The 57671-nt window shown below is 38.7% G+C and carries 51 protein-coding genes, 1 tRNA gene, 2 pseudogenes and 1 riboswitch (1 of these 55 running past the window's edge); of the genes and pseudogenes, 24 read left to right on the top strand and 30 right to left on the bottom strand.

From position 1 onward, the window contains the following. Window positions 1-159: the 3' portion of a rhodanese-like domain-containing protein gene (locus MKL35_RS12040; protein WP_002051246.1), read on the top strand. It extends 156 nt beyond the left edge of the window; the window shows 159 of its 315 coding nt (coding positions 157-315); its start codon lies off the left edge, out of view; the stop codon is at window positions 157-159. Between the two features lie 51 nt (window positions 160-210). Here the strand turns inward: MKL35_RS12040 and mnmC are convergent, their stop codons facing one another. Genes mnmC through MKL35_RS12020 form a run of 4 tightly spaced genes read right to left on the bottom strand, consistent with a single transcriptional unit; the run spans window position 211 to window position 3541 of the window. Continuing rightward, window positions 211-2082, bottom strand: coding sequence for an FAD-dependent 5-carboxymethylaminomethyl-2-thiouridine(34) oxidoreductase MnmC (gene mnmC, locus MKL35_RS12035; protein ID WP_032009991.1), 1872 nt, complete (start codon window positions 2080-2082; stop codon window positions 211-213). 23 nt (window positions 2083-2105) lie between these two features. Continuing rightward, window positions 2106-2585 (bottom strand): hypothetical protein, encoded by a 480-nt coding sequence (locus MKL35_RS12030; RefSeq protein WP_032009993.1) that lies wholly within the window; start codon window positions 2583-2585, stop codon window positions 2106-2108. A gap of 4 nt (window positions 2586-2589) precedes the next feature. Further along, window positions 2590-2892: a YciI family protein gene (locus MKL35_RS12025; protein ID WP_002051453.1), complete on the bottom strand. Its 303-nt coding sequence runs from the start codon at window positions 2890-2892 to the stop codon at window positions 2590-2592. 34 nt (window positions 2893-2926) lie between these two features. Continuing rightward, window positions 2927-3541 (bottom strand): septation protein IspZ, encoded by a 615-nt coding sequence (locus tag MKL35_RS12020; RefSeq protein WP_002051143.1) that lies wholly within the window; start codon window positions 3539-3541, stop codon window positions 2927-2929. Between the two features lie 44 nt (window positions 3542-3585). Here MKL35_RS12020 and MKL35_RS12015 point away from each other — a divergent pair, with 44 nt between their 5' ends. Then, window positions 3586-4437 carry a PHP domain-containing protein gene (locus MKL35_RS12015; protein WP_002051475.1) on the top strand — a complete coding sequence of 284 codons (852 nt, stop codon included), beginning with the start codon at window positions 3586-3588 and terminating at the stop codon, window positions 4435-4437. 7 nt (window positions 4438-4444) lie between these two features. Here the strand turns inward: MKL35_RS12015 and MKL35_RS12010 are convergent, their stop codons facing one another. Both MKL35_RS12010 and radC read right to left on the bottom strand, forming a co-directional pair. Continuing rightward, entirely contained in the window at window positions 4445-5356 is a 912-nt protein-coding gene (locus MKL35_RS12010; protein ID WP_004711921.1) for a bestrophin family protein, read from the bottom strand. A 62-nt stretch (window positions 5357-5418) separates the two neighbouring features. Further along, entirely contained in the window at window positions 5419-6138 is a 720-nt protein-coding gene (radC, locus tag MKL35_RS12005; RefSeq protein WP_080631587.1) for a RadC family protein, read from the bottom strand. 100 nt (window positions 6139-6238) lie between these two features. Here radC and coaBC point away from each other — a divergent pair, with 100 nt between their 5' ends. Further along, entirely contained in the window at window positions 6239-7492 is a 1254-nt protein-coding gene (coaBC, locus tag MKL35_RS12000; RefSeq protein ID WP_004711924.1) for a bifunctional phosphopantothenoylcysteine decarboxylase/phosphopantothenate--cysteine ligase CoaBC, read from the top strand. A gap of 64 nt (window positions 7493-7556) precedes the next feature. On the opposite strand, the gene secF is transcribed toward coaBC, so the two are convergent. The 7 genes from secF to queA all read right to left on the bottom strand — a co-directional run bounded on the left by secF (window position 7557) and on the right by queA (window position 15162). Then, complete coding sequence (secF, locus tag MKL35_RS11995) at window positions 7557-8522, bottom strand: protein translocase subunit SecF (protein ID WP_006580293.1); 966 nt, start codon at window positions 8520-8522, stop codon at window positions 7557-7559. A gap of 8 nt (window positions 8523-8530) precedes the next feature. Further along, window positions 8531-10432, bottom strand: coding sequence for a protein translocase subunit SecD (gene secD / locus MKL35_RS11990; protein ID WP_004711928.1), 1902 nt, complete (start codon window positions 10430-10432; stop codon window positions 8531-8533). Between the two features lie 51 nt (window positions 10433-10483). Further along, complete coding sequence (gene yajC / locus MKL35_RS11985) at window positions 10484-10813, bottom strand: preprotein translocase subunit YajC (protein WP_000051669.1); 330 nt, start codon at window positions 10811-10813, stop codon at window positions 10484-10486. A 98-nt stretch (window positions 10814-10911) separates the two neighbouring features. Next, window positions 10912-12045, bottom strand: a complete 1134-nt coding sequence (gene tgt, locus MKL35_RS11980) for a tRNA guanosine(34) transglycosylase Tgt (RefSeq protein WP_000667232.1) — start codon at window positions 12043-12045, stop codon at window positions 10912-10914. A 243-nt stretch (window positions 12046-12288) separates the two neighbouring features. Further along, complete coding sequence (locus tag MKL35_RS11975) at window positions 12289-12858, bottom strand: LemA family protein (protein WP_004711932.1); 570 nt, start codon at window positions 12856-12858, stop codon at window positions 12289-12291. An 84-nt stretch (window positions 12859-12942) separates the two neighbouring features. After that, the gene (locus MKL35_RS11970; protein ID WP_002051288.1) at window positions 12943-13971 is read right to left on the bottom strand and encodes a hypothetical protein; all 1029 of its coding nucleotides are present in this window, start codon (window positions 13969-13971) and stop codon (window positions 12943-12945) included. Between the two features lie 153 nt (window positions 13972-14124). Next, entirely contained in the window at window positions 14125-15162 is a 1038-nt protein-coding gene (queA, locus tag MKL35_RS11965; protein WP_002051097.1) for a tRNA preQ1(34) S-adenosylmethionine ribosyltransferase-isomerase QueA, read from the bottom strand. Between the two features lie 182 nt (window positions 15163-15344). Between queA and MKL35_RS11960 the strand changes: the two genes are divergently transcribed. The 5 genes from MKL35_RS11960 to MKL35_RS11940 all read left to right on the top strand — a co-directional run bounded on the left by MKL35_RS11960 (window position 15345) and on the right by MKL35_RS11940 (window position 21931). Further along, a tRNA-Leu gene (locus MKL35_RS11960) sits at window positions 15345-15431 on the top strand. Between the two features lie 509 nt (window positions 15432-15940). Then, complete coding sequence (locus MKL35_RS11955; RefSeq protein WP_032009999.1) at window positions 15941-17209, top strand: sensor histidine kinase; 1269 nt, start codon at window positions 15941-15943, stop codon at window positions 17207-17209. 68 nt (window positions 17210-17277) lie between these two features. After that, entirely contained in the window at window positions 17278-20028 is a 2751-nt protein-coding gene (gene glnE, locus MKL35_RS11950) for a bifunctional [glutamate--ammonia ligase]-adenylyl-L-tyrosine phosphorylase/[glutamate--ammonia-ligase] adenylyltransferase (RefSeq protein ID WP_032010001.1), read from the top strand. 24 nt (window positions 20029-20052) lie between these two features. Further along, window positions 20053-20979, top strand: a complete 927-nt coding sequence (locus tag MKL35_RS11945; RefSeq protein WP_002051336.1) for a branched-chain amino acid transaminase — start codon at window positions 20053-20055, stop codon at window positions 20977-20979. 67 nt (window positions 20980-21046) lie between these two features. Then, window positions 21047-21931, top strand: coding sequence for a mitochondrial fission ELM1 family protein (locus tag MKL35_RS11940; RefSeq protein WP_017394161.1), 885 nt, complete (start codon window positions 21047-21049; stop codon window positions 21929-21931). Here MKL35_RS11940 and MKL35_RS11935 read toward each other — a convergent pair. Then, the gene (locus tag MKL35_RS11935) at window positions 21916-23490 is read right to left on the bottom strand and encodes a phosphoethanolamine transferase (RefSeq protein ID WP_228132244.1); all 1575 of its coding nucleotides are present in this window, start codon (window positions 23488-23490) and stop codon (window positions 21916-21918) included. The genes MKL35_RS11940 and MKL35_RS11935 overlap by 16 nt on opposite strands. Window positions 23491-23615: 125 nt before the next feature. Between MKL35_RS11935 and MKL35_RS11930 the strand changes: the two genes are divergently transcribed. The 4 genes from MKL35_RS11930 to MKL35_RS11915 are packed head-to-tail and all read left to right on the top strand — an operon-like array spanning window position 23616 to window position 27182. Further along, a complete protein-coding gene (locus MKL35_RS11930) occupies window positions 23616-24644 on the top strand; it encodes a glycosyltransferase family protein (RefSeq protein WP_004711948.1) in 1029 nt (342 codons plus the stop codon). Then, a complete protein-coding gene (locus MKL35_RS11925) occupies window positions 24641-25396 on the top strand; it encodes a polysaccharide deacetylase family protein (protein ID WP_031953330.1) in 756 nt (251 codons plus the stop codon). The genes MKL35_RS11930 and MKL35_RS11925 overlap by 4 nt, the downstream gene beginning before the upstream one ends. After that, a complete protein-coding gene (locus tag MKL35_RS11920; RefSeq protein WP_004885272.1) occupies window positions 25393-26157 on the top strand; it encodes a glycosyltransferase family 2 protein in 765 nt (254 codons plus the stop codon). Before MKL35_RS11925 ends, MKL35_RS11920 begins: the two co-directional genes overlap by 4 nt. Window positions 26158-26168: 11 nt before the next feature. Beyond that, entirely contained in the window at window positions 26169-27182 is a 1014-nt protein-coding gene (locus MKL35_RS11915; RefSeq protein WP_032010006.1) for a glycosyltransferase, read from the top strand. Here MKL35_RS11915 and MKL35_RS11910 read toward each other — a convergent pair. Beyond that, entirely contained in the window at window positions 27179-28066 is an 888-nt protein-coding gene (locus MKL35_RS11910; RefSeq protein ID WP_023188191.1) for a glucosamine inositolphosphorylceramide transferase family protein, read from the bottom strand. The genes MKL35_RS11915 and MKL35_RS11910 overlap by 4 nt on opposite strands. 84 nt (window positions 28067-28150) lie before the next feature. Here MKL35_RS11910 and MKL35_RS11905 point away from each other — a divergent pair, with 84 nt between their 5' ends. Both MKL35_RS11905 and MKL35_RS11900 read left to right on the top strand, forming a co-directional pair. Next, window positions 28151-28915, top strand: coding sequence for a glycosyltransferase family 25 protein (locus MKL35_RS11905; protein ID WP_022575665.1), 765 nt, complete (start codon window positions 28151-28153; stop codon window positions 28913-28915). Window positions 28916-28997: 82 nt separating this feature from the next. Further along, the gene (locus tag MKL35_RS11900) at window positions 28998-29840 is read left to right on the top strand and encodes a glycosyltransferase family 2 protein (RefSeq protein ID WP_032010010.1); all 843 of its coding nucleotides are present in this window, start codon (window positions 28998-29000) and stop codon (window positions 29838-29840) included. A gap of 52 nt (window positions 29841-29892) precedes the next feature. Here MKL35_RS11900 and MKL35_RS11895 read toward each other — a convergent pair whose 3' ends face one another. After that, the gene (locus MKL35_RS11895; protein WP_227555493.1) at window positions 29893-30639 is read right to left on the bottom strand and encodes a hypothetical protein; all 747 of its coding nucleotides are present in this window, start codon (window positions 30637-30639) and stop codon (window positions 29893-29895) included. Between the two features lie 38 nt (window positions 30640-30677). Continuing rightward, the gene (locus MKL35_RS11890) at window positions 30678-30893 is read right to left on the bottom strand and encodes a hypothetical protein (protein WP_006580305.1); all 216 of its coding nucleotides are present in this window, start codon (window positions 30891-30893) and stop codon (window positions 30678-30680) included. Between the two features lie 203 nt (window positions 30894-31096). On the opposite strand from MKL35_RS11890, the gene MKL35_RS11885 reads away from it, so the two are divergent. After that, a complete protein-coding gene (locus tag MKL35_RS11885; RefSeq protein WP_032010011.1) occupies window positions 31097-32125 on the top strand; it encodes a stealth conserved region 3 domain-containing protein in 1029 nt (342 codons plus the stop codon). A 58-nt stretch (window positions 32126-32183) separates the two neighbouring features. Here MKL35_RS11885 and aspS read toward each other — a convergent pair whose 3' ends face one another. Further along, the gene (gene aspS, locus MKL35_RS11880; protein ID WP_004711960.1) at window positions 32184-33968 is read right to left on the bottom strand and encodes an aspartate--tRNA ligase; all 1785 of its coding nucleotides are present in this window, start codon (window positions 33966-33968) and stop codon (window positions 32184-32186) included. A 169-nt stretch (window positions 33969-34137) separates the two neighbouring features. Continuing rightward, window positions 34138-34902 (bottom strand): DUF4184 family protein, encoded by a 765-nt coding sequence (locus tag MKL35_RS11875; protein ID WP_032010013.1) that lies wholly within the window; start codon window positions 34900-34902, stop codon window positions 34138-34140. A 125-nt stretch (window positions 34903-35027) separates the two neighbouring features. Here MKL35_RS11875 and znuD point away from each other — a divergent pair, with 125 nt between their 5' ends. Together znuD and MKL35_RS11865 are read left to right on the top strand one after the other, a co-directional pair. Beyond that, complete coding sequence (gene znuD, locus MKL35_RS11870) at window positions 35028-37040, top strand: zinc piracy TonB-dependent receptor ZnuD (RefSeq protein ID WP_032010015.1); 2013 nt, start codon at window positions 35028-35030, stop codon at window positions 37038-37040. 74 nt (window positions 37041-37114) lie between these two features. Next, a complete protein-coding gene (locus tag MKL35_RS11865; protein ID WP_032010017.1) occupies window positions 37115-38578 on the top strand; it encodes a phospholipase D family protein in 1464 nt (487 codons plus the stop codon). A gap of 315 nt (window positions 38579-38893) precedes the next feature. Here the strand turns inward: MKL35_RS11865 and MKL35_RS11860 are convergent, their stop codons facing one another. Beyond that, window positions 38894-39340, bottom strand: a complete 447-nt coding sequence (locus MKL35_RS11860) for a hypothetical protein (RefSeq protein ID WP_004711969.1) — start codon at window positions 39338-39340, stop codon at window positions 38894-38896. A 163-nt stretch (window positions 39341-39503) separates the two neighbouring features. On the opposite strand from MKL35_RS11860, the gene MKL35_RS11855 reads away from it, so the two are divergent. Beyond that, the gene (locus MKL35_RS11855; RefSeq protein WP_002051261.1) at window positions 39504-39878 is read left to right on the top strand and encodes an RcnB family protein; all 375 of its coding nucleotides are present in this window, start codon (window positions 39504-39506) and stop codon (window positions 39876-39878) included. A gap of 44 nt (window positions 39879-39922) precedes the next feature. Here MKL35_RS11855 and MKL35_RS11850 read toward each other — a convergent pair whose 3' ends face one another. The 4 genes from MKL35_RS11850 to MKL35_RS11835 form a co-directional block, all read right to left on the bottom strand. Beyond that, window positions 39923-40405: a phosphate-starvation-inducible protein PsiE gene (locus tag MKL35_RS11850; protein WP_004885289.1), complete on the bottom strand. Its 483-nt coding sequence runs from the start codon at window positions 40403-40405 to the stop codon at window positions 39923-39925. Between the two features lie 118 nt (window positions 40406-40523). Then, window positions 40524-42305: an acyl-CoA dehydrogenase C-terminal domain-containing protein gene (locus MKL35_RS11845; protein WP_032010020.1), complete on the bottom strand. Its 1782-nt coding sequence runs from the start codon at window positions 42303-42305 to the stop codon at window positions 40524-40526. Between the two features lie 167 nt (window positions 42306-42472). Then, a complete protein-coding gene (locus MKL35_RS11840; protein WP_004711974.1) occupies window positions 42473-44275 on the bottom strand; it encodes an acyl-CoA dehydrogenase C-terminal domain-containing protein in 1803 nt (600 codons plus the stop codon). Between the two features lie 291 nt (window positions 44276-44566). After that, the gene (locus MKL35_RS11835; protein ID WP_004711976.1) at window positions 44567-44944 is read right to left on the bottom strand and encodes a hypothetical protein; all 378 of its coding nucleotides are present in this window, start codon (window positions 44942-44944) and stop codon (window positions 44567-44569) included. Window positions 44945-45075: 131 nt separating this feature from the next. On the opposite strand from MKL35_RS11835, the gene baeS reads away from it, so the two are divergent. Both baeS and MKL35_RS11825 read left to right on the top strand, forming a co-directional pair. Continuing rightward, complete coding sequence (gene baeS / locus MKL35_RS11830) at window positions 45076-46737, top strand: sensor histidine kinase efflux regulator BaeS (RefSeq protein WP_270913731.1); 1662 nt, start codon at window positions 45076-45078, stop codon at window positions 46735-46737. 19 nt (window positions 46738-46756) lie between these two features. Then, entirely contained in the window at window positions 46757-47443 is a 687-nt protein-coding gene (locus MKL35_RS11825) for a response regulator (protein WP_002051374.1), read from the top strand. A gap of 63 nt (window positions 47444-47506) precedes the next feature. On the opposite strand, the gene MKL35_RS11820 is transcribed toward MKL35_RS11825, so the two are convergent. Then, on the bottom strand, window positions 47507-48949 hold the full coding sequence (locus MKL35_RS11820; protein WP_032010021.1) for a protein adenylyltransferase SelO: 1443 nt from the start codon (window positions 48947-48949) through the stop codon (window positions 47507-47509). A 112-nt stretch (window positions 48950-49061) separates the two neighbouring features. Further along, window positions 49062-50234: an acyl-CoA desaturase gene (locus MKL35_RS11815; protein ID WP_020992283.1), complete on the bottom strand. Its 1173-nt coding sequence runs from the start codon at window positions 50232-50234 to the stop codon at window positions 49062-49064. 208 nt (window positions 50235-50442) lie between these two features. Here MKL35_RS11815 and MKL35_RS11810 point away from each other — a divergent pair, with 208 nt between their 5' ends. Beyond that, complete coding sequence (locus MKL35_RS11810; RefSeq protein ID WP_002051369.1) at window positions 50443-50973, top strand: META domain-containing protein; 531 nt, start codon at window positions 50443-50445, stop codon at window positions 50971-50973. Between the two features lie 27 nt (window positions 50974-51000). Here MKL35_RS11810 and MKL35_RS11805 read toward each other — a convergent pair whose 3' ends face one another. The 3 genes from MKL35_RS11805 to MKL35_RS11795 form a co-directional block, all read right to left on the bottom strand. Further along, window positions 51001-51714 (bottom strand): glycerophosphodiester phosphodiesterase, encoded by a 714-nt coding sequence (locus tag MKL35_RS11805; protein WP_032010024.1) that lies wholly within the window; start codon window positions 51712-51714, stop codon window positions 51001-51003. Between the two features lie 73 nt (window positions 51715-51787). After that, window positions 51788-52366 carry a cob(I)yrinic acid a,c-diamide adenosyltransferase gene (locus MKL35_RS11800; RefSeq protein ID WP_004885306.1) on the bottom strand — a complete coding sequence of 193 codons (579 nt, stop codon included), beginning with the start codon at window positions 52364-52366 and terminating at the stop codon, window positions 51788-51790. Between the two features lie 96 nt (window positions 52367-52462). Beyond that, complete coding sequence (locus tag MKL35_RS11795) at window positions 52463-54313, bottom strand: TonB-dependent receptor plug domain-containing protein (RefSeq protein WP_081404377.1); 1851 nt, start codon at window positions 54311-54313, stop codon at window positions 52463-52465. 24 nt (window positions 54314-54337) lie between these two features. Then, a riboswitch (cobalamin riboswitch) is annotated at window positions 54338-54544 on the bottom strand. A 126-nt stretch (window positions 54545-54670) separates the two neighbouring features. Between MKL35_RS11795 and MKL35_RS11790 the strand changes: the two genes are divergently transcribed. The 3 genes and pseudogenes from MKL35_RS11790 to MKL35_RS11780 all read left to right on the top strand — a co-directional run. Further along, complete coding sequence (locus MKL35_RS11790; RefSeq protein ID WP_004711989.1) at window positions 54671-55330, top strand: phosphoribosylanthranilate isomerase; 660 nt, start codon at window positions 54671-54673, stop codon at window positions 55328-55330. After that, entirely contained in the window at window positions 55314-56543 is a 1230-nt protein-coding gene (gene trpB / locus MKL35_RS11785; protein WP_032010028.1) for a tryptophan synthase subunit beta, read from the top strand. The genes MKL35_RS11790 and trpB overlap by 17 nt, the downstream gene beginning before the upstream one ends. Window positions 56544-56552: 9 nt before the next feature. Then, window positions 56553-56816, top strand: a pseudogene (locus MKL35_RS11780) (DUF1543 domain-containing protein); the annotation flags it as partial. A 9-nt stretch (window positions 56817-56825) separates the two neighbouring features. Here MKL35_RS11780 and MKL35_RS11775 read toward each other — a convergent pair. Next, window positions 56826-57591 (bottom strand): annotated as a pseudogene (locus MKL35_RS11775) (IS5-like element ISAba31 family transposase). Between the last annotated feature and the right edge of the window lie 80 nt (window positions 57592-57671).

Raw genomic sequence — 57671 nt, 5'->3', positions numbered from 1 at the left:
GCGGATCAGCCGATTTATATTTTATGTGGTGGTGGTAGCAAAGCTCCTCGTGCAGCTGAGAAACTAGAAGACTTAGATGCCTCGCGTGAATATGTCGTGCTGATGGGGGGGACGCGTGCAGCTCGTGATGCAGGTTTACCTCTAGAGCAGGGCGCATAAAAAAAGCACCTTCGGGTGCTTTTTTATTGGAACAAAATTTTCTCAAGTGCACTATTGAGATTGGAAATAAGGTTTCTTAGGTTTAACTTTCTTTTGAAAGCGCTCGGCACTTAATTTCTTTAATAGGCTTTGTGGAACAGGACAAGTCTCACCTAAAATTTGGGCTACAAGTATTTCACTGCAAAGCGGTGCAAATAAAAAACCTTTTGAACCTAGACCTGCAAAGGTAGAAATACGGCTTTCACTCTGCATTTTGCCTACAAGTGGGAAATAATCTGGACTTTGAGCACGCACAGCTGCTCGACCTTGCCATTGTTCTACAGGTGGCAATCGTTTTGCATAAGTAGGGAAGACACTGTGGATTAATTCAAAGTTATGCACATGATCGTCAAGCTGTACTTCTTGATCTTCTCGGTTCGGATAGAAAGATGCCCCTAAAATGAGTTGAGAAGAGTTAAGCTGCATGCAGTAGCCACCATAGCTATACGCTTCATGCAAAGGTAGAGGTCCAAAAGAATTATCAACCCAGCTCACTTGTCCACGTATTGGCTTTAAAGGGGGATAGTTCTCAAATAAAGCGGCACTTTCTCGGGCACAGCACACCACAACATGATCTGCTTCTGCAATGATTTCGTCATTCGTTTTTAATTGAACTTTATTTTCAAAAGAAACAAGTGCTGTGATATTGGCAATTTTTAACTCAATACCTGAATGCTGCAAAATTTCATCACGTAACTGGTGTGGAGAAACTGCTCCGGCCTCACTTAATACAATGTGTGGATAGTCCGATTCTAATGAGCTGGCTTGATGCGTAACAATATCCGCAGGATATTGGTCTGCAAGATCGAGAAGATCTTGGGCATTTTTTAATGCCATTTGCTGTATTTGAATTGGGCGAAATGCTTGAAAGTTTTTATAGAAATTCAACGCATGTTGCCAGCTTAAAGTCATTAGATGTTCATGACTTTGTTCAATTGGGCATAATTTAGGATTGAGCAGTGCTAAAGGGTTGCCAGAAGCTCCTGATAAAGGCGTTGTACGCTCAAATAGAGTCACCTGATGCCCACGTTCTGCAAATGCCCAAGCTGTGCTTAAACCAGCAATCCCTGCGCCAATGACGGCGATATGCTGCTGTGTAAAATTGAAAGTATGGTTATCTGGTTCTAGTGCAGTGTCTTCACTTAAAGGTGCTTCCCAAACTGCTTTAAGCATTTCACGTTTATGACCGAAACCGCGAGGACGTGAAATATCAATGCCATGAGCTTTTAGTCCACGTTTGAGAATACCAGCTACACTAAACGAGGCAAAGGTAGTGCCATAGTCAGAAAGACGTACAATATTGTTTAAAACGTTTTGTTCCCACATATCTGGATTACACGAAGGTGCAAATCCATCTAGGAACCAAGCATTCACTGCTTTCGTTTTTACCATACTTGGAAAAATATCTTGTGCATCTCCTAGCCATAGATCGATGCTAAAACGTTCTTCTGGAAAATTTAAACGATGGCAACCTGCAATAGGCAAGGGATATTGTTCAATAAGTTGTTTCGCAAGTGGCTTAAGTTCATCCCATACATCGAGTGCACGGATGAGGTCTGCTTTGCTTAAAGGAAATTTTTCTACGCTAATTGCATGTAAATGGCTGTGGTTATTGGGACGGACCTGCTGCCAAAGCTGCCAGAGTGCAAGAATATTTAAACCGGTACCAAACCCGGTTTCTCCTACACTAAAATATTCAAAATCTTGTAAATTGGCTAATCGTTCTGATAGGTCATTGCCATTTAAAAATACATGTCTTGTTTCGAGCAGACCATTATCTTTGGAAAAATAGACATCACCAAATTGTTTGGAAATGGGAACCTCAATACCATCAATAGATTCCCAATCCAGCTCAGCAGTTTGTATACGGTTTGATTTGTTCATTCGGTTTAATAAGTCGCTCAGAATTACCACTGACGACGACGTTTGGTGTAAACATAACTAGCGATAAAGAAACCAAGTAGTGCGCCACCTGCTAGTGTTACTGCGCCATATAAGAACATTTGTGCGCTACGTTCACTTTGTAAAACTTGTACCTGAACAGACAAGTTATCATTCTTTAGCTGTAACTCTTGGTTTTGTGCAAGTGCTTCAAGGTTTGCATGTTCTAGCTGTTTTAGACGAGATGCCTGATCTTGAACTAAAGCTTTGATTTTTGCATCTTGCTGTTGCTTATTTTTTGCGATTTGTTCTGCAGTAAGCGGCTGTGCTGTAGTTGCCGCCGTTGTAGTGGTCGGTTTGGCTACAGTTGCAGAAGTAGGCGCTGGTTTAGACGTCTGAGTTGAAGGCACAGTAGATGGTGTTGCTGGCGTCGCAGCAGGTTCAACTGCTCCGGCAGTTGAACATATCAAACACAAGCCAAGAAAGCTTTTGGTTGCAAACTGCATGCGTTTACCCTTTTGGAAATGCTTTATTAAACGGTTTGACATCAATATGGCTATAAATGCCTTCTTTCAAAAATGGTTCTTCTTTTAACCATTCATCTAAAGCTTCACGGCTATCAAACTCTACAATCATAGTACTACCGTAAAAACCAGCCTGTGGATCATTCGGATCTTTTGGCATAGCTCCAGCGGCAACAAGACGACCTTCATCATCAAGTTTTTGTAAACGTTCGATATGTTGAGGGCGTACTGCTAAACGTTTCTCTAGAGTTCCTTCGTTATCGGTACAGCTTAGAACAAAAAAAGGCATGTCATCGTATCTCTATAATCAAACCGAAATCACATTAAGCATCTGTTGACTTAAAATGTTTGCGTAAAATAATGAACTGAATAATGATAAATGAAAACATGACGATCATGTCACCAAATGCCGTAAATTCACCCCAATATTTTCCGCCATGAAATAAAAACGCGAAGAAAATATGTAAACCGGACATGACGACAAACATAGCTGCCCAAGCGAAATTTAAATTTTTCCAACCTTTTTCGCTTAGCTCTAAAATTGGATCGAATAAACGTTTAATGAGAGGTTTACGTTCCTTACCAAACCAAGGTGAAACTAAGAAAGCACCAGCAAATACTAAGTTCAAAATTGCAGCTTTTAAACGAATATAAAAATCATCGCTTAACATGAGTGTAATGCCACCAAAAATAACTGTCATAAACAGTACAATCCACTGCTGTTTATCTAGGCGGAATTTTTGAATGATGAACAAAGCACCATACACGATAAGCATTGAAATAATTAAGCCTGTTGTAGCGACCAGAATATTATTGTTATTTACACCGCCAGCGGAACCGATCAATTTTAGCAACGGGTGATGAGCATTGGCAGGATCAACAGTTTTATATAAATAGAAGAAAATAATTAATGGAACAAAGTCCAGAAGTGCTTTCATGTTAGAGTATCTGATCAGGTTTGGTGAATGGCATAGTATAAAAGATGCAAGGCATAGATTTACATACACATAGCAATATTTCTGATGGAACTTTGTCTCCGGAATTGCTGGTGCAAGCTGCTGTGGATGTGAAGTTGCATACCTTGGCGCTTACTGATCACGATACAATGGATGGCTTGCAGCGTGCAAAGAAAGCAGCACAAGCCCATGATTTAAAAATTATTTCTGGTGTCGAGATCTCAAGCCAATGGTCTAGACCAAGCACAAAAAAAAGCTATGGCGTGCATATTGTGGCTTTAAACATGCAAGATGAAGCACCAATTTTGGAAGCATTAGAACAACAAAAAAGAATTAGAGCACAAAGAGCAGAAGTTATTTGTGAACTATTAAAAAAGTGTATTGGCTTTGATATTTATCAGGATGTGCTTGATAAAGTTGAAAATCAACCAGACCGTATTACCAGAACACACATTGCCAAAACCTTAGTTGAAAAGAATGTAGTGAGTCGTCCTCAACAAGCTTTTGACCGTTTTTTAAAAGAAGGTAAGCGTGCTTTTGTAAAGTTTGAAGGCTTGGGCTTAAAAGAAACGATAGAGGTTATTCATAATAGTAAAGGCTTGGCAGTTTTAGCTCATCCAACTCGTTATGATTTATCTGCAACTAATACACGCTATTTGATTGAGTTATTTGCGAGTTGTGGTGGCGACGCCGTAGAGTTGCCGCCACCTGTAGATCCTTTATCTACTCGCCAAATGATTGATCGTATGATTGATCAGCATCATCTGGCGGTTTCAATTGGCAGTGATTTTCATGGTGAAAATATGCCATGGATTAAATTAGGTAATACGCCTAAGCCAAAAAGTGATCAGTTGGGTATTTGGGAACGTTTTCTCTAATAATGTCCTAGAGTAAGTTGTTATCTTGAGCTTGAATTGGAGGCGGTGTTGGTTTACCCAGCGTTCCTAAAAGTTCAATTTCGATACTCCGGACCATTGCATCTAATGGTAAATCATTACTTTGAGTACCAAAAGGTTCTTCAATTTCAGAGCTTAGGGCATCTAGACCTAAGAAGGTATATGCCAAAATTCCAACCAGTAAAGGTGTTGCTAAGCCAAGCAAAGAACCTAAGCTAAATGGCAACATAAAACAGAAAAAGTAAACAGTGCGGTTGAGCAAGACTGAATAAGCAAAAGGAATAGGAGTATTTGCAATACGGTCACAGCCAGTCTGTACAACACTTAAATCTGCAACATTTTTATTCATTTGAGCATAAATAATATCTGAGATTTCACCTTCTTTAAGCGCTTGTAATAACTCCCATTGAATAAGACTGAGCGTATATTGCGGCGCATTATTTTGTTGGTATAGCTGAGTCAATGCTTGTTGACTCATACCACTGGTTTGTATTAATTCGGTTGGGTTGGCCGTTTGGCGGCGTAAACGGTCACGTAACACATTTGCAAACACAATAACGTGATGAATGACTCGTTCACGACGGGCTTGAGTTAAAATACGACAGTCGCGGTCAAAGTGACGTGAAGTCGCAATGAGTACACCCCATAGTTTCCGTGCTTCCCACCAGCGGTCATAACACGCCGTATTTTTAAAGCCTAAAAAAATAGAAAGTACGACGCCAATTAAAGTGAAGCCAACTAAAGGAATTTCTGGAAAACGGTAGAGATTAATATATTCAACCCCACCAATGATTGCCGAAATCAGCATTACCACCCCTAAAGAGGGCAAAATTTTTGGTAATATCGTCCCTCGCCAAGAGAATAAAACTTTAAAAATACTGGGCTGTTCACGAACAATCATTTTATTTTAAACGTCGCTATTTTTGTTTTTGATATTCTAAGCTTAGTGATGCTTTGTCAATATCATTGAACGGCTATTGAAGTAGGGTTGAGCAGTTGTTGTTCAGCAAATGAAAAGCTACCTTCTGGCGAGATAATAAAATGGTCCAGTAGACGAATTTCTAAAAGCTGACAGGCCTGTTCAAGTTGCTCTGTGAGTTTAATATCTTCGAGAGAGGGCTGTGCGGAACCAAATGGGTGGTTATGAGCTATTACCAATTGGCAAGCGTGCTGTTGTAAGGCATATCGTAAGGTTTGATTCACTGAAACGGCGCAGTGTTGAACTGAACCAAAAAATAACTTTTTAAAATGCAATTTTCGTAGTTCGGCATCTAAGCAAAGTACCGCAAAGACTTCCTGTTTTTCACCTTTTAACTCATAACGCAAATAATCTAGAACTAAATGAGATGAATGAAGGCTTAGTTCAGTTTGACTAAAATGATAGTCGAGATAACGCCGTCCGAGCTCTTTTACGGCCAATAATTGGGAATACTTCGTAGCTCCAATACCATTAAATTGAGCTAATTCATTGAAAGAAGCATCGAAAACAGCATTGAGGCTTCCGAATTGTTGAATCAGTAAGCGGGCGAGTTCAACAGCCGAATGTTGACGTGAACCTGAGCGAAGAAAGATCGCGAGTAATTCAGAGTCAGAGAGACTTTGAGGGCCTTGTTGTAATAACCGTTCTCTTGGCCGTTCTTGTTCTGGCCAATTTTTAATAGAAGTATTCATATTCCCCAGCAATATTCTGCTTAAAAATTTATTTTGTTTGCCCAATCAATCTTGGGTCTGCGCGTATTTAATGCTATTGTGAGCGCCACTGCAACAGAAAGGTATCCTGTTCGTGAGCTTTGATTTAAGTGTTATTCCTCATAAAAACATTGTTTTAGCTGTTACAGGTGGGATTGCTGCCTATAAGAGTGCCATTTTGGTCCGTCGTCTTAAAGATTATGGCTTTGACGTTCGGGTTGTGATGACACACGGAGCTCAAGCATTTATTACGCCTCTAACGTTTCAGGCTCTTTCTGGAAATCCTGTACATACCGAGCTTTTAGACCCAGAGGCTGAAGCTGGAATGGGCCATATTGAATTGGCTCGTTGGGCTGATTTGTTACTGGTTGCTCCGGCAAGCTGTGACACCCTAGCTAAGTTTGCTAATGGTTTGGCAGATGACTTACTTAGTACTTTATTTTTAGCAACTAAAGCACCTGTGTGGGTTGCACCAGCAATGAATCAGCAAATGTGGGCTGCAAAAGCAACCCAGCGTAATTTACAAACTCTGGTTGAAGATGGTGTGCATGTGATTATGCCAGATTCAGGTGAGCAGGCTTGTGGTGATGTTGGTTTAGGCCGTATGCCGGAACCGGAAGAAATTGCAAGGCAAGTGGCGGGTTATTTCCATCAAGCCCAACGTGCGATTGCTGAAAAATTTGGTTTGTTGGCAGGTAAGCGAGTTGTGATTACTGCTGGACCAACACGTGAAGCGATTGATCCTGTTCGTTATATCTCAAATCATAGTACCGGTAAAATGGGCTTTGCTTTAGCGGCTGCATGTTATGCGGCGGGCGCAAAAGTGACTTTAATTGCTGGTCCTGTAAGTTTGGATACGCCAAATGGTGTTCAACGTGTAAATGTTGCATCTGCACGACAAATGTTAGATGTCAGCATGAGTTCACTTGAGACTGGATGTGACATTTTCATTGCTACAGCGGCAGTAGCTGATTATCGCGTTGCTGAAGTGGCTGAGCACAAGATTAAGAAAGCAGGGGATGAGCTGAATGTTTCCCTTGTAAAAAATCCGGATATTGTGGCAACCATTGCCGCTCAGGAAAAACGTCCATTTATGGTGGGCTTTGCTGCCGAAACGCAAAATGTTGAAGAATATGCAGCAGGTAAACTGGTTGCTAAAAAACTAGATATGATTGCGTGTAACGATGTTTCTCGTGCCGATATTGGTTTTGCTTCGGATGAAAATGCGATGACTGTCTTCTTTGCCCAAAGCTACCATATGAAAAAGCGTGAGTTAGAAAAAGCATCGAAGCAAGAAATTTCTCAACAATTGGTTGAAGCAATTTCGGATGCATTACGCCGTAAATAAATTTTGAGCTTAATAAAAAAACCGCGAATAAATCGCGGTTTTTTTTATAGTCTTATTTAGACAATCAAGGAATTTCATCTTCAAATTCAGGTTTAACCTGAACGATAAAGTCTTGACGGTTAAGACCACGCCACAACGCAAATGCTGTACCGATATAAATCGAAGAGTAAGTACCGACAAAGACACCTACAAACATTGCTACAGAGAACCAGTGTAAGCCATCACCGCCCAAGAACATCATTGCAAGTACAACAAGCAATAATGTCATTGAGGTATGGATGGTACGACGTAAAGTCTCAGTTAAAGCAATATCCACGATTTCACGTGGAGTTGCGCCGCGAATCTTACGGAAGTTTTCACGTATACGGTCTGATACGACGATGTTATCGTTAAGCGAGAAGCCAATCACCGCGAGTACAGCAGCTAAAACTGTAAGGTCAAATGGCCATTGGAATAATGCAAAAGCACCAATAATGATGATGATGTCATGGAATAAAGACATTACAGCACCCATCGCGAGTTTAAACTCAAAGCGAATGGTCACGTAGATCAACATTAAGATAAGTGCAAGAGCAACCGCTCCAGCTGAACGAACATAAAGCTCATTACCCACTTGACCGCCTACAGAATCCACTTTATGAACTTCGGCAGCGTTATTTGGTAATTGCACAGCTTTGGTGATCGCGTTATTAAGATCTTCAACCTTAACTTCTTGTACCGGCATACGCACGAGTAAGTCTTTATTACTACCTAGCGTTTGTACTACGGCATCTTTAAAACCGGCTTTGTCGAGAGCCTGAATAACTTCAGACTGATTTGCTGGTTGCGCATAGTTAAGCTCGGCAGAAACACCACCTGTAAAGTCCAAACCTAAGTTAAGACCTTTAGTCGCGATAAAGAAAATACTCGCTAAAGTAATAAGGATCGAGAAGATTGCTGCTGGTTTAGCAATCTTCATGAACGGGATGATTTTTGCATCATCCGGACGACCATATTGTTTTGAAGGTTGTTGAGTCACTTTAGTCATCATAGATCTCCTTAAATGCTCAACTTTTTCAAATTACGGCGTTTGCCATAAATGATTTGTACAATTGCGCGTGTTACTGTAATTGCAGTAAACATCGAACATACAATACCAATCATTAATGTTACGGCGAAACCTTTAATCGGACCTGTACCAATTGCAAACAGAATGAATGCAACGAGGAACGTAGTTAAGTTCGAGTCAAAGATCGTGTTATAGGCTCGATCATAACCTGCCACAATGGCCTGTTTGGGTGAGGCACCCCAGAGCATTTCTTCTCGAATACGCTCACATATTAGTACGTTGGCATCGACCGCCATACCAATAGTAATAACGATACCGGCAATACCTGGTAAGGTGAGTGAAGCCCCTATCCAAGACATAACGGTTAAAATCATTGCCAAGTTAAATACAAGTGCAAAGTTCGCAATCAAGCCGAATACGCGGAAGAACACGACCATCCATATTGCAACGAGCAAGAAACCGATTTGAGTTGAGAGTACACCTTTATCGATGTTTTCTTGACCAAGGCTTGGACCAACCACACGTTCTTCAACGAAGTACATTGGCGCAGCTAAAGCACCAGCACGTAGCATCAATGCAAGTTCAGATGCTTCTTGAGGTGAACTTAAACCGGTAATACGGAAAGTTGAACCTAAAACAGCTTGAACTGTTGCGGCATTAATGACGACAGATTCGGTATATGGTGTACGAACTTCTGTTTGAGCACCAGTTTTTGGATCTGTAACATAGCTAATCTTTTGCTTGTTTTCAATGAACAATACCGCCATGCGTTTACCAACAGCATTACGGGTTGCATCTGACATGAGCTTACCACCAGCACTGTCGAGCGTAATATTTACTTCGGCACCGCCAGAGTCTTGGCTAAAGCCAGAACTTGCATTTTGAACACGTTCACCAGTCAAGATACGGTTACGTTGCAACAGAAGCTGACGACCGCTATCTAAAGATTGATAAGCGAAAACTTCTGTACCAGGAGGTAAAGGTTGACCGTTATATTTACCTGTATATGGGTCAATATATTGATCATTTAAGTCAGATACCAAACGGAATTCGAGGTTAGCAGTACGTCCTAAAACGCGTTTAGCTTCTGCTGTATCTTGAACACCCGGTAATTCAACGACAATACGGTTGCTACCCTGACTTTGTACTAATGCTTCTGCAACACCAAGTTCGTTAATACGGTTACGTAGTGTTGTTAAGTTCTGATTGACTGCATATGCCTGAATTTCTTGACGACGTACATCAGTATAAGTGAGTTTTAAGGTAGAACCTGTCGCGCTCGCTAATGCCTGTTGGGTATATTCATTACCATTACGGCGTAAAAAATCCATTGCTGCATCACGATCAGCATTGTCAGCAAATTGAACAGTGATCACATTATTATTTAACGCAAGGTTGTTAAATTTAATTTTGTTTTCACGGAACTGACGACGCAAATCAGTTGCAGAGGTTTCCATACGTTGGGAAATGGCTTTGTCCATATCTACTTCTAGCAAGAAGTGAACACCACCACGTAAGTCCAAACCAAGTTTCATTGGTTTAGCCCCAATTTTTTGCAACCATTCTGGTGTAGTTGGTGCAAGGTTTAGGGCAACAACGTATTGATCACCTAAGTCACGGCGTAATACTTCTTTTGCTTTTAACTGCGCTTCAGAAGAGCTGACACGCAAGAGAGCAGCATTATTTGTAAAAGTATTATCGTGGCTTGCAATATTTGCTGTTTTTAAAATTTGCTCTGCTTTTTGCACCACACTTTGATCAATTTGGGTACCAGCTTTGGCACCGGAAATTTGAACTGCGGGCTCATCCGGATATAGACTAGGCAGTGCGTATAATGTACTGACTACCAGAACAACCAGAATCAGTAAATATTTCCATGCAGGGTAACGCATTCGCTTTCTTCTTAAATGAAAAAGCCGTGCTAAAGCACGACTGTTTTATGATTAAAGGTTATTTAGAGTGCCTTCAGGTAATACAGAAATTACGCTGGCACGCTGAATTTTTACTTCTACACCACGGTTAAGTTCAACAACCGCATAGTCACCTTCAAGTTTGGTTACTTTGCCCATTAAACCGCCAGCAAAAACAACTTCGCTACCTACACCTAAGCTTTCGATTAAAGAACGGTGTTCTTTTGCGCGTTTTGCTTGAGGGCGCCAGATTAAGAAATAGAAGATTGCAACGAATACAACAATCATCAAAATGTTTGGCAAAAGACCAGGGCTTTGGGCTGCTGCTGGAGCTGCATGTGCAGTAGAAATGAACAAGCTCATTTTAATTTCCTAAAGTTAAAAAATATGAGTCAGATACCTGACATAATCCTAATTCGTTTTGCAATTTACCTTGTCTTGAGGTTGAGCGCAAATCTCGCTTATTCATCGACAGGGCAAGGTGGAACTTCTAATCCACGGCGGGCATAAAAGTCCTGAACAAATTCATCAAAAGTGCCATTATCTAATGCGTCACGCATACCTTCAGTTAAACGTTGGTAATAACGTAAGTTATGAATAGTACCGAGCATAGACGCCAACATCTCTCCACATTTTTCAAGGTGGAACAGATAAGCACGGGTAAAGTTCTTACATGTGTAGCAATCGCAGTGTGGGTCAAGTGGTCCTTGGTCATGGCGATATTTACTATTACGAATACGTACCAGACCATCAGTGACAAAATAATGACCATTACGTGCATTACGTGTTGGCATTACGCAGTCAAACATATCGACACCACGGCGCACCGCTTCAACGATATCTTCAGGTTTACCTACGCCCATTAAGTAGCGTGGCTTGTCATGTGGCATTTTGTTTGGAAGATAATCTAAAACTTTGATCATCTCTTCTTTTGGTTCGCCTACAGATAAACCGCCAATTGCATAACCATCGAAACCAACTTCAAGAAGGCCATTTAAAGACTCATCACGTAAGTCTTCATACATACCGCCCTGAATAATGCCGAATAAGGCATTTTTATTTTTAAGCTCATCATGGTGATGCGTTTTACAACGTTTTGCCCAGCGCAAAGAAAGCTGTAATGATTTTTGTGCTTCTTCATGTGTAGCAGGATAAGGCGTACATTCATCAAAAATCATGACGATGTCAGAGTTCAATACATGCTGAATTTCCATTGAAATTTCAGGCGATAAAAACACTTTTGAACCATCAATCGGAGAGCGGAAAGTAACACCTTCTTCCTTAATTTTACGCATAGCGCCAAGACTAAATACTTGGAAGCCGCCAGAGTCAGTTAAAATTGGCTTATTCCATTTAATAAAGTCATGTAATCCGCCGTGTTGCTTGATTACTTCAAGGCCCGGACGCAAATATAAATGGAAAGTATTACCTAAAATAATTTGTGCCTGAATATCTTCGATATCACGCGGCAACATGCCTTTGACTGTACCGTAAGTCCCCACTGGCATAAAAACAGGTGTTTCAACAACACCATGTTCTAAAGTTAAACGACCACGACGGGCACGACCCGACTGACCTAATTTTTCAAACTTCATCTAAAAATCCTGAACAATAGCAAGCAATGCCGCAGGGCAGTGCAAGGGCGAAAAAACAGTTCGCTGCTAAATAGGGGCTGTAATATGAGGAGTTTTTAAACAGGAAGACCAATTTAAAAACACAAATAGCCCTAAAAATAAGAGGGCTATTTTCCTTGATTCTGCGACGTAGTTCTACTACTAAATGTAGCTGGCTATAAAATAGGTCAATTTCCCGATTGAATGGCCACTTTTTTATTAAGACTAAAAGTTAGGTTTGTAGTCAAAATTGTCTGTAGCCAAATTATCGCGAAAAGGACGAATTGCTTTTTTAGATAAAGTCATTGTATTAATCAGATTATTTGGAAATACTTCAATCTGGTTGTTAAATACTTCGACATTGCGGTTAAAAATGCTGATTGCAGCGCCAACATTTTCGTTTTGTTCCTGAATATCATCCATCATTTTACTATAGAGCGTATCTGCTTTTAATTCAGGATAGTTTTCAACTATAACATTTAGGCTGCGGATCAGCTCTTTGCTCATTTTTTCAATCTGCTGTAATTGAGCAATATCAGTATGATCGACATTTAAACTGAGAATTTGCTGACGTAAGGCAGTCACTTTTTCTAGAGTCGACTTCTCGAACTGAGTATATTGATTGAGAGTAGTTTCTAATGCTTCAAGTGTTTTTACTTTTTGGCGTTCGAAATTTGCAACCTCAGCCCAAGCGCGTTTGGTCGCGTTAAAATAACGCACAATGCTGTTACGAATGTGAATGCCCCATGCAATCAGTACAACGAATATCCCCAAGAAAATGAATAAACCTTTCATTTTCACTCCTCTTATTTTTATTCCCTCGTTGAGCCTTTTAACTTCTTATTTTTTATAAGTTGCCAATTCAGCACTACGAGAGATTTATTTAATTAAATTAAGCATTAATTGTTGAAATTTTTCATATTGCGGCATGGTCATGGTACGTAAATGTCCACGTAATGCTGGAATATCATGAATTTCACTACGTTTGCTGGTGGTTTGAAAAAGATCTTGCTCACCGAGATAACATAATATTTGCTCTTCCTGATGATAAATTAAATCACCGGTAAAATGTTGAAAAAAATCATGAAGTTTTAAAGTTAAACTTGGACTAATTTCTTTAGCTAACTGGTGCTGGTCAGTACCGAAGATATTGAGCTTTTGGTTAATCAGAATATCAGTACTTTGCCATTCGCTTAAGTAGGGTGCAAAAAAGCGAGAACGTTGATTACTTACAGCAATACCTAAGGCTGGCATCTGAAAAATAAAAGCACCCCATAAGTCTTTATGAATCTCTTTTACTATTTTTTTATCGCTGTTTTGATCTTGAAGAATAGGTAAATTATTTACATAGTGGTATTTAAATAGCAGGACTTGATGATTTGTAATGCCATCATTCCATGTCACTGAAGCAAACTCTGTAATTTCATTCGCTTCATTGCCTCGATTAAACAATGGAAAATATTGTTTTAGTCTGCTCAAGACTAAAATGGGTTGGGCTTGAATTGGAAGATAAGCGGGTAAGTATTGAAACTGTAAGCCATAACGTAAAGCAGTCATACGCTTTTCTAAATAGTGAATGACTTCGGCTAGAGGTTTTTGCGGTTCATAGAGCAAATAGGCCAGAAAACCCGTTAAAAATGCCCATAACAGACTCCAAATATATTGAATATGAGGATGAAGAAAGTATCCAAATAATAAAGTCGTAATACTGCAAATACCTAACAAATGCGGTAATACATTAACAAAACGCAGGTTATGATCTTCACGCCATGGATGTAATGCGTTTAAGAGTTCTTGATCTGTTTGTGACTTTTGTCCCGCGTCCCAAAGTCGAGCAATATTACGAAAGACCTGTGTATTTTTTTTACGTCTTATATGAAGTGCTTGTTGTACGGTATCAATTGGCATGAAGGTAATGAGATGATTATCATAAAGTGCTAAACCTAGATTATCCTTTAAATTGAAAGAGATAAATAGAAATACCAAGACTATTTTTATTTTAATTATAGATGCTGGGTTAAACCTCAAATTAACTAATAAGATTTAACCCAGCTTTAATTTTTAAACTTCTAATTTATCAATCAGCATTGCATCGCCATAACTAAAGAAGCGATAGCGGTCTTTAACTGCATGTTCGTAAGCAGCCAAAATGTTGTCTCTATTTGACAATGCTGAAACTAACATGAGCAGGGTAGACTCAGGTAAATGGAAGTTGGTAATTAAACGGTCTACGATACAGAACTCATAACCCGGATAAATAAAGATTTGAGTATCACCAGTCCATGCTGCGATTTTTCCGCCATGCGCTTGGGCTGCACTTTCTAAAGCACGCGTTGCGGTTGTACCAACAGCAATTACTTTATTGCCACGTGCTTTAGTCGCTAAAATTAAATCAATGGTTTCTTGAGGAACATCACACCATTCACTGTGCATGACATGGTTGGTAATGTCATCAGTGCGTACAGGCATAAAAGTACCTGCACCGACGTGAAGAGTCACAAACGTTTTCTTAACCCCTTTTTGATCTAACTTTGCTAACAACTCTTCATCAAAGTGCAAGCTTGCCGTTGGTGCAGCCACACTGGCAATTTTTTCTGGGTTATGGAAAACCGTTTGATAGCGTTCAGTGTCAATTTCTTCTGCTTCACGGTTAAAGTAAGGCGGAATAGGTAACTGACCATATTGCTCAAGTACAGGTAAAATTGGCTGTGAAAACTCAACGACAAATAAGTTTTCGTGACGGCCTCGCACAATTACAGGAATATTGTCTGCACCGACAAAAAGCTCAGCTCCTGCTTTAGGCGAGTTACTCGCTTTAATATGGCAATACGCTGTGGTGTGGTTCAGCATACGCTCAACCAGAATCTCAATAGCCCCACCTGTGGCACGTTTTCCTTTAAGACGAGCCTTCATGACCTTAGTATCGTTGAGTACCAACAAATCACCTTCTTCAAACAGATCGATAATATCTGTGAACATGTGATCGTGATATTGACCCTTTGCGTCTAAATGCAATAAACGTGAAGCACTACGTGATTCGAGAGGGTAACGGGCAATAAGTTCATCGGGTAATTCAAAGGAAAAGTCAGACAGTTGCATATTTAGGAAAAAACACCGCAAAAATTGGGCCTAGTATAAACTTTTTCGCTTTTTTATGGCTGTGCTTCTGGCCTAAATTATGAAAAATGTTTAAATGATCTAAAAGTGAACGATAATATTCACTTAGGGTTTGACAAGTTTTACAAACGCGCTAATATACGCAACACAAACATACTTCCTCTCCCGAGGTGGTGAAATTGGTAGACGCGGCGGACTCAAAATCCGCTGTCAGAGATGACGTGTCGGTTCGAGTCCGACCCTCGGGACCAAGATTCAGAATCTTATGATTCTACAAAAACCCCTAAGCTAACGGCTTAGGGGTTTTTTGTTGGATAAAAAAGTTCATAGACTTCAAGAAATTGTGAACTACTTACTTTAGTTCTGACGGTTGGGTTTGAATCTTTTATACATTTAGAACTTAAAGATTTTTTTAATTTAAGAAGACTTTATTTAAATATGAAATGCATTTATTAAAGCTAAAATTTAATTCGAAGCTAAGCGGTAATACTTATAAGAAGATTTAAGGTAATTTTCCTTTTTTTGAATCTCTATTTCTTATTACTTACAACTCCTCACCTTCAAATAATTGTTGTATTTTTCTAAAGCATACCCACTTTATGTATCTGAAAACCTTTAATTGAAACTTCACATTTCTATTTCGAAAAGAAAGTTGCTCTTTTAATGTACTGTGTTAAAGTTTGTATTAGATCATAATGATTATAAGTACATTTCTCAAAGAGCGGTTCCGACTAACAACGACAAAATCTGTGAGGCGGGCATGACACAGCGATTAGAACTACATCAGGTCGAGCAATTAAGTGCTTGTAGAATTTCACTATTACTTGGATTAAATGCCGAGCAGAACTACATTGAGCAATTTTTCCGGTTTAGTCTTCGCCTGTTGAAGTGTCAAAAAGCTTTGCTTACTTTTAATCAGGAACCTTATTTTTGGCATCATTGCCCAGATGGCATGACTGCAATTTCCTTTAAACCTTCAAGACACCTAAAACAATGTTTTGCTAAACAACAAGTGATTCATCACAATCATCCTTCTTATCAAAATTTAATCAACTATTTAAAAGAGCTAAATATTGAATGTGGGCGTGCCTTAGCTGTCCATTTGGTGCAGCCTGACCAGACATCTATGGGATTTGCAGTTTTCTTCGATGATGATGGAACTTGTTTTGAAGATGATCAAATTCAGTTGTTGCTCGATTACTGTTCTAGTTTTATGCAACAAATCGAGTTGAAATTTAATTATGAAGAATTAAATGAACTCTATGAGCAACAAGTCGCCCTTAATTCGAGTAAAACAAAGTTCTTTTCTATTATTTCACATGATTTGCGGGCACCATTTCATGGCTTGTTAGGTTTCTCCGAAGTGTTGGCTAAAGAGCGTGAAACACTGGATGAATCGAGTATTCAAAATATTGCCGACTATTTATATGACACTTCTCAATCGACCTATAACTTACTGGAAAGTTTGCTGACATGGGCAATGGCCGAAGGTGGGCGTTTTGTTTATCACCCTATTAATTTCAAGCTTAGACAAGTGAGCAATATTGTCTGTGATGTGCTGCATACGTTGGCTTTAAAGAAAAATATTGAATTGGTAAATGCGGTTTCCGAAGATCTAAAAATCTATGCCGATATTAATATGATGACTTCGGTGATCCAAAACTTGGTCTCAAATGCATTGAAATTTACCGATGTTGATGGTTCTGGCAAAGTGTTCATTGAGGCGAAGCAAGCAGGCACAAATGTCGAAATCACTGTACGTGATACAGGTCTTGGCATGACCGAACAACAAATGGCAAATTTATTTCACCCACGCATTACAGCCAGCTTTAAAGGAACTGCAGGGGAAAAAGGTGCGGGCTTAGGATTGAGTCTCTGTAAGCGTTTTATTGAGATTAATCAGGGGCAAATTAGTGTGAGTTCCAAAGAAGGTGTAGGAACAACATTTAAAGTTTTATTACCTTCAGCTCAAGAAAGTCATGAGACGCTTATTGAGCATCATGATTCATCTGAAGCAAAATTGGTTTAATCCCTTTTCCTATTACTACGTGAACTGCTATAACTAAAAAGAGAGTCTGAGGAAAAGAGCTTTTTTATATGAATGCGGAGCAGTTACAAAAAACATTGCGTGCTAGTCAGTACGCGGAACAAGTTTTAGGGTTACATCAGGCTGTTTTAGAACAAGATTATCAAATAGATCAATTTGCTGCACCGCTCTCAATAGAACAAATTTACCAGCTTGTAGGCACCACGCTTGAAGGCATTGCCGATGAAACAACTTGGATGCGTGCGCTTCGTATATTACGCAGTCGTTTAATGTTTCGCTGGATTTGGCAAGATGCCAATCAGCTTACCGATGTTGTGACACTCACTCGTGAACTTTCAGACTTTGCCGATGCAAGTATTTGTGCAGCAAAGGCTTTTGCTCGTGTTGCACTTGTGGCTAAACACGGCGAACCATTAAGTTATTCAGGCAAAGTTCAAGATTTGATTGTGGTTGCCATGGGTAAGCTTGGGGCACAGGAATTAAATCTATCAAGTGATATTGACCTGATTTTTGCTTTTGATGAGCAAGGCGAAACCAATGGTCGTAAATGTATTGATGTACAGCAGTTCTGTATTTTGTGGGGACAAAAACTTATTTATTTACTCGAACATATCACCGCAGATGGTTTTGTGTTTCGAGTAGATATGCGCTTACGGCCTTGGGGGGATGGCTCGGCATTAGCGATTAGTCATGCAGCTTTAGAAAAATATTTAAGTCAGCATGGTCGTGAATGGGAACGTTATGCATGGATTAAGGCACGCATTGTCACGGGGGGGAAAGAAGGGCAAGACTTATTAGAAATGACACGTCCTTTTGTATTCCGCCGTTATGTCGATTACACCGCTTTTGCTGCCATGCGTGATATGAAAGCGATGATTGAACGCGAAGTTTTACGTCGCCATATTGAGGATGATATTAAACTCGGAGCAGGCGGTATACGCGAAATTGAGTTTATTGTTCAGGTATTTCAGCTGATTTACGGCGGGTCTAAACGTGAGTTACAAGACCGCCAGTGTTTGGTCAGTCTAGAGCATATTGGTGAGGCAGGCTTGTTGGAAAAACAGGCCGTATTAGAGCTTGAAGATGCTTACCTGTTTTTACGCCGTGTTGAACATGCAATTCAAGCTCTTAACGATCAGCAAACGCAATTATTACCTGAAGAAGTTGACCTAAGACAACGCATTATCGATACCTTGGGTTTTACGAGTTGGAATGAATTTATTGATGTTCTTAACGAGAAACGCCAAAAAGTAAAAGTTCAATTTAAACAGCTGATTGAAGATACCAGCTCTAATGCTGCAACTGAGAACTTTGGACAGTTAGAGCAGCAGCTAGATGAAGTATTAGATGATAATGCGAAAAATCTGATTCATGAGTTTTGGCATGGTCATGCACTTAAAAAACTTCCTTCAAATGCCGTGCAGCGTTTAAAAACCTTCTGGCCTCATTTGATTGAAGCCATCTTGCAGTCAGATCAACCGCAAACTGCACTGTTACGTTTAATGCCACTGATTGAGTCAGTCATGCGCCGAACAGTGTATTTGGTCATGTTGATTGAAAGTAAGGGCGCATTACAGCGCCTAGTGAAAATGGCGACAGTAAGTCCGTGGATTTGTGAAGAGCTAACTCAGTATCCAGTACTATTGGATGAGTTCTTATCGATGGATTTTGAGTTACCAAAACGTAAGGACTTGGAAGATTCTTTACGTCAGCAATTACTTCGTATCGAAATTGATCAAGTCGAAGATCAAATGCGGGTACTTCGCTTGTTTAAAAAGAGCAATGTGCTCACGGTTGCTGCAAGTGATGTGTTAGCTGAAAGCCCTCTTATGAAAGTATCTGATGCATTAACAGATATTGCTGAAGTTAGTGTCAATGCAACTCTTCATTTAGCTTATCAGACCGTAGCAAAACGTCATGGTTACCCAAAGGATGTTGAGGGAAAACGTTGCTCTCTTGACTATAAAGCCTTTGCTGTCATTGGTTATGGCAAAGTAGGAGGCATTGAACTGGGCTATGGTTCTGACTTAGACCTTGTCTTTATCCATTATTTAGATGAACAAGCTGACACCGATGGAACTAAGGCTATTAGTGGGTTTGAGTTTGCCATGCGTGTCGCTCAAAAGTTTATGTCTTTAATGACCACTCAAACGCTTGATGGCCGCGTTTATGAAATTGATACACGCTTGAGACCTTCTGGTGAGGCCGGTTTATTAGTGACCAGTCTAAAAGCCTATGAACACTATCAGTTGAAAAGTGCATGGCTTTGGGAGCATCAGGCATTAGTTCGTGCCCGCTCTATTGCTGGTGATGAAACGCTTTGCCAAAAATTTGAAATATTTCGCCGCGAGATATTGACTCAATCTAGAGATGAGGCTTATGTTCGTGAAGAAGTGTTGAAAATGCGTCAGAAAATGAAAGACCACTTAGGTTCGTCTTCTGAACAAAAAAAACATGGTATTTTTCATTTAAAACAGGACGCAGGTGGTATCGTAGATATCGAATTTATGGCACAGTATGCTGTACTTGCATGGAGCGGGACGAAACCCGATCTCGCCCATTATTCTGATAATGTAAGAATATTAGAAGATGCTGCTAAAGCAGACTGCTTATCCAGTGAAGATGCCACAGCATTAATTCGAGCCTATCTTAGTGAACGTGCCGAAAGCCACCGCTTAGCCCTTGCGAATCAATCCATGCAAGTCAGCGCAGCGGACTGGCGTAGTACCCGTGCGGTCGTTTGCAATTTATGGCAAAGATTAATAGACCCAACCGCCTCGGTTGAGTTGGATAGTGAATGATTTTATAACAATTTGGAGTGTTCCATGAATTTGGCTGATCGTGATGGTTTTATTTGGCAAGATGGACAATTAATTGATTGGCGTGATGCAAAGATTCACGTTTTAACCCATACACTACACTACAGTATGGGCGTATTTGAGGGTGTTCGTGCTTATGAAACTCCTAAGGGTACTGCAATTTTCCGTCTTCAAGACCACACAAAACGTTTGTTAAATTCAGCAAAAATTTATCAAATGAAAGTACCGTTTGACCAAGCAGCGCTTGAGCAAGCACAAATCGATGTTGTTCGTGAAAATAAATTAGCTTCTTGCTATTTACGTCCGCTTATTTGGATCGGTTCAGAAAAACTAGGCATTGCTGCAACAAATAACACTATTCATGCCGCAGTAGCAGCATGGGCGTGGGGCGCATACCTTGGTGATGAAGCGATGGCTAAAGGTATTCGCGTTAAAACTTCATCATTTACTCACCATCATCCAAACGTGACCATGTGTAAAGCAAAAGCATCTGGTAACTACACATTATCAATTCTTGCTCACCAAGAAGTTGCGCACTCTGGTTACGATGAAGCAATGCTTATGGACCCACAAGGTTATGTGTGCCAAGGTTCTGGTGAAAACGTATTCTTGATTAAAGATGGTGTTTTACATACTCCAGATATCGCTGGTGGTGCACTTGACGGTATTACACGTCAAACTGTGATGACGATTGCTAGAGATCTTGGTTACCAAGTTGTTGAGCGCCGTATTACACGTGACGAATTCTATATTGCAGACGAAGCATTTTTCACAGGTACTGCTGCTGAAGTTACGCCAATCCGTGAATACGATGACCGTCAAATCGGTGCGGGTTGCCGTGGTCCAATTACCACTGAAATCCAAAAGACTTTCTTTGATGCAGTTCAAGGTAAAAATCCAAAATATGAACACTGGTTAACTTACGTAAAATAAGTTAATCCGTTAACATGAAAAGGCGAACATTGGTTTCGCCTTTTTATTTTTTAGTTAGGGAGCTTTTATGCATATTGTCTATGTCTCTGATGGTAAAGCAGGGCATCGTTCACAGGCTTTAGGCTTGTTTCAGGCAATGCAAAGACAGCAGGCAAATGCAACTTTTGAAGAAGTTTCTATTAATGACTTGCCTATTATTTCCTTAATTAAAGCGCTTTTCTCTTCAAAAAATTCTCTACTTCAGCAAGCACCCGATTTCATATTTGGTGTCGGGAGCCATACGCACTTTCGTGTCTGGTTGCTGGGTAAAATTTTTAAAAAGGCGAAGACTGTTATTTTAATGAAGCCAAATTTACCTATTGTTTGGTTTGACTATGCTGTGATTCCAGAGCATGACGGTATTCTTTCAAATGAGCGCGTTATTGTTACGCGTGGAGCATTGAATCCAATTCGTAATGAAAACCGACATCAGGCAGGCAGAATTTTAATTGCATTGGGTGGTTCATCTAAACGACATCAGTGGAACCATGAAAAAGTATTATTAAGTGTCCAAAAAATTGTTGAGTGTAATTCAAATTCTGAGATTATCCTGACCACCTCACGTCGTACTCCTGTAGGTTTCATTGATATTTTAAAACAACAAAGCTTTGCTAAGTGTTTACAGATATTTCCAGTGGAGCAAACTCCTCAAGGCTGGATTTTTGAGGAAATGCAAAAGGCAGAAGCTGTGTGGGTAACCGAAGATAGTGTTTCTATGATTTATGAGGCACTTACTGCAGGTTGCCGAGTCGGTGTGATTGCAATGGACAGACTCAAACAAGATCGTATTACCAATTCGGTTGATATACTGCTAGAGAAAAAGTTAATAGCAAATGTGTTTGATATAAATTTGCTTCCTGAAGGGCAGGTTCTGCAGGAAGCGGATCGGGTCGTTTATCAGCTCACTAAATGACATTGGCTGTCATCGTGACCTTTATCATAGTTGATGGTTTCTGATGTTGCTAAAATTTCTCTTGGATATGTTTTGAACTTCGAATTAAATAACGATCTCTCTTGAGAAATGTTTTTACAGTGAATACCTCTCATATCTAAGAGTGTAGGTAATATATTAATTGAGCTGATTGCACTGCTTTGTTCTTTAGAAAGAGTATTCGCCATTTCTGGATGATGTTGCTTCCATAAGTTTGAGCTCCACATAATTAACGGAACATCGAAGTTATTTTTCATGTCTAAATGCAGTGAACTATTTTCTTTACATTCTCCAAGATTAAGACCATGGTCAGATGTGTAAATTAAGTTGGCGTCCACATTGGTTGCTTTTAATTTTTGAATAACTTCACTGAGCAGATAGTCTGTATAAAGTACCGTATTGTCATAGGTATCTTTAAACTTATTAAATTGCGGTGGATAGCGTTTTGTAAAATCAGCATGTGAGCCATAAAGGTGTAACACGATGAATTTATGATGTGTTTTTTCTGCCAATGCTCGATCAAATGATTTGAGTAGCTCCTCATCATAATGAGTTTCTAGTGAGGCTGAATATGAATGTTGCGTCAAAAATTGGGTTTCTTGAGCAGAAGAGGCATACGCTGAAACAAGAGAATCATATTCTCCATATTGGGATTGTGCGCTAAACCAGTAAGTTTTGTAGCCTGCTGCATTGAAAGCATTCACAATAGAAGGGCTTAAATTATCAGTTCCGTTTAACTTTCCTGTTAATAAGGTCGGTACAGACTTACTGGTCATATAAGAGCCTGAAATCGTATTATTAAATAACCATAAATCTTTCTTATATTTTTCTAGATAAGGCGTTGTATTATTTTTGGTATAGCCAAACAAACTTAAACGGTCGCGTCGAGCACTTTCCCCAATAACTAGTACTGTAATGGTAGGGCGAGTTTCCTTAACTTGTGTACATTCAATTTCGTTTTGTGTGGCTATGAAATCTTTTACTCGATTTACTTCAAGACTCGCTGCTGGTAAACCAAGAAGTAAATTTAAAGGGTAAGATTGTTTAAAATGGCGATATACATTTAGAAACCCTTGCTGATGATCAGGTGCTTTAAGGTAGCGTTGAATTGGCGAAAAAATAAGACATAACGCTAAAATACGTAGCCACATTGGAGTGCTTAGTCTTTGATTTGGAATGAAATAATAAAAGAAAATCAAAGGAATGATGTAAGCAATAATCAAACCAATTGCTAAAGGAAGATCTAATGTCGATAAATAAACTTGGCCTTCAGTTGCAGAGCTACCTAAAATTGTGAGCCACACTGAAATTTCAGTTGGGGCGTTATAGGTAATTTCATAGTACAGTGCAAAAGGGCTTAAAAGATAAATAGGTAAACTAAGCCAGAAAAAACGGCGGTAATGATAAATTAAAAAAACGAAAAAAATAAGCGGATATAAAGCTTTGAAAAAACCATCACTGGAAATAATGCATGATGGAACAAGCAGCATAAAGCAATAAATAAAGAACCATAACTTTCCTGTTTTGAATCGAAAAATCACGCCAAGCTGTTCCAAGTGTAAAAGCGCGATATCATCCTATATTTTGATAACACGGTCTACATAAATTAAGGCATGATATAATATTTTAGTTCATCTCCAGAATTGATGGAATTATAGAGTTTAGAATGAAAATATTGCATATCGCAAATTTTGGCTTTAATAAACAAGGCGCGCATTTTTACTGTACAGACCGTAAAATTTCTGCCGGATTAATTGAAAATGGCCATTTCGTTTATGATTTTAGTTTTCGTGATATGGCACGAATGGGGACGATTTTTAAAACAAAAAAATTGGGTGCCAATTGGGCCAACAAAGAAGTATTAAAAGTCGTCAATAACATTGAACCCGATTTGGTGCTCATTGGACATAGTGACTTGATGAGTCCAGATGTTCTAAGACAAATTAAAGAATCTTATCCAAATACTAAAATCGCATTTTGGTATGTTGATCCGCTTTATTTAGAAAGCAAACTTGGCTTTGTAAAAGCATTCTCCCCGTATTTGGATGCTATCTTTTGTACAACGGGTGGTGAGTATTTACAGAAGTTAAAGCAGCCTCATTTAAGCGTAGCCTATCTGCCTAATGTGGGTCATCGTAACGTTGAAACACTACAGCAATTTTCAAACTCTAAGACTGATAAGACATTTATTTTCTGCGGTGTGGTCTATAAAGAACCTGAACGTGAAAAATTCTTAAAAGATTTGGCAGATGCCCTGCAACAAGGTCATGTAAACTATCAATATTATGGTTGTTTTGAGCAACCAGGTGTTTACGGTAAAGCTTATTATAAGGTTCTTTCTGAAACAAAAATGGGACTTAATTACTCACGTCGTAATGATGTAACCTTGTATAGTTCTGACCGTATTGTACAGTTGACTGGTAATGGTTTACTCACCTTTAGTCCAAGAATTCCAGGTTTTGAGAAACTCTACACTGAGCAGGAAGTGGTTTACTTTGATGATCAGTTTGATTTGGCTAAGAAGATCCAATTCTTTGATCAAAATCCAGAGCAGGCTGAAAAAATAGCGAAAGAGGGGTGGGAGAAAACGCGTAAATCTTTCAATGCTAAACGTATCACTCAATTTATGGTTGAGGTGACATTTAAGCAGCCCCTTTCAGAAAATTATGAATGGTCACATGAGGTTTATGCATGATGTGGTTTTTGTACGTTGCGGTAGGCCTATTAATACTTGCTGCACTGTTATATGTGCTGGGTAATTATACATTCTGGCTTCCGTTCCGTTCGAACAAACTACCACGCATAGTGATGTTGCATCAGGTTACCCCTAAGGATGCTGCCTCTGGTATGAACATGCCCCCTGAAAAGTTTGAACAACTCTTACAGTTGTTGACGCGTAAAGGGGCTATCTTCTGCTTTGTTTCTGAGCTTGAACAATATCGGAATCAAAAGAATGTGGTTGCTTTAAGTTTTGACGATGGCTTTATGGATAATTATCTTTATGCCTATCCATTACTTAAAAAATATAATGCAAAGGCAACCATTTATTTGGCAACGCAAATTGAAGGTATTGAAAAGCTCACTCACCATCAAATCCATGAAATGGCGAACTCTGGTTTGATTGAGTTCGGTGCGCATACTCAACATCATGTGAACTTGCTTAAGCTTGATGACCAAACGGCTTACAATGAGATGCTTCAGTCTAAGCGTGATGTTGAAGCATTAGTTGGAAAATGCCCTAGCTTTGCTTATCCATTTGGTCGTTTTAATGAAAAGCACCAGAAAATGGCCCAAGATATTGGCTTTAAAAATGCAGTATCGACTCGTAAAAAAATCGAAGCGTATGAAGCAGATAACCAATTTAATATTCCACGTGTCAGCACGCATGGTGCCATGAATGCTTTACAGATGCGTATCGCCCTTGCTAAAGGACGTTATAAGTTATGAATAAAATTCCATGTAGTGTTTATATTGTCACTTTAAATTGTGGTGCTTGGTTAGAGCGAACTTTGCAAAGTGTCAGTGAGTTTGATGAAGTTATTATTTTAGACTCAGGTAGTACTGATAATACTTATGAAATTGCAAAGCGCTTTGAAAATACCCAAATTTCTCATCAAGACTGGCAGGGTTATGCTGGGCAAAAAAGTTTGGCCTTAGCAAAATGCCGAAATGATTGGGTACTCAATTTAGATGGCGACGAAGTCTTATCTAATGAATTAAAACAAGAGATTGTTGAGACTATTCAGCAGAACAAGCTTGATGCATTAATCACTCCAATTAATGATGTATTTTTAGGTGTTCCGAACAGTAAACATACTAAGAAACATGCGAAAGTGCGTTTTTTCCGTAAGTCTAAAGGGCATTATGATCTTGCCAATAAAGTCCATGAAAATGTAATTGTAGATGGTGAATCTCAGCGCGCTCAACACGATATTTACCATTATGGCGAGTCGAGTATTTTCGTTAAAGTCGAAAAAAATAACCAATATTCCAACTTAAAAGCATTAGAGAAATTCCAAAAAGGAAAGTCTCCAAGCATTGCAAAATTGGTTTTGGTGATGCCAGTGACTTTTATGAAGTCTTATTTTATTCGCCGTAGTTTCTTAAATGGTTGGCGTGGTTTCGTAAATAGTATGATTAACGCGTTTTATGCATTTCTAAAAGAAGCCAAACTGTTTGAACAGACGATGAATAAAGATAAAAAATAAGTAGGCAAGCTATGAAAATTGTTCAGATTATGGCGACAGATGGTGGGAAAATCGGTGGGTTAGAAAAGCATACTTTCCAACTCTGTGCAGAATTATCACAAAAGCAAGAAGTCCATTTATTTTTAGACTTAAACTATCAAAGTACACTACCTAAAATAGAGCATCTTCATTGTCATTATTTTGATTTTTCCAAAGGAAGAATGAATATCGGTCTTCTCTATTCTCTTTTTAAAGAAATTAGAAAAATTGCTCCTGATGTTGTCCATGCTCAAGGTGGAAAAGCTTCAAAAATTTTGAGTTTTCTTCTACCGTTTTTAAAAGTACCAAGTGTGGCAACCATTCATGGTATGAAAAATAATATGCGTAGCTATCGGCATTTTAATGAGGTAATAACTGTAAGTCAGGCGGTTGCCGATAAAGTGAGTGAGTATCGACCGGTTCATGTTGTTTATAATGGTGTGGCTCAGGAAAAAAGATTGACTGCCGATATACCTAGAACAACTCTAAAAAAAGTTATCGCAATTGGCCGATTAGATCCAGTAAAAGGCTTTGATCGACTTATAGAAGCATGGCAAGGTTTGGAGATTCAGCTAGAAATATTAGGAGAGGGGCCAGAGCAGGAACATTTAAGTCAGTTAATTCAAGAGCTGCATTTACAGGATAAAATTAAATTAGTTGGTTATCAGCAAGATATTTATCCCTACTTGGCAGCAAGTGATTTAGTGGTGGTATCTTCCTTGAGAGAAGGAGGGCCTTTAATTGTTGCAGAAGCATTATTGGTACATAAACCTGTAATTGCCACTGATGTTGGTATGGTAAGAGAATTTATTCCAGAAAAATATATAGCAAAAGATAATACCGTATTAGAAATTAATAATTTAATTAAAGTTGCGATTAAAAACTTTGAGCATATTCATCATGACTTTAAGCCTGCATTTGATAAAGCTGAGGCTGAATTGTCTTTAAATGCAATGGTTAATAAAACACTAGATATTTATAAATTAGCGTTGAGACAACAACGCTAATTATCTTTTTCTGTCAAACGGATCGCATCCATAACAATGAAGTTTGAATGTACATCAATAGTGTGACATCCATCATCATCTTTGCTCCATTCAGGATATATTGTTTCGTACAGTTTTTCTTCATATTCCTTTGGACTTAATTTTATGATTTCCTTAAGTTCAATATGTCCACCATAACGTTTTAGAGAGTCTTGACTTGGGCGAACCAGTTTATTCTGATAGAAAAAAGGTTTACCAGCCATCCTAAATTGAATTTTTCCTTTACACACTGGGTTCATTGGGTGTTCTTGCCAGTTAGGATTTAAAATATCCTCGGTAAAGAATAAATCTAAACGATCACCAAATTTCTTACAGTCACGACGTGTAGAAGTAAAAAGATACCATAAACCTTCATGATAAAAGGGTGTGGTGTCAACTGCTTCAATATTCTCTAAAAGATTAGAATGCTTTTCCCATTTTAGTGGAAAATCAGTACATTTCCAAAGTTCGATTGTTTTGTTGCTAAAAGTCTCTGGTACCATGTACCAAGTATTATCTATTTTAAATACACAAGGATAAGATAGGTGATAGTCGAGCTTTAAAATAGCTTCAGGTGATGTGTATGTACCATCTTTAAAGACTTCTAAAACAGAAAGAAAGCCTACAGGATGTTCATCATCAACTTCTTCAAAAAAAATAAAATGACGATCATTTTCATAAGCATAAAAGCTATCTGCAAATGTAAATTTTCTAGGAGAGTGAATTTCAAATAGAGAGTCTAATTGTTCAAGTGATGTAAAAGGTTGTTCTAACCAACCAAAACGCATATACCAATGAGAGTCAAAAGATTTTGCTTTTTTTGCTTGTTGGTATTTGTACCATTTTTTTTGGATTGAACGAATCATGACAATACAAGAAATAAAAAAGATATATTAAGTCTATTTTACATTAGATATCATATTTGCTGTTTAAAAGTGGGGAGTTACTTAATGAAGATTTATGTTATCAGTATCGAAGAGGAAAATTCACCTCGCTTAAGTAAATTCCTCAGTCAAAATTTTTTTGAGCAAGGAAACTTACCTATAACGAGAGTAGGCATTAAAGGAGGAGACCTTTCAGCAAAAGAATATTTTGAAAGAGCTGTAAAGGGCCGTGAAACTCCTTTAACTCCAGGTGAACTAGGCTGTACTTTATCTCATCTAAAAGCACTTCAATTTTTTTTAGATACTGATGATCAGTATGCTTTAATTTTGGAAGATGATGCTATTTTCCCAAGTGATCTTACTTATGAGATATTAGAAAAACAAATAGAAAGTGCTCATTTACCATCTAAAACATTATTAAGTTTAGGTGGGATACAAATGAAAGAATCACGCAAAGTACGAGGAAATTTTAAAGAGGAGACTTTTCTGAATAAAAAGATTCTTGAAGTTATTCCTGACTATTTTCATCGTGTGAACTATGCGATGGCTTATATTGTTGATCGGGATATGGCAAAAGTACTTTTGGCTTATCATCAGCCTTTACGTCGGGCTGATGATTGGAGTTACTTATTTGATTTTGATAGCCAAGTGCATCTTTTAATGACATATATTGTTGATCATCCAGTCATTCAAAAGGGAGAAAAAAATCAAGAGTTAAGTGCCATCGAAGCTGAACGAGTCGATGCAACTAGTTTAAAGAAAAGTAAGTATGGAACAGGCATTCGACGTAATCTAGCTAAACTGTTTAGTCAACTTTATTCAAATAAGTAATAAAATGAATCTGCGAAGATTTTTTTATTGAATTAAAGCTTAATTTTATATTTTTCTACTTAGTAGTTTATTGGGGGGTGTTATGCCAAAAGTTGTAATGGTTGTTGTGTTGTATAATAAAACGTTAAAAGAATCTTCAACTTTACAGAGTTTACTTTCCTTTACTCATCCCTTAGATCATTTAGTTATTATAAATAATGGACCAAAAAACATAATTGTAGATGATTTCTTTGAAAAGTTAAGAGATAAACATTTAAAAGTTACTTTAGAAAATCATTTGCAAAACAAACCTTTAAGTTGGATTTATAATGATCTTATAGAAGGAGATGACGCTGATTATTATGTGCTGTTCGATGATGACACAATAATAAATGCAGAATATGAAAAGCATTTATTTGAAACACTAAATGATATTGATATTGAATTTCCTAAAATATATGCAAGAGTGGAACATATTCAACATTTTCCTATGGTAAATAATAAATTATTGACAAATAGTGATGAGCTTGAAAAAGTGGTATCTATTTTTTCAGTTGGTTCAGGTTTAATTTTATCAAAAAATATAAAAAATATTTTTATTGAAAAATTCGGCTCTGTCTTTGACCCACATTTTGCTTTTTATGGTGTTGATTCAACCTTTTTCATTCGTTTAAATAATTTATTAAAACAAGGTGAAAAGTTTAGCTTTTCATCTAGAACATATTTAAAGCATGGTTTGTCACTAACCGAAGAAGAATTAACTGATTGGAGAAAAAAAGAGTTTATTTATGAAAATACACTTAAAGTAAAATATTATAGTGGAAGTACTTTTATGGCTAAATTGAAATTTTTACGTTTGATGTATCGTAAGTTAAGCCATTTTGAATTTCGTGATTTAAAACTTGTTATTCAAACATTTATAAAAGGAAAACATCCACGATGTTAAATGTATTTAAGAGCTTACAATAATTATGATTGGTAAGCTCTTAAACAAATTTTTATGAAAAGATTTTCGTATACCATTTACGCTTTTTCTTTGGTTCATAAATATAAGATGGCATTTCTAGACTCATACAGTTATTAAAACCTGAAATATCAAGTGTATTATTAATGAGCTCATCACAACGTTTCACGAAAAGTTCTATATTTTCAGCAGTGCGGCTTTGGAATAAATGGTAAACCTGATCTGCAAATACTGTACCTATGCCATAATAACCATAACTTGCTAGGGCCCAACAACCTTCACTTGGTGCTTTTTCATAGCGTGTTGGAAACAAAGTATGATAGGGAATTCTTTTTTCTTCGGCAGCAAATGCAAGAGCTTCTGCAACATCTCCATGTTTATTAGGCATAAAAGAGGGACGCCCAAGTTTTTCATAACATGTTTTAGTAATAAAGAAAAAAGCAGGAGATGCAAAAATATGTGTTGCATTGCCTATATGATTTGAGACTTGAGCACATCCTAAAAACGTATCATTTTTAATAACATATTCAATTGCATTCAAAACAATATCGATGTTCAATGGGATAAGATCGGGCTCAATAATCGCAATAACTTCAGCTTGAGCTGTTGCCATGATTTCATCAAGCCATTGACCATGTGGAATGTTCTTTTGAGTATATCGAACATTTAAACCTAAATGCGACATAACTCTTTGATGAGCTGCTAAAATTTCAGAGCTAAAGTTATCCCAATGAAATGAATGGAACTCAGTTTGTTTAAGTAAATTATGGTTCATGTTCATGATATTAAAATCAGAGATCCATTAAATAAAAGAAATTACTATTTATCCGCATTTCCTTTAAGCACCATATAAATGAGTGCTACAAAAATAAGTAATGCACCTGCGAGGCTGCTTACACAGAAATAAAGAATGCGTTGGTTGGTCGTTAAATTAAATAGTTCATGTGAAAGGATATAGCGCATGAAAAACCATTGCGCAAGAGAGAATACAATCACGACTAAAGCATGTCGACGAACGTCAGGACGCATTGCCATAATCAATTACCATGCGGGAGAAGAGAGCAGCTATTATGCCATTTGCCCACTGTCACCTCAATAGACTATGAATTAACGAAATTGTTTAGAAATAATAAAAATATGAAGGAATTGTGAACTTTAATTAACATTAATAAATAGTAATATCCCTCTTATTTGCTAAAACTTTCATTATCTTGTTGAATTTAGCTTAGGGGAGAATAATGCAGCCTATTGATTTTGTCATGATTTGGGTCGACTCAACTGATACTAAATGGCAGCAAGATTATAAATATTATAAATCTAAAGAAGCAAATACACAGGTGACTGAGGTCATTGATGAGTGCCGTTATCGTGATTGGGATAATCTTCAATATTGGTTTAGATCTGTTGAAAAATTCTGTCCTTGGGTACGAAAAATTCATCTAGTAACTTGTGGTCATTTTCCAGAATTTTTAGTACAAAATCATCCAAAATTAAACTTGGTGACCCATGATCAAATAATAAATCCAGACTATTTACCTACTTTTAACTCTCATGCTATCGAAATTAATATTCATAAAATAGAAGGTCTTGCAGAGCACTTTGTCTATTTTAATGATGATACTTTTATTAATAGCCCCCTAGAACCGGAGTTTTTCTTTAGAAATGGTCTACCTTGCGATGGAGTTAGACTACAGCCTTTAATGGTAGTGGGAGAAGAGAACTTTTTAGGTGCTGTTGCTTTGACCGATGTTGCGATTATTAATAAATATTTTGATAAGAGAAAATTATTTCGAAAAAATCCTTACACACTTTTTAATCATCGTTATTCAATCAGTAATAATTGGGGTAACTTTTTAAGTTTATATAATCGAAAATTCTCAAGTTTTTATAGTAATCATTTACCTCAACCATTTTTGAAATCGATATTTGAAGAGGTTTGGGAAAAAGAAGAAAACTACTTAAAGGAAGTATCAAGTCATCGATTTAGACAGCCTTTAGATGTTAATCAGTACTTGTTCAGATTGTGGCAGTTATGTTCTGCTCGTTTTTGCCCCGTAAATATATTTGAGCGTGGTCAAAATTTTAATTTAAGAATCCAAAATCTTCCTGAAATTAATCATGTTATTAAAAATGAGCACCTTCCACAGATTTGTTTAAATGATGATGAGCAAGTGGTTGATTTTGAAAAACTAAAAAAAGAAATTATTCAGATTTTTGAACAAAAATTTAATACAGTTTCGAGTTTTGAAAAAGAAATATCTCATTAAAAATTATTTATTAAAAAACCCTGCATAAGCAGGGTTTTTTAATTTCACAATCTAATAATTATTTAGATTCTTCAGCTTTTGGCTTTTCACGTAAGCGGATGCCCAAGTCACGAAGCTGGTTTGCTTCAACAGGAGCAGGTGCTTGAGTAAGTGGACATTCAGCAGTTTTCGTTTTAGGGAATGCAATAACGTCACGAATTGAAGTCGCGCCAGTCATAAGCATTACTAAACGGTCAAGACCAAATGCCAAACCACCGTGAGGAGGGGCGCCATAACGAAGTGCGTTAAGCAAGAAGCTGAATTTCTCTTCTGCTTCTTCATCAGAAATACCAAGCGCTTCAAAAATCGCTTTTTGCATTTCTAATGTGTAAATACGAAGAGAACCGCCACCAACTTCAGTACCGTTCAATACCATGTCATAAGCAACAGAAAGTGCTTCGCCTGGATTGCTCTTCACGTCTTCTACGCTAGATTTAGGTAGTGTGAATGGGTGGTGAACAGAAGTCCATTTGCCATCGTCAGTTTCTTCAAACATTGGGAAGTCAACAACCCAAAGTGGAGCCCACTCACAAGTTGCAAGGTTCAAGTCATGACCGATCTTGACACGAAGTGCACCCATAGCATCGTTTACAACTTTGGCTTTATCAGCACCGAAGAATACGATATCGCCATTCTCTGCACCAACACGCTCAAGTAACTTCATTACGATTGGTTCAATGAATTTAACGATAGGAGATTGAAGACCTTCAATTCCTTTTTCGATTTCATTGACTTTGATATACGCCAAACCTTTCGCACCGTAGATGCCAACAAATTTAGTGTATTCATCAATTTGGCTACGAGTTAATGAACCTGCACCTGGTACGCGAAGTGCTGCAATACGGCCTTTAGGGTCTTTTGCAGGACCAGCAAATACTTTGAACTCAACTTCTTGCATTAAATCTGCAACGTCAACGAGTTTCAATGGAATACGCAAATCTGGTTTATCTGATGCATAATCACGCATCGCTTCGCTATATGGCATGCGGCGGAATTTTTCAAACTTTACGCCAAGCAAGTCATTAAATAGTTTAACAGTCATGCCTTCCATCAAATCCATGATTTCATCGTCATTTAAGAACGATGTTTCAATGTCGATTTGAGTGAATTCTGGCTGACGATCAGCACGTAAGTCTTCATCACGGAAACATTTCGCGATTTGGTAGTAACGATCGATACCACCAACCATCAATAATTGTTTAAACAATTGAGGTGATTGTGGAAGTGCGTAGAAGCTACCATTTTGTACGCGACTTGGTACTAAATAGTCACGTGCACCCTCAGGAGTTGCACGAGTTAAAATCGGAGTTTCAACGTCTAAGAAACCGTGATCATCTAAATAGTTACGGATCAAGTTAGTTACTTTAGAACGGAAACGTAAACGCTCTAACATTTCAGGACGGCGAATGTCCAAGAAACGATATTTTAAACGGTGTTCTTCTGACACGTTAATCGTGTCATCATTTAATGGGAATGGAGGAGTTTCAGAAGCAGCAAGAACTTCGATTTCTTTGCCTAAAACTTCGATTTGACCACTCACCATATTTGGGTTTTCAGTACCTTCATAACGGCGACGAACACGACCTGTAATTTTTAATACATATTCAGAACGTGCTTTATCTGCAGTTGCAAATGCTTCTGGAGTATCTGGGTCAATAACCACTTGAACGAGACCATCACGGTCACGCATATCAAGGAAAATAACACCGCCATGGTCACGGCGACGATGTACCCAACCGCATAATGTAACGGTTTGGTCGATTTGGGCTTCAGTTAAAGAGCCACAGTAATGAGTTCGCATCATGATGAAGATTATCCAAACTATATTGGCTGAAAGGACGGATGCGTAAACCGCGCACCGTCAAAAAAGTAAGTTTTCGATTATGCCCTGTTGAATGGCATGCGACAAGAACTAGATTAAAAAACAGCTATAATTTAGCTAAAAATGAGCAATTTGGCAGCAAGTTTATCCATTAGCCCATTCTTTGTTGTCTATCTAAAAACAGGAATAATAAGCACCCCAAACTAAAAGTACTTAACCAGCCTTGCATAAACTCATTAATAGATCGACCTGTAAAGTAATAGGTGTCGGTATGCCAAACCTCGTGAGGAATGTAACGGGCATAATCCCAAAGTGAAAATAAGCCCAAAAGGGTAGATAAAATAAACAGAGACCATGCAAAAATTTTAATTTTATGACTTATTTTCCAGTGCTGTTTATGTTTTTGATAATAATGAATACTCATCCAGCCTAAAAAAGGTAATGCTAGAGCAGAAGAACCGAGTTGAAGTAGTCGATGCAAAGGATAGGGACGACCAAAGAAATGAACCGTTTGGGATAAAAAATCTTGGAAGATAAAAGTTCGAAAGTCAGAATGAGTAAGACCATCCCAAATGAGATGAGTGGCAATACCGATAATGAGTGCAAATATAATTTCAATTAAAAAGTAGATAAAACGTTTAAAAGAGTCTAATTTCAAATCATGCTGAATACCAAAAAAACGGTAAACCACAGGTCGATAAAGTAAATACCAAATGACGCAAAACAATAAACCTAATGCAAGGTTTGGGTAAAGCAAGCCCTTCCATTGATGAGTCAGCATACCTGACTGAACTGTAAATAAGCGGTAAAGGTCAGGTGTCATGCTGCCAATAGCTAGGGCGGCAACAGGCAGAGTGTTTCGACTTAGTTTAGCAATCGGTGGAGCAAGAACAGCATGAGAGATTGTAAAAGGCATTGGAAAACGAAGCTTCTCACATCATCAAAACAACGAGTCTAACGAAACATGCCTTTGGTTAATGTTTTTTATTGCAAAACATTTGGAATGTTATAATATAACGTAAAAAATATGGGGCATTGACTATGCAGCTCAAAACACAGCTTTTTGTTCTCTCATTATTATCACTTTCTATTCAGCAAGTGATGGCAGCGGATGACACAAATACTAAGGAAGAGAAACCTGCCGAATTGGCAACAATTACGGTTAAAGCAGAAACCACAGCACCAGCCAATAATACGTCTTTAGCAGAAGGTGCAACGAGTATTGGTAATGCCTTAAATGGTCAAGCAGGGGTTTATTCAGCTCAATATACAGGAGGGGCGAGCCGCCCTGTCATTCGTGGTCAAGACGGTACACGTGTCAAGATCGTACAAAACGGTGGCGATGTAATGGATGTTTCATCTGTATCGCCAGACCATGCCGTTACGGTTGATCCAAACTCTGCCCAAGATATTCAAATATTAAATGGTGCTGAAGCATTATTATATGGTGCAGGCTCTGTGGGGGGACTGGTAAATGTTGTTGATGAAAAAATTCCAACTAGTATGCCAGACAAGGGCTATCAAGGAAAAGCTGGTGTCCGCTACAACTCAGGTAGTGATGAGCTACTATATTCAGGGCAAGCGACAGTCGGTTTAGGGGACCATGTTGCGCTACGTGTCGGCGGTTTAAAGCGCGATGCGAATGACTATATCTTGCCTAGAGATTTACAAACAGACGAGCGTCGTCAGGATAGCACTTTTGCCGACTCTAAAAATTATAATGCTGGATTATCTTGGATTGGGGATCGTGGTTTTATCGGTGCTTCATTTAGCCAGCGTCATGATCAATATGGTATTCCTGCCGATAATGAGCTTTTTGGTTCATGTGAACGTGATGGCTTGCACCTCGTGTGTGGAACTGATGACCCATCAACCGAACATGAGCATGAGCACGAACATGATGCCTCATGGATTAATCTCAAAGAAAAGCGTTATGATTTAAAAGGTGAGTTAAGAGACCCGTTTGCAGGCTTTGCTAAAGTTGCAGCGCAAGCAAGCTATACCGACTATCAACATGAAGAAATGCATAATACTGATGTCGGAACAACTTTTAAAAGCAAAGGGATTGATAGCCGAGTTACATTAGAAAATAATGCTTGGGCGGGTTGGACAGGACAAATTGGCGCGCAATATACCCAACAAAAACTGAATATTGTTGGTGATGAGTCGATTATGGATCCAAGCAAAACCCAACGTTATAGCGTATTTGGTTTGCAACAAAAACAAATCAATAACGTCAATCTTGCAGTTTCTTCGCGTATTGACCATCAAACTATCGACATTGAGTCAGATCAAAAGAATTACACGGGTACTGGATATTCGGTTGCTGGTACAGCAAGCTGGGAATTTATTCCGCAATACAAATTGTCCCTCACAACATCACACCAAGAACGTTTGCCATTTGCTCAAGAGTTGTATTCGGACGGTGTGCATATGGCGACCAATACTTATGAGTTGGGTAATGATGACCTGAAGAAAGAGCGCTCAAATAATGTTGAGTTAGGTTTGCACTTTAATAATGATCTTTTGAAATACAACGTAAGCGTGTTCCATAACCGTTTTGATAATTTCATTTATGCTAATACATTGGATGATTTCCAAGGCTTCCGTCTTATTCAATATAGTCAAGATGCAGCTAAGTTCTATGGTGTCGATGCTGACCTAAGCTACCAAATTTCACCTGTATATAATTTAGGACTATTTGGTGATTATGTTCGCGGCAAAATTGATAATGAAAATGCACCACGTATTCCGGGTGGACGTTTAGGTACTAAAGTTAAAGCAGATTTTGGTGATGGATGGGATGGTTCTGCCGAGTACTATCATGTGTTTAAACAAAATGATATTGCTAATTATGAAACTAGAGGGCAGAGCTATAACATGCTGAACTTAGGCGTTGGTTATAACGGCAAATATAGCAATATTGGTGATTACCGAGTGTTCTTGAATGCCAACAACTTGCTTGATAGCCGAATTTATCAGCATGAGTCTTTCCTTGCAAATGTTCCACAAGTCGGGCGTAATTTTACTGTCGGTGTAAACTTTAGTTTCTAAGGCCTAACACGAAACTAAACTTGAAAAATCAAGCTAAAAGACCTAATTTGGAATGATCAAGTTAGGTCTTTTTTATGCGTATTTTTCAGCGAATTCATCAAAAAATAAATTGGTCAGGGCGTCGTTATATGGCGGTATTACTTTGCGTTGTTGCTATTGCATATATTGCATCGGCAATTTACCACACAGTAAAACCATTACCACAGGGCATTAACTTTAGTGGCAAGCTTAGACATGCCGATGTCAAATTTTTAGCAGATAAAACTTATCTGGATGCCAATGGTCAACAGAAGCTTGATCAACATATTTTTGATGAAATTTTAAAAATGATTGATGAGGCAAAGACTACTATTGTGGTCGATATGTTTTTATTTAATTCAGAGGTGGGTGACTCAAAAATAAAGCAAAGACCATTGATGCAGGAACTTACTAATGCGTTGATTAGTAAAAAAAGACAAAACCGTCAAATCCAGATTGTATTAATTACTGACCCGATTAACTCAGTTTATGGCGGTTTAAGTCCGGAGCATTATCGGCAATTACGACAAGCCGGTGTTGATGTTATCGAAACGAATCTGGCACCTTTACGTGCTTCAAATCCACTTTGGTCTGGTTTTTGGTATATTTGTTGCCAAAATATCGGAAATAATCCAGACAAAGGCTGGTTACCCAATCCTTTTGGTAATGAAAAAATTACATTACGCAGTTATCTGAACCTATTTAATTTTAAAGCGAATCACCGTAAGACCTTGGTTGTTGATACTGACGCTGGTTGGAAATCATTGGTCACTTCAGCAAATCCACACGATGGTAGTTCGAGACACTCTAATGTGGCGTTGGTTGTAACAGGAGCCACAGCTACTGATATTCTTCAAACAGAAGCTGCTGTTGCGCAGATGTCTGGAAGTAGCTCACCATCACTCATTTTAGGTGACTTTGAAAAAGATATAACCAAGCCTCAGGTTCAAGTGTTAACTGAGGGTGCAATCTATGAATCTGTATTGAAACTAATTAATTCGGCTAAACCCAAAGAACATCTCGATCTAAGTATGTTCTATTTATCTGAACGCAAGATTATTCAAGCTCTAAAAAATGCACAAGCACGAGGTGTGATTGTTCGTGTTTTACTTGACCCAAATAAAGATGCGTTTGGAAGACAAAAGAATGGTATTCCAAACCGTCAGGTTGCTTCAGAGTTACATGCTGCTGGTATACCAATTCGCTGGTGTGACACGCATGGTGAACAGAACCATAGCAAAATGATTGTGAAATATAACGACCAGCAAGCTGAGTTGATTGTAGGTTCTGCCAATTTCACTGCTCGTAATTTAAAAAATTACAACCTTGAAACGGATATGCTGGTTATAGGCAAAGTTCAAGATCAAGTTTTTAAAGATGCTCAGGATTACTTCAATACTTCATGGTCAAACCTACAAGGTAGACAGATGAGCGTCGATTATGCGAAGTATGCAGATGAATCTAAAGTGAAGTATTGGATTTATCGCTTTATGGAATGGTCAGGGTTATCGACTTTTTAATCACTACCTTTGGAGTTTTCCAAAAAAATGGCTTGTGCCTAGAGTCATCCACAACCTGAGCGAGGGAAAGCAAACATCGTTTGCTTCGAGCGCAAGACAAACAAAGTGCGTAGTTCAAACTCAAGCATAGCTTTCGCCTTGCGGTACGGCAAAGATTATTAATCTTTGCTATTCGCACCTCAGGTTTTGTGGATGACAAATGCTTTTGGTTACTTTGGGCGAAACCAAAGTAACGAATTAGCTACTACAAGTAGAACTTAAAGCGGTAAGACCCCGTCTTGCTAATTAAAAATAGAGAATAAAACTTGAAATATTTTAAGGCGTTGGCGGAATCAATTGATCCAAAGCCTTATCATCTAACTTTTCTATTTCACTCAAATCAGTCTTAATCTTCCACTGCGATTCATCATCTACCGGATTAGGTAAACGTGCTTCAAGCCAATCACATACGGCATCAGGGTTAAACTCAGGATGATTACATTGAATAATCCATGACAAAAAGTCTTTTGCTTCGCCATTCATATAAGGCGGTGGTGACACTGGAAAAAATAACGTAGGTAGACGTTCATTCGTCGATAGATAGTTTAAAACATGGCCGAGTTCTTGCACGGTTTGCCATGCAAGTGGGTGTTCTACATCAATACTGAACTTAAACCACCAAGCGTGTTCGCCATCTGCTCCATGCGCCATAATACGGGCTTCTTGTACACTTGGAACTTTGCAGAAAAATTGATGAAGACGTTCAAAACTGATTTCAGACACAGCAATTGACCTAGCTTAGAAAATGCTAATGGTAGCACAGATACAGATTCTTCATATTTTCTTTATAGTCATTACAAACAATATCAATCAAGCCTGTTTTATTCATGGTTTCTCCTTGACTCTCTTTTAATCTAGCTCTATATCAAGATAAAAGGGATGCACCATGAAAAAGCCAATCGTTCTTGTACTTTCAACTTTAATGTTGGGTATGTCTGCTACTGCGATGGCGGATTCAAATAATCGCTGGGATAACTATCACGGTAAAGACTATCGACATTATGAACAGCGCTACGATCATCGTTATGATCGACGCGATGACCATAGACCACCGGTTTGGTCAAATGCAAACCGTGGCCATGAATATGTTGTGTTCAAGCGAGGGGAGCGTATTCCTGTAGAATACCGTGATAACCGTTATTTTGTTTCGGACTGGCGTGCCCATCGTTTATATGAACCACCACGTGGATATCACTGGGTGAAAACACCGAATCAATATTTATTAGTTGATTCACATCACCAAGTTTATCGTGTGCGTTAAAACTAAAATATAAAAATGAAAAGGCCTCAATATTGAGGCCTTTTTTATGCTAATTCGTCATCTTGTGGTTGAGGAGTTTTTAAAGAGTTGGGTGTTTTTGAATGCTTTTCTTTCATTACAGATGGGTAGTGCCAAGAAGCAAAACGAACCACTAAAATTGAAATCGCTAAAATTAGAATTGAACCAGTAATAATCACTTGATCGATATCTGCTTTATGGTCATGTTGAATATCTGAAATCAGTAAACGCGTTAAGGCTGTAATCGCCACATAAATAAGAAAACGTACAGGCATATGATTGGTTTTAAAATAAATACCGACCATTGCGCCGAGTTCCAGATAAATAAATAACAATAAGATGTCATCGATTGAAGCATACTTTTTGACAGTTAAAATTTCATAAACTGTATGTGCTGCTGACCATGCCACCATACAACCGATAATGAATAAAGCCAAATAATGAAAAGCTTCAACGGCATAGTGACCAAACCGGTCGAGCGTTCTTTCAAACTTTTTCGGATCAGGCATAGTAAAATCTTTTTAATATGAGTATGCCTAGAAAATAAACAAATTTTATGCCAATAGAAATAGTAAATACAAAATAAAAAACGCCTGATTACTCAGGCGTTTTTTATAAAAATCTTAATTATGCTTGGTTTGTAAAGTAGTCTTCACTAAAGCCCATAATTAAGTCTGAACCAGCTTTGATTTTAGCAATACGTGCATCAATATCTGGCAAGATACGTTCAACAAAGTATTGAGCTAAAGCAAGTTTGTTTTGGTAGAAATCACCAGATTTATCTTTAGCAGCAGCTGCAATTTTTGCAAACATATAAGAGAAGCTGAGTAAGCCAACTGCATGTAAGTAATCAACAGCAGCAGCATTTGGGAAATCTACATTTTCAGCAGCTTGTTCAATAATAAACTGAGTGATTGCTTCAATTTCAGTTGCAGCATCTAAAGTTGCATCTTTAATGAAGTTCAAATCGGTGTCTAAATCATTTGCAAAGTCACGGATTTCTGTAATGTATTCAGCAATGAATGCACCGCCACATTTAATAGTTTTACGACCAATTAAATCTTGAGATTGAACGCCGTTGGTACCTTCGTAGATTTGCGCAATACGAAGATCACGAATACATTGTTCCATACCCCATTCACGAATATATCCATGACCACCAAATACCATCTGAGCATCTAAAGTTGCTTGGAATGCGGTATCTGTAAGGTAAGCTTTTGCGATTGGTGTTAAAAGCGCAACGCGATCATTCGCTTTTTTCACAGCTTCTGCATCAGTTGAGAACTTAGTGATATCTAGCTGTTGACCTACATAGACTGCAAATGCACGAGAAGCTTCGTTGTTTGCACGTACATTTAACAACATACGACGTACATCACCATGTACTAAAATGCTATCAGCAGGCTTGCTTGGTGATTGGACACCAGCTGCACTACGGCCTTGTAAACGGTCAGTCGCATATTGAGCAGCATTTTGATAAGCAAATTCAGAAGCACCTAAACCTTGAATACCCATTGATAAACGTTCGTAGTTCATCATAACGAACATCGCAGCAAGACCTTCGTTTTCTTTACCAACGAGGTAACCTTTTGCGCCATCAAAGTTCATTACACAAGTAGCAGAGGCTTTGATTCCCATTTTATGTTCAATAGAACCTGGGCCAACATGGTTGCGGTCACCTAAAGAACCATCTTCTTTTACAAGGTATTTCGGTACGATAAATAGCGAGATACCACGTGAACCAGCAGGAGCATCTGGAGTTTTAGCAAGTACCAAGTGAATGATGTTTTCTGCTAAATCGTTGTCACCGCCAGTGATGAAGATTTTAGTACCTGTAATGTTATAAGTACCGTCTTCATTACGTTCTGCTTTAGTTTTAATAATACCTAAGTCAGTACCTGCATGTGGTTCAGTCAAGCACATGGTACCTGACCATTCACCTGAATAAATCTTAGGTAAATACGTTTCTTTTTGTTCTTGAGATGCATAGCTACTTAAAGCCATGCCAGCACCCACTGAAAGAAGCGGGTAGAGCATGAAAGATGGGTTTGTCGCAAATAACATTTCATCGGCAAGAACGGTCAGCATTTTTGGCATGCCTTGCCCCCCCCATTCTTCATCTGCGCCTAAGCCAATCCAGCCACCTTCTGCATATTGACGAAATGCATCTTTAAAGCCAGCAGGAGTAAAGACTTCGCCATTTTCATAGCGAGCGCCTTCTTCATCACCAGTACGGTTTAATGGATGAGTCACGTTCTGAGCAAATTTAGCCATTTCTTCTAAAATTGCTTCAGCTGTTGCAGCATCTACATGAGCGAGTTTCTCATTAGACTGCCAAAATTGTTCTGCTTTAAATACATCATTTAAGATGAATTTCATATCAGCTAAAGGAGCATTGTAAATTGGCATAATCGTTCACCTTTTTTATGCACATCAACTTGTGCTAGATATCCTGTAAAACGAAATGGATATTGAATTTAAAGTCTAAATTTATCACTGATCTTATAAAAAAAGGACCGTCAAAACTGAGCAGTCCTTTTTTAGTTTTTAACATTGCATATCGCAACTAACTATGGTTAGAAAGCGAAATGTTCAGCATCTAATGACATCAATGGGTCTAAACCACCAGCAATAACGTCTACGTGAGAACGTACGCGTGGCAAGATTTTCTTGAAGTAGAAGCGAGCAGTCGTAACTTTCGCGTTATAGAAATCAACGTCAGTTGTACCTTCTGCTAATTTCTCTTGTGCTACAAGCGCCATACGAGCCCATAGATAAGCTAAAGTAACGTAACCAGCGAAGTAGAGGTAATCTACAGCAGCAGCGCCCACTTCATCCGGATTTTGCATTGCACGCATACCGATTTGCATAGTGAGGTCGCCCCATTCTTTGTTAAGCGCAGCAAGTGGCTCAACAAATTCTTTCATGGCAGCATTGTCTTTATTTGCTTCTACAAACTTGTGAACAATCTTAGTAAAATCACGAAGCATTGCACCTTGAGTTTGTAAAACTTTACGGCCTAATAAGTCTAGTGCTTGAATTTCAGTTGTACCTTCATACAAGCAGGCAATACGTGTATCACGTACAATTTGTTCCATGCCATGCTCAGAAATAAAGCCATGACCACCGAAGACTTGAACACCGTGCTTAGCAGACTCAGAACCTGTTTCAGTTAAGAATGCTTTTGCAATTGGAGTCAATAAAGACAAGATGTTGTCAGCAAACTTACGCTCTTCTTCAGTTTCGCCTTTTTCAACGATATCTGCATATTGAGCAAGTAAGTAAACAAGTGCACGACCGCCTTCAGCAAATGCTTTTTGAGTTAAAAGCATGTTGCGAACAGCAGGGTGAACAATAATTGGATCTGCTTCTTTTTCTGGAGCTTTAGGACCAGAAAGTGAACGCATTGCTAAACGCTCTTTCGCGTAAGCTAAAGCACCTTGGAAAGATGACTCAGATGCAGATAAACCTTGAACCGCAGTACCAATACGTGCTGTGTTCATGAAGGTGAACATACAGTTCAAACCACGGTTTTCAGGTCCGATCAAGTAACCTTTAGCTTGGTCAAAGTTAATGACACAAGTTGCGTTACCATGGATACCCATTTTGTGTTCAATAGAACCACAACGTACTGCATTACGCTCGCCAATCGTTCCGTCTGCATTGACATTGAACTTAGGAACGATAAATAACGAAATACCTTTAGTCCCTTTTGGTGCACCTGGAAGGCGAGCAAGAACGATATGGATAATGTTTTCAGCCATATCATGTTCACCAGCAGAGATAAAGATTTTCTCGCCAGAGATTGCATAGCTACCATCTGCATTTGGTTCTGCTTTAGTACGGATAATACCTAAGTCTGAACCTGCATGAGATTCAGTTAAACACATCGTACCTGTCCAAACACCTGAAACAAGGTTTGGTAAGTAAGTATTTTTTTGTTCATCAGAACCATGATGTTCTAATGTACGTACTGCTCCGTGAGACAAGCCAGGGTACATACCCCATGCCCAGTTAGAGCTACCTACCATTTCTGAAATTGCGATACCTAAAGAGTTAGGTAAACCTTGACCGCCGTATTGTTCTTCTGCTGATAAAGACGGGAAGCCAAGTTCGATGTATTTTTGATAAGCTTCTTTAAAGCCTGTTGGTGTAGTAACAACACCATCATTCCAAGTACAACCTTCGCGGTCGCCAACTTGGTTTAAAGGAGAAAGTTCATTTTCACAGAAGTCTGCCGCAGCTTCTAAATATTGATCAACCAATTCACGGCTTACGTTACCTTGAAAGTCAGGTAATTTTGCATAGTGTTCTTCAGCATTTAATAATTCATGCAAAACAAATTGCATATCACGTAAGGGCGCTTTGTATTGTGGCATATCGGGTTCCTCAATACTGGTGAAACCAGAGTTATAATCCTAATCTACGATAATGTGCCATAAGAGGCACCTTGAACCATTACATCGTGCAACAACTTGCATAACTGTACAAGCACCTCAGGGCCTTTACTTTGTGACTGCAAAGTCAAGAAAAAAATACTTGAACTATGTAAGTGCTTTGAGTGTAAACACTTTTGGTGAAGTTTAGATGAGACAAATAGTCAAAATCGTAAGTAGTTATGTACATAAAAAAGGCGCCTATAGGCGCCTTTTATTGCAGTATTTTTAAAATTATTTTGCTTGTGGTGCTACTGGAGCTGGAGCATTCATTGGTGGTTGAGGACGCTTTGGTTCGAAACGAAGATTACAAGTCCCTTCAAGTGTTCTATCTCCAACTTGGACATTTACAGCTTGACCATTTGCCTTGCCTTCACATGCTTTTTGAATCTGTTCAAAACGAGCTTGACGTTCTGCGCGGTGCTGTTCCCACGCTGCTTTTTGCTCAGGTGTAAATTCACGATGTTTCATGCGGTGATGACCATCACGTGGACCATCTTTCATCATATGATGGTCTGAATTAGGCGTTTGAGGGTTTGATTGACAAGCTGCCAAACTGCCCATAGTTACAATTGCTGCACTGAATAATGCGATTTTAGCCGTCATTTTCATGTTTAAAGCCCTTTAATGTTTGTTTTAAGATGACTTAAAGATTAGATAATAAAGATGAAGAAACAATGGAGAGTTTTTCTTTTCGTTGTTGGTTACAATGCAAAATATAGGATAAAAATGAGAGAATGCTTTTGAACGTTCTACGTGTTCCCATTGCATTGCGGCTATTTTTAACGGTCTTGCTTACCACGCTGTTAATTGCAACCGCAAGTTTGAGTGTTCTGCACTGGACCATGCAAAAGAACTTTGCCAAATATGTGGCTGATGTTGAAATGCAAAAGCTAGATCGGCTCATGACCAATCTTGGAAATGTTTATAACGTTTATCATGATTGGGGAAACGCGATTCAAGCCCAAATCTTACAAATTGAAGGAACAGCCGCTCCAGATGATTACGATCGTCTTTCACAGTGGTGGTTAAGACGCCAATATGACATTGCCATTCAGCAGCATTCTTTCGATGAACACACTCTCATTAATGTTTCTCCAGATGGTGCATCTCCAAATAAAAATTCTATTTTTAGCGATGAAGAGTTACGCACACTAGAAAAAAACTTACCTTCTGAATATCAACCATTTGAAGGTTTAAAATTCCCGTTAAGTGCTAACCAGTTTCGTCCACGTGATGACAATAAAAACAAGTCAAAAAGAGGAAGTCTCAAAGATATTGAGACACAAAATGGTAAGAAGCGCTTTATTGCTTTACCAGACCGTTTAGGCTTAAGTTCTCGTTTATCCTTATATGATGCCAAACATCAGTTTGTAGTGGGTGAACCGCCATCTTCAGATCAAATGTCGTACCGTCCTATCATCGTCAACAATGAGGTGGTAGGGTATTTAGGACTAAAACCAGTCCTAGATAAAGAAGATGCTTTAAGTATTAATTTCTTTAGTAATCAAAAGCGTTATTTACTTTTAATTTATGCCTTAACATTGCTGTCGAGTTTAGTTGCAGCACTTTTAATGGCAACTTATTTTAAAAAGCCAATTCAGCGTTTATTAAATGCAACAAATGAATTAACTAAAGGTAATTATCAGCATCAAGTTGTGATTAAACGAAATGATGAACTAGGTGACTTATCAACTCAACTAAATCATTTAGCCGAGATTTTACATCAACATGAAGAATCACGACGTCAATGGGTTGCAGATACATCTCATGAGTTAAAAACACCATTAGCTGTATTGCAAGCGCAAATCGAGGCAATGCAAGATGGTATTCGAAAGGCGACTCCTGAACATCTCGATGCCATGATGAGACAAGTTTCAAGCTTAAAGAAACTCACTCAAGATCTTGCAGACTTGGCACAGGCCGATGCCCAGCAACTTAAATGCTATTTAAGTTCGGTCAACCCTTGGGATGTTGTACTGCAAGTAGTTGAAAATTTCAGACCTAAACTCGAACAGGCAGGGCTGGAAATTGAGGTGGAAGGTGAGGGCGTTCCATTATTATTAGACCGTGATCGCTTTAAACAAATTATTATTAATTTAATTAGTAATAGTATTCGTTATACCGAAACAGGTGGAAAGATTCATATTCATACAAGTCAAACGTCTCAGGAGTGGACTTTATATGTCGATGACAGTCCGTTTGGTTTAAGTGATGAGCAATTATCACGTTTAGGTGAACGTTTTTATCGTGTAGATGATTCGCGCACGCGTAGTACAGGTGGAACAGGACTAGGCTTAGCTTTATCTTGTAAAATTGCGCAAGCGCTTGGTGGTACACTAAGTTTTGAACACTCACCATTAGGTGGTTTACGTTGTGTACTTACCTTTAAAAAGCAGAGTTAAATAAAAGGAAAAATGGCCCATGAAACATGTAATGTTGGTTGAAGATGAAGTCGAGTTAGCGCATCTGGTGCGTGATTATCTTGAGGCTGCTGGTTTCGAAGTAAGCATGTTTCATGATGGTCAAGATGCTTATACGAGCTTTCAACAACGTAAACCTAATTTAATGATTCTGGACTTAATGGTTCCAAGAATGGATGGTTTAACGATTTGCCGTAAGGTACGTGAACAGTCAGACTTACCAATTATTATGGTAACTGCACGTACTGAAGAAATTGACCGTGTTTTAGGGCTAAATATGGGAGCAGATGATTATGTGTGCAAACCTTTTAGTCCAAAAGAGTTAGTTGCCCGTGTACAAGCAGTTTTACGCCGTTTGGAACGTAAGGCTGAGCCAGAACAAAATGATTCGTTCCGCATCGATAAAGCCCAACAAAGAATTTGGTATCAACAAAAATCTTTAAGTTTAACGCCGACAGAATTTCGCCTACTTGAGCTATTTTTAGAACATGTGGGGCAAGTTTATTCACGTGCACAATTATTAGACCATATTAATCCGGATAGCTTTGATGTTGCTGACCGAGTTATTGATAGCCATATTAAAAACTTGCGTCGAAAAATCACGGAAGTGGCGGAAACTGGTAACCGTCATGAGTGGATTCAAGCTGTTTACGGTGTAGGGTATCGCTTCGAATATCCTGAAGAATAATTGCTTAGAAAAGTTATTCTGTGGATAACCACAATGTTATCCACAGAAAATGTGGATAAAAAATTAAGACGAACAGCTCACTGCTACATCAGGTACATCGCTTGGCAATGGCCCTAAGTCTTCAGGTTTTTCCAAATCTGGTTGTCTTGTATAAGGATGATTGAGTAACTTAAACAAACGGTCTACTTCACTAAAATCATCTCGCTCCGCTGCTTCAATCGCTCGCTGTGCCATATGATTACGTAAAATATAAATCGGATTTGCTCCTTGCATGTTCGCATCAAGTTCATCGGTATCTTGATGTTCACGAATATTTTCATATTGCGTAAGGAAAGCATCAAATTGTCGAATATCAAGGCAATCATCACGTAAAACCTTATACTCTTTATTTTGAAGGCGAATAAAGCTTTGAGTGTAATCAAGCTGCTCTGTTTGCAAAATACGTAAAAAGCTTAAGCCGCATTCAGTACTGTCTTTATGAAAATGAGGAAGCCCCATTTTTTTGCATAACCCAGTGGTGTAATGCTCAATAAAAGTGGGTTCAAATTCTTCTAGACAAGCGGCCAACGCTTCTTTGAATTGCTCCTTTTGCTCAGGCTCAGCAAGTGGAATGAGATTATTTAACCAAGTCCATAAATTCCAGTGCGCAATACTCGGTTGGTTTTGATAGGTATAACGTCCTTGGTAATCAGAATGGTTGTTAATCCAGTTTGGACGGAAACGTTCCATAAAACCGTATGGGCCAAAATCGAGTGTAGAGCCCGTAATATTCAAGTTATCGGTATTCATCACACCGTGAGCAAAACCGACCAGCTGCCATTTAGCAATCATAATGGCTGTATTTCTAATCACAGCTTTAGCAAAAGCTAAAATAGGCTGTTCTTCTTGTTGGCATTCTGGATAGTGCCATTCAATGCATTTTTGAGTGAACTCAGCCAATAACTCAGGCGCATATTGATTGATCCATTCAAAATGCCCTAAACGAATATGACATTCAGATGTCCTGAGCAGCATTGCACCCGGTTCTAGTTTTTCACGTTGTACACCTTGGGTAGAGCTTGTAAAACCTACTGCATGACTCGAGGCGACTCCTAGAGCATTTAAGGCATGACCTGCTAAATATTCGCGAATAACTGAACGTAAAACTGCTCGGCCATCTCCCATGCGTGAATAAGGGGTAGGGCCTGCACCCTTCAAATGCAAATCGATGGTTTGACCTTTTTTATTCAGAATTTGTCCAATGAGTAAACCGCGACCGTCGCCTAGCTGACCTGCCCATTGTCCAAATTGATGGCCTGCATAAACCATTGCCAAAGATGGAAACTCTGGGAAAGTCCGCTGGCCACTACAGATCTCAACCCATGCTTTTTTTTCTTCATCCGTCCATTGTAATTCTTCGGCTAAAGCTAAATTAAAGTGTCCAGCCTTTGCACCGCGAAGAGGGGAAGGTTGCTGTATATGAAAAAGCTTAGAATTGAGTGATGAATAAAGCGGATTAAATTGCATAGGCTGGACTAAATAATTGAGGCGAACTTCACTATACCATAGTTAAAAACGAGCCAAAAAATAGCGCCTGCAAAGCATGGCTTTACAGGCGCTATTTCGAACTAGAGTCGTATTAGTCTGGTACGACGTTTGTGTTCTTTTTAATGTTACGCATTAAAGTTTCTAGACACTCACGATGATGACTCAAACGATGTTCAAGCAATTGGAAATCAACTTTTAACTTATGATCCATTTTATGAATCTTTTCAGCCATTGCTGCTTTCTTTGCTTGTAACTCTTGTTCTTTGAGTTTCGCCCAGTCATTTAAAGTATGCGTAAATGCTTCATATTCTTGAGCAATACGTTGCTTCATTTGACTAATGTCGGCATTTACATCGTGGCCATAAATAGCTAGATCTTGTTCAGCATATTTAAACTTCATTGCCAATTCTGCTTTTTTAATATTAAAGCTTGGAATACGACGTAGGTTCTTTGCTAAACCAACTTTAGAGCATGTCCAGATTAACCATTTAGTTGGGTCATATTGCCACCATTTCACACCATTACGATAATCGTATTGGAAAATATGGTGATAGTTGTGATAACCCTCGCCCCATGTTGCAATCGCTAACCAGAAGTTATCGCGTGCTGAGTTTTCATCGGTATAAGGACGTTTACCAAACATATGGCAAAGAGAGTTAATGAAGAAAGTTACTTGATGGCTAATGATTAAACGTACTAAACCACCGAGAAGAACAACTCCCCATAAATCGCCAGTTGCCCAGCCGACTAAACCTAAAATACCAACGTGAACTGCTACGACAAGTAAAGCATAGTATTTATGCTGGAACATCACCAGTTTGTCATTGAGTAAATCAGGCGCATTTTTAAAGTCTGGCTCAGATGGAGAATGATCGCGAATCATCCAACCCATATGGGCATACCAGAATCCACGTTCAATTGAATATGGATCTTCATCCACATCGTCAACATGGCGATGGTGGGTACGGTGACCAGATGCCCAAAACAGAATACTGTTTTGTACAGCAAATGTGCCGCCAATCATTAAAAGAATTTTAAGAGGTAACGACGCTTCATAAGCACGATGTGCCCAAAGACGGTGATAACCAGCAGTAATCCCCATGCTACTTAAAGCTAAAAGAAAAAATAAGCTTACCCATGCGCTTACACTAAAATCATAATAATACGCGTAAATCGGGATTATGATTGCAGCAAGAATTGGTAAACCAATTAAGGTAATGCTAGCGGTCCAGTTAATTGGGGCCTTGAGTGGGGCGGAAGTCATATCCGGCAGCGCTCCTAGAAACCTTGTCATACAAGGTAAAAAGACAAAACGACATAGCAAAACCAATCATCAAGATTTATTGCTATTTTGCACATCATATTAGCACGTGCATAGTGAGAATCACTAACATTATTGTACAGATGTATCGAAAGAACCGTAACAGAATTAAACCATGCTTGGCAACATTTCAGATAGGAGAAGTTGTGTAATGAAAATACAGCGATTGAGAAAAAAGAATAGCATTGATATTGCAGGAAAATTGCCATTGAAATGTCTTTTCATCGCAATCAGCCTTGTATTGGCAGCATGTCAAAGCGCGCCGCAACAAAATGTTCAAAAAGGCCATGTAAAACCCATACACCATGCACAAACTCCGGTAGTTAAAAAGAAAGTGAGCCCGGAAGGTGTTCAAGATATTGATTGGCAAATCACTCAGATTAATGGTCATAAGGCAAAATTCTTTAACCAATGGCCGACTCTTTCACTGAACTCAGCAGTCAAAACTGTAACCGGTCATACCGGATGTAACCGTATTTTTGGACGATACACTTTTGATTTCAACCAAAAGAAACTTGATATGGAAGTTAATGCGGGACATTCAAGTTGTGATGGTGCTTTGGCTCAAGAAGCAGAACTAGTTGATTCCTTACAACGTATTCAACGCTTCCAGTTGGTAGGTAATACCCTATATTTACTTGATCAGAATGGACAACGCCTGATTCAGGCCGAGAAAAAATAAAAGGTGGTTAATACCACCTTTTTTCATTTAAAGCGTTTCGAGCATTGTTGTAGGAATATCTGTAATTAAGCCCTGAATATCTAAATCGCGGAGCCTTTTCGCTCTTTCTACATCATTTACTGTCCAGACACTAATGTTTAAACCTGCTTGGTGAGACAATTGAATCATTTCATCTGTAGCAAGCTGGTCATACCAACCAATATGACAGCAACCAAATTGATGAGCGAGTTCAATCGCTGTAGCTCCAACCGGAAGTTCAACTAACAAACCGCGTTTAAATTGAGAGTTGATATCACGTAAGGCAGTTAGAATTTGAAGATCGAAACTTGTAATAGTCACGACTTTTTCATACCCCTGTAATTCAGACTCAAGCTTTTGAACTAACTTTTCTGCAAATGCCATATCTCTGACAGCTTTAACCTCAACTTCAATATGATCAAAGTTATCAAGTAAATTTAAAACGCCTGTAAGAGTAGGGGTTGGCTCTGAATTTGGCCAATTGGGCCAGTTTTGTCGATGATCAAATGATAAAGCTTGAGCCAAAGTAGATTGCTCAACAATTTGGTCGACTCCAGCTGTACGTAAAAAATTATCATCATGAATAACGACCAGTTCTTGGTCCTGAAGCTGGCGAATATCAAATTCGACACTACGAATACCTAAATTTTTTATGTGCTGAAAACCGCCTAATGTATTTTCAGGGGCTTCTCGGCGTGCACCACGATGACCAATAATGCGCATAATTTTCTTCTATTCAGTTATTGTTGGTTATGGTCTCTTCAAAAGCAGAGACCATACTTAAATTAGTCTATTTTTAAATAATCTCATTAATATTTTTTTGCCAAAGGACTTCTTGTCCACCTTCTGCACGTTGTAAAGCACGAGATGCGACAAATAACCAGTCAGATAGGCGGTTTAAAAGTTGGAGTGCTGTGGCTTGAATATTTTGATCACGAGTCTGTACCGACATAAGTGATCGTTCTGCACGACGGCAAACAGCACGCGCTTGATGAGCGTAACTGCAAGATAAAGAGCCAGATGGCAGAATAAACTCTTTCAGCATAGGCAAATCTTCATTCATACGATCAATTTCTTTTTCCAGAAATTCAATACAAATGGGCTGAAGCAAATTGTAATTGGGAATACAAACTTCGCCGCCTAAATCGAAAAGCCAATGTTGGATCAAGCTCAGGCTTTTGTCCCAATCTGCTTTATTAGTCACTTGGCTGGCTGTGATTTGTGCACGCAGTACACCAATAATGGCATTGAGTTCATCGACATCACCAAGTGCCGCAATTCGTAAATCATCTTTGGCAACACGAGAGCCATCGCCTAAACCTGTGGTACCTGAATCGCCTGTGCGTGTATAGATTTTGCTTAAACGGTGTCCCATGATGGATATCCTGAACATAAAAAAGGGGATAATGTCGGTCAGAACATTACCCCGAAACTGGAGTTAAGAAAATATTTTTATAATGAGGGTGAAAAATTAATAGCGGAAAGTTACGCCAACAGAAGCTTGGCGGCCTGTATTAACATACCAGTCATTTGAAGGATATGTATTTAATACTTCACGATATTGAACATCACCTACGTTTTGAATATTGGTAAATAATTTTACGTTAGGAATAACATTCCAATAAGCATTTAAGTCTACTGTTGCATAACCTGGTACTCGCATAGAGTTTGCAGAATCTGCATAAGATTTAGCTCTAGCGATTAACGAAGCACTAATTCCATACACTGCATTTTCTAGACCAGTGCTTACAGTGAGAGTCTGGCGAGGTCGATAAGCAATTTCTGTATTGTCTTTTTCATTTTCTGTTTTTACGTAAGCATATTCAGTAGATAAGAACAGATCATCTTGATGCCACTTTATTCCAGCTTCGCCACCAGTAAAGTTCGCCTTAGCTATATTTGTATTCGTGCCTGCATTGTAGGCAATAAGATCTTTAATTTTTGTATGGTAAACAGAAAAATTAGTACTCACATTGGAAGTAAGATCATAGTTCACACCCATTTCATAAGAAGTACTTTTTTCTGGCGCTAAGTTTTCATTACCCCCCCATTGTGAATATAGTTCATTCAAGGTCGGAGCCCTGAAAGCACTACCGATATTTGCATATACACTAGCATTAGGTAAGAAGTGATAGCGTATAGCACCTTGTCCAACAGTATGAGTACCAAAGCGCTGGTTATCTTCTAAACGAACGCCAACTTGGGTGTCAAAAAGATCATTCTTTAGTTGATGCTGTAAATAATATCCCGTGCTATTTACACTCTTATCTGAGTTAAGAATGGTATTACTTTTATAATTTGCATCGTTATATGTTGCACCAACCAAAATGTTCTGATTTGGAGTAAATTTCCATTTCAGGTTTAGATCGCTTTCATTGTTTTCAGTATTGTAATATGAGTCGTAAGCAGGAACATTTTGTTTATCTTGGACATTTGCATAGTGTGCATTAATGATGAGATCAGGCAAAATATTATAAGCAACTTTTGTGTTGATAACTCGATTTTCGAATAGACGCTGTGCTGTGTTGGTTATGTAATCATTACTGAAAATATTAGTGCCTTTATTTTCACTAATTGAAGCAGAAGCATCTATTAAGTTTTCTTGAAAGAAGCCCACTTTAGCGTGATAACCTTTTTGATCATATCCAGCCTTTTCATTTTCTGGTTGGCTTTCAAAAATACGTGTTCCATCACTTTCTAAGCGCTGACCACCTAGTTGTGCATAGAAACCTTGATCACTTACAAGATTGGCATTAACAATAGTCTTATAGGTATTATTTTCACCATAAATACCCGTTAGCTCAGCGCCTGTTTTCTCAGGTTTTTTAGAAATTAACTGAACTACACCGCCAATAGCATCGCTTCCATATTGAACTGATGCTGGACCTTTTAATATTTCAATTTGTTGAACATCTGTTGTATCTAAAAATGCGGGATATAGTGGACCAAGTTCATTTTGACTATTTAAACGAGCGCCATCTTTAAGAACCAATGTATGAACTGATTTAGTACCACGAAGCGAAATTTCAGAAATCTGACCTAGACCACCGCTTTGTTTTACATAGATGGATGGGTCACGTTGAATAATATCTGAAACGTTTAATAATGGATTCTGCTCAATGGTTTTTTCATCAATCACGGAAATACGAGCCGGAACTTCACTTGCTTTTTCAGCACTTTTAGAAGCAGTTACCACAATTGGATCAAGCTGAGTTGCGTTTGTTGTATCTTCAGCAAAAATAATAGGCGAACACCCCATCGCAATAGCGATAGCACCTACCAGACGAGTAGGTTGAAAAGACTTAGACATAACATGCTCCATACATTCACCCCACGTGAATGATCGGGTAGATAGATGAAACAAGCAGGTCTCCGGACTTCAGCGCCATAATTTATTTATGGACATATTCACCTTCCCACATCACTGCAGTGGTGTAAGTCGATCTCGACTTAAAAAATATGCTTTACATTGTTACCGTTGCGGGGGCAGTGCCGGACTTTCACCGGCTTCCCTAAAGCATCAATTGCTTACACTTGCTTCCATTTGAACGCAGTATAAAGTGCTGAATTGCTTCCTACAATGTCATTTCGAGCAATTCCCGGAGAACTTTTACGCAAGGGACTAAAATTGCATTACAATGACGCTTATTTTAAAAAATGGTTGTAGTTTAGGCAGATCATGAGCCCATCAAACCAAAAGCGTACTCGAGCAAAAATTTGTGGAATTACTCGTAAGCAAGATGTTCAAGCGGTGGTCACAGCTGGAGCAGATGCGATAGGTTTTGTTTTTTTTCCGCCAAGTCCAAGAAACGTAACAGTTGAACAGGCAGAAGAATTGGCAAAACTTATTCCACCTTATGTACAAATGGTTGGTTTGTTTGTTAATGCAAGTGCCACTGAAATTCAGGATGTACTTGATTGTGTTCCCCTAGATGTATTACAACTACATGGCGATGAAACTCCAGAACAATGCCAAGATATTGCTCGCCATTGTAAACGTCGTTGGTATAAAGCAATTCAGGTTAAACCTGATCTGGATGTAGTTGCTGAAATTCAAAAATATCAGGCAGCTGGTGCTAGTGCTGTATTGCTTGATGCGTGGCATCCTGAGCTTAAAGGGGGCACAGGACATCAGTTTGACTGGTCTAAATTCCCAAAACTTGATATTCCATTAATTTTGGCAGGTGGTTTAACCCCTGACAATGTCATTGACGCTATTCATACTACCGGTGCTTTTGCAGTAGATGTGAGCGGAGGCGTAGAGTCCGCAAAAGGTATAAAAGACCAACAACTCATTGAAAGATTTATGCAAGGAGTCCAACGTGGATCAGCAAAATAATGTGATTGACTATACCCAATTCCCAGATGCAAATGGGCATTTCGGTATCCATGGCGGACGTTTTGTGTCAGAAACTTTAATGGCGGCATTAGAAGATTTGGAAAATCTCTATTCCCGCATGAAAAATGATGATCAGTTTCTGGCAGAATTCGACCGTGACCTCGCCTATTATGTAGGCCGTCCTAGTCCACTTTATTATGCTGAGCGATGGTCAAAAGAGTTAGGTGGTGCGCAAATTTACCTTAAACGTGAAGACTTGAACCATACAGGCTCACACAAGGTAAACAACACGATTGGTCAAGCACTACTTGCAAAGCTTTCTGGTAAAAAACGTATTATTGCCGAGACAGGTGCAGGCCAGCATGGCGTGGCAACAGCAACAATTGCAGCACGTTTAGGTCTTGAGTGTGTTGTATATATGGGTGCTGAAGACGTTAAACGTCAAGCCATGAACGTTTATCGTATGCGTTTGTTGGGTGCAACAGTTGTTCCTGTGCAAAGCGGTTCTAAAACGCTGAAAGATGCCATGAACGAAGCAATGCGTGACTGGGTAACTAACGTTGATACGACTTACTATGTCATTGGGACAGTTGCAGGTCCGCATCCTTATCCTCAACTCGTTCGTGATTTCCAGTCGATTATTGGCCGTGAAGCCCGTAAACAGATTTTGGAGCAAGCAGGTCGCTTACCAGATGCATTAGTTGCATGTGTAGGTGGTGGTTCAAATGCAATGGGCTTGTTCTATCCGTTCTTAAACGATGCCAATGTGAAAATGTATGGTGTTGAGGCTGCTGGCTTCGGTATTGAAACTGGTAAACACTCCGCGCCTTTAAATGCAGGTCATGTGGGCGTATTGCATGGTAACCGTACTTACCTCATGAGTGATGCACAAGGCCAAATTATCGAGACACATAGTATCTCGGCAGGTTTGGACTATCCGGGTGTGGGGCCTGAACATAGCTTCTTAAAAGATATGAAGCGCGTAGAATACGTGCCAATTAATGATACTGAGGCGCTGCAAGGTTTCCGTGACTTAACCAAAATCGAAGGGATTATTCCTGCGCTTGAAAGCTCACATGCTATGGCATATGTATCTAAGCTTGCACCAACCATGTCTAAAGATCAGATTATTATTGCGACTGTTTCAGGCCGTGGCGATAAAGATTTAATGACAGTTGCACGCATTGATGGCGTAGAAATGGTTGAGATGTAAGAGGAAAAAATGCCAAGTTTGTTTATGGTAATGTTGGGTGGCCGTCATGCGCGTGCCAATACAGAAGTCCATGACATCGTTATGGCTGTAGGGGATACTTTAGAAGAAGTTTACCCTCAACTTAAACAGGCTTGGTTTGGTGAGGCTCAAGGGTTACATATCGATGCTTGGGCCAAGCTTTCAGGGGTTAGCTCTCAAGGGCAGAACTATCAAATCCAGTTTACCGATGCAGCCCCATCAGCTTCAGATCTAAAGTTATATTTGATTAGGGTTTGTTGACATTTACTGTTCATAATTAACCCTATAAAGGTAGCCATAAAAATATACAGGCTAAAGCAACAGAACTTTGATAATTTCTTTTGAGCTTGTCATATCGAGTAGCTATTCCTCTAAATTGCTTTAATCTACAAAACATATTTTCAACTAAATGCCTGATTTTATATAAATACCAGTCCATATGGTCATTGTTCGATTGGCTATTTGTTTTCTTTGGTATATTCGCTTTAGTCCCTGTTTTCCTGATCTGTTCACGCAGTGGTTCTGAATCATAGCCTTTATCTGCACATACCACTTTTGTCTCTTTTAAATCTAATGTTGATATTAAATCAGGTGCAACTTTAACATCATGTGTGGTTCCATCGGTAATCATGAAATCAATAGGATTGCCATGTGCATCAACAATCAAATGTATTTTTGAGGAGTTTCCTCCTACACTTTTAGAAATAGATTGATTCGCTATGCCGGCAGAATGTTGATGAGCACGTACATGAGAGCCATCAATAAAAATCCACTCCATATCGGGGCATGAGGCTAGTAATTTGAATAATCTAAGAAACTTACCGCTGCTTGACCAACGATTAAAACGTTTGAAAATAGAGTTTGAATGACCAAAACAGCAAGGAATATCTCGCCACGGACAGCCTGTTCTAATTCTATAGAGAATAGCTTCAATAAAATTGCGTAAATTTGAGTTGTGGTGAATGGATAAATTACGCAGAATAACTTTCAACTTTTGCCAGTGTTGATCTGTCAGCATGGTACGAGGCATAGCGAATAGTAAAATTGGGTTTGGCGATTTGATTTTACTACTTCGCTATTTTTTTAAGCTAAAAGTGTCAACACACCCTA

Origin of the sequence: Acinetobacter sp. AOR41_HL, assembly GCF_027854645.1 — a bacterium.
GTDB classification, from domain to species: Bacteria; Pseudomonadota; Gammaproteobacteria; order Pseudomonadales; family Moraxellaceae; genus Acinetobacter; species Acinetobacter nosocomialis.
Note: the sequence above shows the minus strand (reverse complement) of the source record. Positions and strands in the feature narration are given on the sequence as shown.

Bases quoted from the DNA above. Each gene is read 5' to 3' on its own strand.
- mnmC (WP_032009991.1), bottom strand. From the start codon at position 2,082: ATGAACAAATCAAACCGTATACAAACTGCTGAGCTGGATTGGGAATCT.
- MKL35_RS12030 (WP_032009993.1), bottom strand. From the start codon at position 2,585: ATGCAGTTTGCAACCAAAAGCTTTCTTGGCTTGTGTTTGATATGTTCA.
- MKL35_RS12025 (WP_002051453.1), bottom strand. From the start codon at position 2,892: ATGCCTTTTTTTGTTCTAAGCTGTACCGATAACGAAGGAACTCTAGAG.
- MKL35_RS12020 (WP_002051143.1), bottom strand. From the start codon at position 3,541: ATGAAAGCACTTCTGGACTTTGTTCCATTAATTATTTTCTTCTATTTA.
- MKL35_RS12015 (WP_002051475.1), top strand. From the start codon at position 3,586: ATGCAAGGCATAGATTTACATACACATAGCAATATTTCTGATGGAACT.
- MKL35_RS12010 (WP_004711921.1), bottom strand. From the start codon at position 5,356: ATGATTGTTCGTGAACAGCCCAGTATTTTTAAAGTTTTATTCTCTTGG.
- secF (WP_006580293.1), bottom strand. From the start codon at position 8,522: ATGATGACTAAAGTGACTCAACAACCTTCAAAACAATATGGTCGTCCG.
- secD (WP_004711928.1), bottom strand. From the start codon at position 10,432: ATGCGTTACCCTGCATGGAAATATTTACTGATTCTGGTTGTTCTGGTA.
- yajC (WP_000051669.1), bottom strand. From the start codon at position 10,813: ATGAGCTTGTTCATTTCTACTGCACATGCAGCTCCAGCAGCAGCCCAA.
- tgt (WP_000667232.1), bottom strand. From the start codon at position 12,045: ATGAAGTTTGAAAAATTAGGTCAGTCGGGTCGTGCCCGTCGTGGTCGT.
- MKL35_RS11975 (WP_004711932.1), bottom strand. From the start codon at position 12,858: ATGAAAGGTTTATTCATTTTCTTGGGGATATTCGTTGTACTGATTGCA.
- MKL35_RS11970 (WP_002051288.1), bottom strand. From the start codon at position 13,971: ATGCCAATTGATACCGTACAACAAGCACTTCATATAAGACGTAAAAAA.
- queA (WP_002051097.1), bottom strand. From the start codon at position 15,162: ATGCAACTGTCTGACTTTTCCTTTGAATTACCCGATGAACTTATTGCC.
- MKL35_RS11955 (WP_032009999.1), top strand. From the start codon at position 15,941: ATGACACAGCGATTAGAACTACATCAGGTCGAGCAATTAAGTGCTTGT.
- glnE (WP_032010001.1), top strand. From the start codon at position 17,278: ATGAATGCGGAGCAGTTACAAAAAACATTGCGTGCTAGTCAGTACGCG.
- MKL35_RS11945 (WP_002051336.1), top strand. From the start codon at position 20,053: ATGAATTTGGCTGATCGTGATGGTTTTATTTGGCAAGATGGACAATTA.
- MKL35_RS11940 (WP_017394161.1), top strand. From the start codon at position 21,047: ATGCATATTGTCTATGTCTCTGATGGTAAAGCAGGGCATCGTTCACAG.
- MKL35_RS11930 (WP_004711948.1), top strand. From the start codon at position 23,616: ATGAAAATATTGCATATCGCAAATTTTGGCTTTAATAAACAAGGCGCG.
- MKL35_RS11925 (WP_031953330.1), top strand. From the start codon at position 24,641: ATGATGTGGTTTTTGTACGTTGCGGTAGGCCTATTAATACTTGCTGCA.
- MKL35_RS11920 (WP_004885272.1), top strand. From the start codon at position 25,393: ATGAATAAAATTCCATGTAGTGTTTATATTGTCACTTTAAATTGTGGT.
- MKL35_RS11915 (WP_032010006.1), top strand. From the start codon at position 26,169: ATGAAAATTGTTCAGATTATGGCGACAGATGGTGGGAAAATCGGTGGG.
- MKL35_RS11910 (WP_023188191.1), bottom strand. From the start codon at position 28,066: ATGATTCGTTCAATCCAAAAAAAATGGTACAAATACCAACAAGCAAAA.
- MKL35_RS11905 (WP_022575665.1), top strand. From the start codon at position 28,151: ATGAAGATTTATGTTATCAGTATCGAAGAGGAAAATTCACCTCGCTTA.
- MKL35_RS11900 (WP_032010010.1), top strand. From the start codon at position 28,998: ATGCCAAAAGTTGTAATGGTTGTTGTGTTGTATAATAAAACGTTAAAA.
- MKL35_RS11895 (WP_227555493.1), bottom strand. From the start codon at position 30,639: ATGAACATGAACCATAATTTACTTAAACAAACTGAGTTCCATTCATTT.
- MKL35_RS11890 (WP_006580305.1), bottom strand. From the start codon at position 30,893: ATGGCAATGCGTCCTGACGTTCGTCGACATGCTTTAGTCGTGATTGTA.
- MKL35_RS11885 (WP_032010011.1), top strand. From the start codon at position 31,097: ATGCAGCCTATTGATTTTGTCATGATTTGGGTCGACTCAACTGATACT.
- aspS (WP_004711960.1), bottom strand. From the start codon at position 33,968: ATGATGCGAACTCATTACTGTGGCTCTTTAACTGAAGCCCAAATCGAC.
- MKL35_RS11875 (WP_032010013.1), bottom strand. From the start codon at position 34,902: ATGCCTTTTACAATCTCTCATGCTGTTCTTGCTCCACCGATTGCTAAA.
- znuD (WP_032010015.1), top strand. From the start codon at position 35,028: ATGCAGCTCAAAACACAGCTTTTTGTTCTCTCATTATTATCACTTTCT.
- MKL35_RS11865 (WP_032010017.1), top strand. From the start codon at position 37,115: ATGCGTATTTTTCAGCGAATTCATCAAAAAATAAATTGGTCAGGGCGT.
- MKL35_RS11855 (WP_002051261.1), top strand. From the start codon at position 39,504: ATGAAAAAGCCAATCGTTCTTGTACTTTCAACTTTAATGTTGGGTATG.
- MKL35_RS11850 (WP_004885289.1), bottom strand. From the start codon at position 40,405: ATGCCTGATCCGAAAAAGTTTGAAAGAACGCTCGACCGGTTTGGTCAC.
- MKL35_RS11845 (WP_032010020.1), bottom strand. From the start codon at position 42,305: ATGCCAATTTACAATGCTCCTTTAGCTGATATGAAATTCATCTTAAAT.
- MKL35_RS11840 (WP_004711974.1), bottom strand. From the start codon at position 44,275: ATGCCACAATACAAAGCGCCCTTACGTGATATGCAATTTGTTTTGCAT.
- MKL35_RS11835 (WP_004711976.1), bottom strand. From the start codon at position 44,944: ATGAAAATGACGGCTAAAATCGCATTATTCAGTGCAGCAATTGTAACT.
- MKL35_RS11825 (WP_002051374.1), top strand. From the start codon at position 46,757: ATGAAACATGTAATGTTGGTTGAAGATGAAGTCGAGTTAGCGCATCTG.
- MKL35_RS11820 (WP_032010021.1), bottom strand. From the start codon at position 48,949: ATGCAATTTAATCCGCTTTATTCATCACTCAATTCTAAGCTTTTTCAT.
- MKL35_RS11815 (WP_020992283.1), bottom strand. From the start codon at position 50,234: ATGACTTCCGCCCCACTCAAGGCCCCAATTAACTGGACCGCTAGCATT.
- MKL35_RS11810 (WP_002051369.1), top strand. From the start codon at position 50,443: ATGAAAATACAGCGATTGAGAAAAAAGAATAGCATTGATATTGCAGGA.
- MKL35_RS11805 (WP_032010024.1), bottom strand. From the start codon at position 51,714: ATGCGCATTATTGGTCATCGTGGTGCACGCCGAGAAGCCCCTGAAAAT.
- MKL35_RS11800 (WP_004885306.1), bottom strand. From the start codon at position 52,366: ATGGGACACCGTTTAAGCAAAATCTATACACGCACAGGCGATTCAGGT.
- MKL35_RS11795 (WP_081404377.1), bottom strand. From the start codon at position 54,313: ATGGAGCATGTTATGTCTAAGTCTTTTCAACCTACTCGTCTGGTAGGT.
- MKL35_RS11790 (WP_004711989.1), top strand. From the start codon at position 54,671: ATGAGCCCATCAAACCAAAAGCGTACTCGAGCAAAAATTTGTGGAATT.